This is a genomic window from Allobacillus salarius (genome assembly GCF_007559425.1).
Lineage (GTDB): Bacteria > Bacillota > Bacilli > Bacillales > Alkalibacillaceae > Allobacillus > Allobacillus salarius.
Genome location: NZ_VMHE01000010.1, coordinates 1 through 57,671, shown reverse-complemented (window position 1 = coordinate 57,671; position 57,671 = coordinate 1). Strand labels below are relative to the sequence as shown.

The 57,671-nt window shown below is 37.9% G+C and carries 58 protein-coding genes and 1 riboswitch (1 of these 59 running past the window's edge); of the genes, 21 read left to right on the top strand and 37 right to left on the bottom strand.

Going from position 1 to position 57,671, the window contains the following annotated elements; translation table 11 throughout:
- Positions 1-557, bottom strand: the 5' portion of a protein-coding gene (locus tag FPQ13_RS07310) for a polysaccharide deacetylase family protein (RefSeq protein WP_144088685.1). 337 nt of this gene lie to the left of the window's left edge; the window shows 557 of its 894 coding nt (coding positions 1-557); its start codon is at positions 555-557; its stop codon lies beyond the left edge, outside the window.
- Between the two features lie 223 nt (positions 558-780).
- Here FPQ13_RS07310 and FPQ13_RS07305 point away from each other — a divergent pair, with 223 nt between their 5' ends.
- A complete protein-coding gene (locus FPQ13_RS07305; protein ID WP_144088684.1) occupies positions 781-2,334 on the top strand; it encodes a glycine betaine uptake BCCT transporter in 1,554 nt (517 codons plus the stop codon).
- A gap of 605 nt (positions 2,335-2,939) precedes the next feature.
- On the opposite strand, the gene lpdA is transcribed toward FPQ13_RS07305, so the two are convergent.
- From lpdA to FPQ13_RS07280, 5 genes are all read right to left on the bottom strand, one after another.
- Complete coding sequence (gene lpdA, locus FPQ13_RS07300) at positions 2,940-4,349, bottom strand: dihydrolipoyl dehydrogenase (RefSeq protein ID WP_144088683.1); 1,410 nt, start codon at positions 4,347-4,349, stop codon at positions 2,940-2,942.
- A 2-nt stretch (positions 4,350-4,351) separates the two neighbouring features.
- Positions 4,352-5,647, bottom strand: a complete 1,296-nt coding sequence (locus tag FPQ13_RS07295; protein WP_144088682.1) for a dihydrolipoamide acetyltransferase family protein — start codon at positions 5,645-5,647, stop codon at positions 4,352-4,354.
- Between the two features lie 31 nt (positions 5,648-5,678).
- Positions 5,679-6,656, bottom strand: a complete 978-nt coding sequence (locus tag FPQ13_RS07290; protein ID WP_144088681.1) for an alpha-ketoacid dehydrogenase subunit beta — start codon at positions 6,654-6,656, stop codon at positions 5,679-5,681.
- Between the two features lie 3 nt (positions 6,657-6,659).
- Positions 6,660-7,703 carry a pyruvate dehydrogenase (acetyl-transferring) E1 component subunit alpha gene (gene pdhA / locus FPQ13_RS07285; RefSeq protein WP_144088714.1) on the bottom strand — a complete coding sequence of 348 codons (1,044 nt, stop codon included), beginning with the start codon at positions 7,701-7,703 and terminating at the stop codon, positions 6,660-6,662.
- Between the two features lie 491 nt (positions 7,704-8,194).
- Positions 8,195-8,854: a YkyA family protein gene (locus FPQ13_RS07280; RefSeq protein ID WP_144088680.1), complete on the bottom strand. Its 660-nt coding sequence runs from the start codon at positions 8,852-8,854 to the stop codon at positions 8,195-8,197.
- Positions 8,855-9,052: 198 nt separating this feature from the next.
- Here FPQ13_RS07280 and def point away from each other — a divergent pair, with 198 nt between their 5' ends.
- The 3 genes from def (at position 9,053) to rnjA (ending at position 11,892) form a co-directional block, all read left to right on the top strand.
- A complete protein-coding gene (gene def / locus FPQ13_RS07275) occupies positions 9,053-9,610 on the top strand; it encodes a peptide deformylase (RefSeq protein WP_144088679.1) in 558 nt (185 codons plus the stop codon).
- A gap of 401 nt (positions 9,611-10,011) precedes the next feature.
- On the top strand, positions 10,012-10,221 hold the full coding sequence (locus FPQ13_RS07270; RefSeq protein ID WP_144088678.1) for a DNA-dependent RNA polymerase subunit epsilon: 210 nt from the start codon (positions 10,012-10,014) through the stop codon (positions 10,219-10,221).
- A gap of 3 nt (positions 10,222-10,224) precedes the next feature.
- Entirely contained in the window at positions 10,225-11,892 is a 1,668-nt protein-coding gene (gene rnjA / locus FPQ13_RS07265; RefSeq protein WP_144088677.1) for a ribonuclease J1, read from the top strand.
- Positions 11,893-12,472: 580 nt separating this feature from the next.
- Here the strand turns inward: rnjA and FPQ13_RS07260 are convergent.
- The 3 genes from FPQ13_RS07260 to FPQ13_RS07250 all read right to left on the bottom strand — a co-directional run bounded on the left by FPQ13_RS07260 (position 12,473) and on the right by FPQ13_RS07250 (position 16,970).
- Positions 12,473-13,138, bottom strand: coding sequence for a potassium channel family protein (locus FPQ13_RS07260; protein WP_144088676.1), 666 nt, complete (start codon positions 13,136-13,138; stop codon positions 12,473-12,475).
- 239 nt (positions 13,139-13,377) lie between these two features.
- Entirely contained in the window at positions 13,378-15,201 is a 1,824-nt protein-coding gene (locus FPQ13_RS07255; RefSeq protein WP_144088675.1) for an ABC transporter ATP-binding protein, read from the bottom strand.
- 14 nt (positions 15,202-15,215) lie between these two features.
- On the bottom strand, positions 15,216-16,970 hold the full coding sequence (locus FPQ13_RS07250) for an ABC transporter ATP-binding protein (protein WP_144088674.1): 1,755 nt from the start codon (positions 16,968-16,970) through the stop codon (positions 15,216-15,218).
- A gap of 237 nt (positions 16,971-17,207) precedes the next feature.
- On the opposite strand from FPQ13_RS07250, the gene FPQ13_RS07245 reads away from it, so the two are divergent.
- Entirely contained in the window at positions 17,208-18,029 is an 822-nt protein-coding gene (locus tag FPQ13_RS07245; protein ID WP_144088673.1) for a mechanosensitive ion channel family protein, read from the top strand.
- Between the two features lie 76 nt (positions 18,030-18,105).
- Here FPQ13_RS07245 and FPQ13_RS07240 read toward each other — a convergent pair whose 3' ends face one another.
- The 5 genes from FPQ13_RS07240 to fadH all read right to left on the bottom strand — a co-directional run bounded on the left by FPQ13_RS07240 (position 18,106) and on the right by fadH (position 21,948).
- Entirely contained in the window at positions 18,106-18,477 is a 372-nt protein-coding gene (locus FPQ13_RS07240) for a VOC family protein (RefSeq protein WP_144088672.1), read from the bottom strand.
- 18 nt (positions 18,478-18,495) lie between these two features.
- A complete protein-coding gene (locus tag FPQ13_RS07235) occupies positions 18,496-19,608 on the bottom strand; it encodes an N-acetyldiaminopimelate deacetylase (protein ID WP_144088671.1) in 1,113 nt (370 codons plus the stop codon).
- An 88-nt stretch (positions 19,609-19,696) separates the two neighbouring features.
- A complete protein-coding gene (dapD, locus tag FPQ13_RS07230; RefSeq protein ID WP_186279591.1) occupies positions 19,697-20,416 on the bottom strand; it encodes a 2,3,4,5-tetrahydropyridine-2,6-dicarboxylate N-acetyltransferase in 720 nt (239 codons plus the stop codon).
- A gap of 29 nt (positions 20,417-20,445) precedes the next feature.
- The gene (gene cbpB / locus FPQ13_RS07225) at positions 20,446-20,892 is read right to left on the bottom strand and encodes a cyclic-di-AMP-binding protein CbpB (RefSeq protein WP_144088670.1); all 447 of its coding nucleotides are present in this window, start codon (positions 20,890-20,892) and stop codon (positions 20,446-20,448) included.
- Between the two features lie 291 nt (positions 20,893-21,183).
- Positions 21,184-21,948, bottom strand: coding sequence for a 2,4-dienoyl-CoA reductase (gene fadH, locus FPQ13_RS07220; protein ID WP_144088669.1), 765 nt, complete (start codon positions 21,946-21,948; stop codon positions 21,184-21,186).
- 144 nt (positions 21,949-22,092) lie between these two features.
- On the opposite strand from fadH, the gene FPQ13_RS07215 reads away from it, so the two are divergent.
- Together FPQ13_RS07215 and FPQ13_RS07210 are read left to right on the top strand one after the other, a co-directional pair.
- Complete coding sequence (locus FPQ13_RS07215; RefSeq protein WP_144088668.1) at positions 22,093-22,950, top strand: metallophosphoesterase; 858 nt, start codon at positions 22,093-22,095, stop codon at positions 22,948-22,950.
- 114 nt (positions 22,951-23,064) lie between these two features.
- Positions 23,065-23,667 carry an SCO family protein gene (locus FPQ13_RS07210; protein ID WP_144088667.1) on the top strand — a complete coding sequence of 201 codons (603 nt, stop codon included), beginning with the start codon at positions 23,065-23,067 and terminating at the stop codon, positions 23,665-23,667.
- Positions 23,668-23,707: 40 nt separating this feature from the next.
- Here the strand turns inward: FPQ13_RS07210 and FPQ13_RS07205 are convergent, their stop codons facing one another.
- Complete coding sequence (locus tag FPQ13_RS07205; protein ID WP_144088666.1) at positions 23,708-24,046, bottom strand: hypothetical protein; 339 nt, start codon at positions 24,044-24,046, stop codon at positions 23,708-23,710.
- Between the two features lie 74 nt (positions 24,047-24,120).
- Between FPQ13_RS07205 and FPQ13_RS07200 the strand changes: the two genes are divergently transcribed.
- The gene (locus FPQ13_RS07200) at positions 24,121-25,269 is read left to right on the top strand and encodes an aminotransferase A (RefSeq protein WP_144088665.1); all 1,149 of its coding nucleotides are present in this window, start codon (positions 24,121-24,123) and stop codon (positions 25,267-25,269) included.
- Here the strand turns inward: FPQ13_RS07200 and FPQ13_RS07195 are convergent.
- Positions 25,263-25,442, bottom strand: coding sequence for an aspartyl-phosphate phosphatase Spo0E family protein (locus FPQ13_RS07195; RefSeq protein WP_144088664.1), 180 nt, complete (start codon positions 25,440-25,442; stop codon positions 25,263-25,265). The two genes, FPQ13_RS07200 and FPQ13_RS07195, sit on opposite strands and share 7 nt — an antisense overlap.
- A gap of 559 nt (positions 25,443-26,001) precedes the next feature.
- Here FPQ13_RS07195 and lepB point away from each other — a divergent pair.
- Positions 26,002-26,511, top strand: a complete 510-nt coding sequence (gene lepB / locus FPQ13_RS07190; RefSeq protein WP_144088663.1) for a signal peptidase I — start codon at positions 26,002-26,004, stop codon at positions 26,509-26,511.
- A 121-nt stretch (positions 26,512-26,632) separates the two neighbouring features.
- Here lepB and FPQ13_RS07185 read toward each other — a convergent pair whose 3' ends face one another.
- From FPQ13_RS07185 to FPQ13_RS07175, 3 genes are all read right to left on the bottom strand, one after another.
- The gene (locus FPQ13_RS07185; RefSeq protein ID WP_144088662.1) at positions 26,633-26,779 is read right to left on the bottom strand and encodes a YvrJ family protein; all 147 of its coding nucleotides are present in this window, start codon (positions 26,777-26,779) and stop codon (positions 26,633-26,635) included.
- 126 nt (positions 26,780-26,905) lie between these two features.
- Positions 26,906-27,121 carry a DUF2922 domain-containing protein gene (locus FPQ13_RS07180; RefSeq protein ID WP_144088661.1) on the bottom strand — a complete coding sequence of 72 codons (216 nt, stop codon included), beginning with the start codon at positions 27,119-27,121 and terminating at the stop codon, positions 26,906-26,908.
- A 32-nt stretch (positions 27,122-27,153) separates the two neighbouring features.
- Positions 27,154-27,372: a DUF1659 domain-containing protein gene (locus tag FPQ13_RS07175; protein ID WP_144088660.1), complete on the bottom strand. Its 219-nt coding sequence runs from the start codon at positions 27,370-27,372 to the stop codon at positions 27,154-27,156.
- Positions 27,373-27,767: 395 nt separating this feature from the next.
- On the opposite strand from FPQ13_RS07175, the gene FPQ13_RS07170 reads away from it, so the two are divergent.
- From FPQ13_RS07170 to FPQ13_RS07160, 3 genes are all read left to right on the top strand, one after another.
- A complete protein-coding gene (locus FPQ13_RS07170; protein WP_144088659.1) occupies positions 27,768-28,919 on the top strand; it encodes an FxLYD domain-containing protein in 1,152 nt (383 codons plus the stop codon).
- Between the two features lie 14 nt (positions 28,920-28,933).
- Positions 28,934-30,145, top strand: a complete 1,212-nt coding sequence (locus tag FPQ13_RS07165) for a S1C family serine protease (protein ID WP_144088658.1) — start codon at positions 28,934-28,936, stop codon at positions 30,143-30,145.
- Between the two features lie 91 nt (positions 30,146-30,236).
- Positions 30,237-30,386 (top strand): YjcZ family sporulation protein, encoded by a 150-nt coding sequence (locus FPQ13_RS07160; RefSeq protein WP_144088657.1) that lies wholly within the window; start codon positions 30,237-30,239, stop codon positions 30,384-30,386.
- Between the two features lie 102 nt (positions 30,387-30,488).
- Here FPQ13_RS07160 and FPQ13_RS07155 read toward each other — a convergent pair whose 3' ends face one another.
- The 3 genes from FPQ13_RS07155 to FPQ13_RS07145 all read right to left on the bottom strand — a co-directional run bounded on the left by FPQ13_RS07155 (position 30,489) and on the right by FPQ13_RS07145 (position 33,047).
- A complete protein-coding gene (locus FPQ13_RS07155) occupies positions 30,489-31,853 on the bottom strand; it encodes a TrkH family potassium uptake protein (protein ID WP_144088656.1) in 1,365 nt (454 codons plus the stop codon).
- 173 nt (positions 31,854-32,026) lie between these two features.
- Positions 32,027-32,452 carry a YwpF family protein gene (locus tag FPQ13_RS07150; protein WP_144088655.1) on the bottom strand — a complete coding sequence of 142 codons (426 nt, stop codon included), beginning with the start codon at positions 32,450-32,452 and terminating at the stop codon, positions 32,027-32,029.
- A gap of 64 nt (positions 32,453-32,516) precedes the next feature.
- On the bottom strand, positions 32,517-33,047 hold the full coding sequence (locus FPQ13_RS07145; RefSeq protein ID WP_144088654.1) for an HD domain-containing protein: 531 nt from the start codon (positions 33,045-33,047) through the stop codon (positions 32,517-32,519).
- A 194-nt stretch (positions 33,048-33,241) separates the two neighbouring features.
- Here FPQ13_RS07145 and FPQ13_RS07140 point away from each other — a divergent pair, with 194 nt between their 5' ends.
- Positions 33,242-34,714 carry a methyl-accepting chemotaxis protein gene (locus FPQ13_RS07140; protein ID WP_144088653.1) on the top strand — a complete coding sequence of 491 codons (1,473 nt, stop codon included), beginning with the start codon at positions 33,242-33,244 and terminating at the stop codon, positions 34,712-34,714.
- Positions 34,715-34,808: 94 nt separating this feature from the next.
- Here the strand turns inward: FPQ13_RS07140 and FPQ13_RS07135 are convergent, their stop codons facing one another.
- A complete protein-coding gene (locus FPQ13_RS07135; RefSeq protein ID WP_144088652.1) occupies positions 34,809-37,208 on the bottom strand; it encodes a penicillin acylase family protein in 2,400 nt (799 codons plus the stop codon).
- A gap of 163 nt (positions 37,209-37,371) precedes the next feature.
- On the opposite strand from FPQ13_RS07135, the gene FPQ13_RS07130 reads away from it, so the two are divergent.
- Positions 37,372-38,025 (top strand): hypothetical protein, encoded by a 654-nt coding sequence (locus FPQ13_RS07130; protein ID WP_144088651.1) that lies wholly within the window; start codon positions 37,372-37,374, stop codon positions 38,023-38,025.
- Between the two features lie 125 nt (positions 38,026-38,150).
- Here FPQ13_RS07130 and FPQ13_RS07125 read toward each other — a convergent pair whose 3' ends face one another.
- Positions 38,151-38,627: a glutathione peroxidase gene (locus FPQ13_RS07125; RefSeq protein ID WP_281281195.1), complete on the bottom strand. Its 477-nt coding sequence runs from the start codon at positions 38,625-38,627 to the stop codon at positions 38,151-38,153.
- Positions 38,628-38,787: 160 nt separating this feature from the next.
- Positions 38,788-39,357, bottom strand: coding sequence for an energy-coupled thiamine transporter ThiT (gene thiT, locus FPQ13_RS07120; protein WP_236782532.1), 570 nt, complete (start codon positions 39,355-39,357; stop codon positions 38,788-38,790).
- Between the two features lie 84 nt (positions 39,358-39,441).
- Positions 39,442-39,547, bottom strand: a riboswitch (TPP riboswitch).
- A gap of 189 nt (positions 39,548-39,736) precedes the next feature.
- Here thiT and FPQ13_RS13450 point away from each other — a divergent pair.
- From FPQ13_RS13450 to FPQ13_RS07110, 3 genes are read left to right on the top strand one after another with little or no spacing between them, the layout of a single operon-like run.
- Positions 39,737-39,880 (top strand): hypothetical protein, encoded by a 144-nt coding sequence (locus FPQ13_RS13450; RefSeq protein ID WP_186279590.1) that lies wholly within the window; start codon positions 39,737-39,739, stop codon positions 39,878-39,880.
- A 12-nt stretch (positions 39,881-39,892) separates the two neighbouring features.
- Positions 39,893-40,192, top strand: a complete 300-nt coding sequence (locus tag FPQ13_RS07115) for a TIGR04104 family putative zinc finger protein (RefSeq protein WP_144088648.1) — start codon at positions 39,893-39,895, stop codon at positions 40,190-40,192.
- A gap of 18 nt (positions 40,193-40,210) precedes the next feature.
- On the top strand, positions 40,211-40,612 hold the full coding sequence (locus FPQ13_RS07110) for a thiol-disulfide oxidoreductase DCC family protein (RefSeq protein WP_144088647.1): 402 nt from the start codon (positions 40,211-40,213) through the stop codon (positions 40,610-40,612).
- A gap of 93 nt (positions 40,613-40,705) precedes the next feature.
- Here FPQ13_RS07110 and FPQ13_RS07105 read toward each other — a convergent pair whose 3' ends face one another.
- The 5 genes from FPQ13_RS07105 to FPQ13_RS07085 form a co-directional block, all read right to left on the bottom strand.
- Complete coding sequence (locus FPQ13_RS07105; protein WP_144088646.1) at positions 40,706-41,911, bottom strand: cystathionine gamma-synthase family protein; 1,206 nt, start codon at positions 41,909-41,911, stop codon at positions 40,706-40,708.
- Between the two features lie 42 nt (positions 41,912-41,953).
- Positions 41,954-43,162: a M24 family metallopeptidase gene (locus FPQ13_RS07100; protein ID WP_144088712.1), complete on the bottom strand. Its 1,209-nt coding sequence runs from the start codon at positions 43,160-43,162 to the stop codon at positions 41,954-41,956.
- A gap of 226 nt (positions 43,163-43,388) precedes the next feature.
- Positions 43,389-45,107 (bottom strand): PucR family transcriptional regulator, encoded by a 1,719-nt coding sequence (locus FPQ13_RS07095; RefSeq protein WP_144088645.1) that lies wholly within the window; start codon positions 45,105-45,107, stop codon positions 43,389-43,391.
- Positions 45,108-45,213: 106 nt separating this feature from the next.
- Positions 45,214-45,918 (bottom strand): CAP domain-containing protein, encoded by a 705-nt coding sequence (locus FPQ13_RS07090; RefSeq protein WP_246065417.1) that lies wholly within the window; start codon positions 45,916-45,918, stop codon positions 45,214-45,216.
- A 397-nt stretch (positions 45,919-46,315) separates the two neighbouring features.
- Positions 46,316-47,692, bottom strand: coding sequence for a dipeptidase (locus FPQ13_RS07085; RefSeq protein ID WP_144088643.1), 1,377 nt, complete (start codon positions 47,690-47,692; stop codon positions 46,316-46,318).
- Between the two features lie 206 nt (positions 47,693-47,898).
- Between FPQ13_RS07085 and FPQ13_RS07080 the strand changes: the two genes are divergently transcribed.
- On the top strand, positions 47,899-48,825 hold the full coding sequence (locus FPQ13_RS07080) for a glycerophosphodiester phosphodiesterase family protein (protein WP_144088642.1): 927 nt from the start codon (positions 47,899-47,901) through the stop codon (positions 48,823-48,825).
- An 89-nt stretch (positions 48,826-48,914) separates the two neighbouring features.
- Here FPQ13_RS07080 and FPQ13_RS07075 read toward each other — a convergent pair whose 3' ends face one another.
- The gene (locus FPQ13_RS07075; RefSeq protein WP_144088641.1) at positions 48,915-49,442 is read right to left on the bottom strand and encodes a YceI family protein; all 528 of its coding nucleotides are present in this window, start codon (positions 49,440-49,442) and stop codon (positions 48,915-48,917) included.
- A gap of 134 nt (positions 49,443-49,576) precedes the next feature.
- On the opposite strand from FPQ13_RS07075, the gene FPQ13_RS07070 reads away from it, so the two are divergent.
- Complete coding sequence (locus tag FPQ13_RS07070; RefSeq protein ID WP_144088640.1) at positions 49,577-49,882, top strand: winged helix-turn-helix transcriptional regulator; 306 nt, start codon at positions 49,577-49,579, stop codon at positions 49,880-49,882.
- Positions 49,883-50,291: 409 nt separating this feature from the next.
- On the opposite strand, the gene FPQ13_RS07065 is transcribed toward FPQ13_RS07070, so the two are convergent.
- The 5 genes from FPQ13_RS07065 to FPQ13_RS07045 all read right to left on the bottom strand — a co-directional run bounded on the left by FPQ13_RS07065 (position 50,292) and on the right by FPQ13_RS07045 (position 54,998).
- Positions 50,292-51,728: an alanine/glycine:cation symporter family protein gene (locus FPQ13_RS07065; RefSeq protein ID WP_144088639.1), complete on the bottom strand. Its 1,437-nt coding sequence runs from the start codon at positions 51,726-51,728 to the stop codon at positions 50,292-50,294.
- A 126-nt stretch (positions 51,729-51,854) separates the two neighbouring features.
- Positions 51,855-52,130: a GIY-YIG nuclease family protein gene (locus FPQ13_RS07060; RefSeq protein ID WP_144088638.1), complete on the bottom strand. Its 276-nt coding sequence runs from the start codon at positions 52,128-52,130 to the stop codon at positions 51,855-51,857.
- Positions 52,131-52,180: 50 nt separating this feature from the next.
- Entirely contained in the window at positions 52,181-52,681 is a 501-nt protein-coding gene (locus FPQ13_RS07055; RefSeq protein ID WP_144088637.1) for a DUF4871 domain-containing protein, read from the bottom strand.
- A 198-nt stretch (positions 52,682-52,879) separates the two neighbouring features.
- Positions 52,880-54,409 carry an AbgT family transporter gene (locus FPQ13_RS07050; protein WP_144088636.1) on the bottom strand — a complete coding sequence of 510 codons (1,530 nt, stop codon included), beginning with the start codon at positions 54,407-54,409 and terminating at the stop codon, positions 52,880-52,882.
- 97 nt (positions 54,410-54,506) lie between these two features.
- Positions 54,507-54,998 carry a metallophosphoesterase family protein gene (locus tag FPQ13_RS07045; RefSeq protein WP_144088635.1) on the bottom strand — a complete coding sequence of 164 codons (492 nt, stop codon included), beginning with the start codon at positions 54,996-54,998 and terminating at the stop codon, positions 54,507-54,509.
- Positions 54,999-55,136: 138 nt separating this feature from the next.
- Between FPQ13_RS07045 and FPQ13_RS07040 the strand changes: the two genes are divergently transcribed.
- Together FPQ13_RS07040 and FPQ13_RS07035 are read left to right on the top strand one after the other, a co-directional pair.
- Positions 55,137-55,814, top strand: coding sequence for a DUF421 domain-containing protein (locus FPQ13_RS07040; protein WP_144088634.1), 678 nt, complete (start codon positions 55,137-55,139; stop codon positions 55,812-55,814).
- Between the two features lie 67 nt (positions 55,815-55,881).
- Positions 55,882-56,673 (top strand): putative hydro-lyase, encoded by a 792-nt coding sequence (locus FPQ13_RS07035; RefSeq protein WP_144088633.1) that lies wholly within the window; start codon positions 55,882-55,884, stop codon positions 56,671-56,673.
- A gap of 125 nt (positions 56,674-56,798) precedes the next feature.
- Here FPQ13_RS07035 and FPQ13_RS07030 read toward each other — a convergent pair whose 3' ends face one another.
- Positions 56,799-57,482, bottom strand: coding sequence for a Crp/Fnr family transcriptional regulator (locus FPQ13_RS07030; RefSeq protein ID WP_144088632.1), 684 nt, complete (start codon positions 57,480-57,482; stop codon positions 56,799-56,801).
- Between the last annotated feature and the right edge of the window lie 189 nt (positions 57,483-57,671).

Sequence of the window (57,671 nt, the reverse complement as noted above, 5' to 3'; positions counted from 1 at the left end):
ACAATTTGTTCTCTTTGCTCTTCTTCTGTTAATTCTTTTAAATTCTTATGGTCGTACGTATGATTTCCGATTGCAAAACCCATGTCATGAATTTGTTTTAACGCTTTTTTCTCTTCTTCTGATTCAATAAAATGTCCATTGACAAAGAAGATTGCTGGTACGTTCATCTCCGTTAATATCTCTGCCATTTCAACTGCATTCTGATCCGGTGCATCATCAATTGTCATCAAAACAACTTGCTCTTCCGCATCATCGATTGGATCAAAACCAAATAAATCGTTCATTTTATATTTAGGTGTTTGCTTTTGTTTTTGTTCTTCTATATCGCTTGCCTCTTCTTTTGTTTCGTCTTCTTCCTTCGTTTCGTCAGAGTCTTCCACTTCCATGTCCTTTGTTTCTTCTTCACTGTCCACTTCCTCTACATCTTTTTCAGCATCTTCTGATGACTCTTGTGCTGGTTCAGATGGTTGATCATTTAGTTCTGTCTCATCATTTGTTTGACAGCCTGCAACGAATAATAAAGTGAGTAGTATTGCAATGATGTATTTCGTTTTCAATGGTTGTCCCCCTATATATATGTATTAATCTTATTATAACTTGATAAGTGTTGTCAGGAAACAGTTATTTTGTTGTGAAATGGTTATTTTATAAGTAAGAGGGTAAAAGTAAAAGAACATTAAATACGTGAGATTTTCTTGAATGTCCTTAAAAATTTTGTTTCAATGGAGTATGTGTTCTTAAAATAATGTCGTTATACTGGTTCAATAGGAGGGTTAAAAATTGAAGAAAAAAGTAACTAGAGTTTTTTACATTTCATTATTAATAGCACTTTTATTTATCGTTTGGGGGATTATTCCTTCAAGCATCCTGCCGACTTGGAACTTAAATAATATCACGACTAACATCCAAGGTTTTATTGTTGATAAGTTCGGTTGGTTTTACTTACTTTCAGCAACTTCATTCTTAATTTTTGCGATATTCCTAGTTGTTTCGAAGTACGGGAATATCAAGTTAGGAAAAGATGAAGACGAACCGGAATATAACTATTTAACTTGGTTCGGAATGTTATTTAGTGCTGGTATGGGTATTGGTCTTGTATTTTGGGGAGCTGCAGAGCCTATTTCACATTTCAACATGCCTCCTTATGCAACAGCGGATGAAACGGAAGCAGCTAAAACTGCATTACAGTTCTCATTTTTCCACTGGGGACTACACCCGTGGGGGATTTATGCAATTTTAGCAATGGCGTTAGCATATTTCCAATTCAGAAAAGATGAGCCAGGCTTAATCAGTACTACGTTAAAACCATTATTCGGGGATAAAATGAACGGTGCATATGGTACAGTCGTCAACGTGATCGCTGTATTTGCAACAGTATTCGGTGTTGCGACATCTCTTGGTTTAGGTGCACAACAAATAGCCAGTGGATTAGGCTTCATTGTACCTGCAATCAGTAACACAATTGTCGTTCAATTGATTATCATTGCTGTTGTCACTGTTTTATTCATGATATCAGCAGCGACTGGACTGAATAAAGGTATTCGGATTCTAAGTACAACAAATATTATTATTGCTTTCTTATTGATGTTTTTCTTGTTGTTCGCTGGACCAACCAATTTCATCATGAATTTCTTTACAACTTCATTAGGTGGGTACGTTCAAAACCTTCCGTCCATGAGCTTTAGAACAACACCGTTTAATTCAGAAAATGCAGTATGGCTACAAAATTGGACGATGTTCTATTGGGCATGGTGGATCGCTTGGGCACCATTCGTTGGAATGTTCATCGCCCGTGTCTCTAGAGGACGTACGGTCAGAGAATTTGTTATTGGTGTATTATTAGTTCCAACAATTTTTGGTGCATTGTGGTTCGCTGTTTTCGGCGGATCTGCTATTTCTTTGGAATATCACCAAGGAATGGATATTATGTCAGTGGTTAATGATCAAGGGGCTGAAATCGCGTTATTCACTGTTCTTGAAAACTATCCATTGTCGTTCATTACATCGTTACTAGCGATTTTATTGATTAGTACATTTTTCATTACTTCTGCAGATTCAGCAACATTCGTTCTAGGTATGCAAACGACAGGCGGTAGTTTGAACCCACATGTTCGAGTGAAACTTGCTTGGGGATTGATACAGTCAGCAACGGCTGCCGTGTTACTATGGCAAGGAGGATTAGGTGCATTGCAAACCGCTTCAATCTTAGCAGCCTTTCCGTTCGTGTTTATCTTGCTGATGGTGATTTTCTCATTAGTCAAAGTGTTTAGAGAAGAAGCAAGGAATGCTCCGCTTAAGAGACGGAGAAGAAATGAACCGACTGAGCGAATATAACGAGTGATTTAGAACAGAACATTCATTTAATAAAAGATTTTCTAAAAACACTAAAATCAATCAATTTTGTACTTATTGGATGAAGCGACGAGCTTCATCTTTTTTTATGGAAGTTTCTCACCCGTTAATCATTAACGAACGGATTGGGTTGTCAGTCATTAATAATTACTCCATCTCTTTTTTTGGGTATAATACAAAGTGTGCTTCTTTTTTAATTGCGTGATAGAAATCTCATGCTTCTTTTTAAATAGAAGCAAATATAAAGCGGAAAGCCCATTACATGACTCTCCGCTTTATATTAACAGCTCGCTGCAGGAAATGCAGAGGGTTTTACAAGGTAAAGTTCATCCTCATAATTTGCCGGCTACAGTATGATCTAATTTGTTTTTGAAACCACCTCGAACTAAGTTTTGTATTTTGTTCGAGGTGGTTTTTTGTTTATAAGTACAAAAAATGCTCTTCAAATCCAATACCATTTCGTAGAGTATTTACTCGTATTTATAGAAGGGCATGCAAGAATATCCAACAGAATACTATGAAAAAACACACCAACCAGCAAACCATAGGGCTTAACTGGGTTGGTGTGTTTTCATTTATTTCACAGTTTATTTCATTGTATGGATTGGCATACCGATTGCAAGATCGCCTGCTTCCATAACCGTCTCACCAAGTGTTGGGTGAGCATGAATCGTCAATGCTAAGTCTTCAGCTGTCATTCCAGCTTCAACAGCAAGTCCTAATTCTGCAATTAAGTCACTAGCACTTGGACCAGCAACTTGAGCACCAATAACTAATCCATCTGATTTACGTGTAATTAATTTCACGAAACCATCTGTGTCATTTAAGCTTAACGCACGGCCATTAGCGGCGAATGGGAATTTCGAAACTTTAACATCGTAGCCTGCTTCTTTTGCGTCGCTCTCATTGTATCCGACACTTGCAAGTTCTGGATCTGAGAAAACGACAAGTGGCATAGATAGATAATCAATTTCTGATTTTTCACCACTGATTGCTTCAGCAGCAATTTTACCTTCATAGGAAGCTTTATGAGCTAGTGGAGGTCCGTCAACGATGTCACCAATAGCAAAGATGCTGTCGACATTCGTACGTCCTTGTTTATCCACTTTAATTAAGCCTTTATCATCCATTTCTACGCCAACTTCTTCAAGTCCAATTTCATCAGTGTTTGGACGACGACCAACCGTTACCAATAGGTAATCAGCTTCGATCGTTTTTTCTTCACCTTTTACTTCATACGTTACTTTCACACCATTGTCGGTTTCTTCTACACCTTGAGCCATAGCTTCAGTAACGATATCTACGCCTTTTCCTTTTAGACGTTTCTTCACTAATTGGGTCATTTGCTTTTCAAAACCGCCCAAGATATCTTTTGTACCTTCAAGGATTGTCACTTCTGTACCAAAGCTTGCGTATGCGCCACCAAGTTCAGTACCGATGTATCCTCCACCGATTACAACCATTTTCCCTGGAACTTCTTTTAAGTTCAACGCACCTGTAGAGTCTAATACACGCTCTGAGTAAGGGAATGGTTTTAATTCGACCGGTCTAGAACCTGTTGCAAGAATACAGTTTTTAAACTTGTACGTTTGAGACTGCTTGTCGTCCATGATTTTAGCTGTATTTTGATCAACGAAATAAGCTTCACCTTTAACGATGTCTACTTTATTCGCTTTTAATAAGCTTTCAACACCGCCGGTTAGTTTGTTTACAACTTGACCTTTCCATTCTTGGACCTTGTCCCAATTAACAGATACTTTTTCAGCAACAATTCCCATGTCATCAGAGCCAGATGCTTGCTCATAACGATGACCTGCTGAAATTAATGCTTTTGAAGGGATACAGCCTACGTTCAAACAAACGCCGCCTAGGTTACCCTTATCTACAATGGTTACTTTTTGTCCCATTTGTGCAGCTCGGATTGCTGCAACGTAACCGCCGGGTCCAGCACCGACGATTAGCGTATCTACTTCTTCTGGAAAATCTCCTACTACCATAATCAACCCTCCATCATAATTAGTTGTGGATCGTTCAATAAACGTTTAACATGATTCATCGCATATTGCGCTGTTGCTCCGTCAACCATACGGTGATCAAAGCTTAGAGATAATGCTAATACAGGTGCTACAACAACTTCTCCGTCGCGAACAACTGGTTTCTCACTAATGCGACCAATACCTAAAATACCCATTTCAGGATGGTTAATGACAGGAGTGAACCATTGTCCACCTGCTGATCCGATATTCGTAATCGAACAAGAAGCACCTTTCATCTCCCCTGGGGAAAGTTTACCATCACGCGCTTTCGTTGCCAACTCATTTATTTCAGAAGAGATTTCAAACATGGACTTGCGATCTGCGTCTTTAACGACCGGTACAAGTAGTCCGCGGTCTGTGTCTGCAGCAATTCCAATGTTGTAATAATGTTTATAAATAAGTTCTTCTGTTTCGTCATTAAATGAAGCATTCAGTATAGGATACTTCTTCAATGTAGAAACAAGAGCTTTTACGACATATGGCAAGTACGTCAATTTAACATCTTGCTCTTCTGCAATTGCTTTAAATCTCTTACGGTGTTCGACCAATGCCGTAACGTCAACGTCATCCATTAGCGTCACGTGTGGCGCTGTGCGTTTAGAGTTCACCATTGCATTCGCAATTGTACGACGAATACCACTGATCTTCTCTCGTGTTTCAGGGTACTGTCCTTCTGTCGTTTGCGGTGCAGAATCTTGCTCTGTCGTTTCTTCTGTCTGTTGAGCTTCTTCAGCAGGTTGATCTCCGCTTAAGAACTTATCAATATCGTCTTTCAAGATTCGTCCATTTTTACCCGAACCGCTTACTTGTTGGATATTCACGTCATTGTCTCGCGCATATTTACGGACAGACGGCATTGCAATAACGCGTTTATTTTCATCAGCAGACTTATCACTCGTTTCTGCTTGTTTAGTTTCCGCTGCCTTCTCTTCTTTTGGCTCTTCTTTCTTTTCTTCTGTTTGCTCTTCTTGTTTCGGTTCTTCTTTCGATGATTCTTCTTCAGATTCATCGTCTTCATAACCTTCTGCATCGAAAGTAATAATTACCGTACCAACGGTCGTTACTTCGCCTTCATCTACAAAGATTTTTTTGACTGTCCCATCAACCGGAGATGGGATCTCAACGACTGCCTTATCGTTTTGAACCTCGGCTAAGACATCATCTTCGCTTACTTGGTCGCCTTCTTTGACAAACCACTTGGCAATTTCACCTTCATGGATTCCTTCACCAATATCAGGAAGTTTAAATTCAAAGGCCAAGATAATCCCTCCTATTCATTGTCATTTTCGATTAAAAGTTCATTGATTCTTTTACTTTTTCTTTAATGTCTTGATGATTTGGTAACCATACTTCTTCTGCTTGAGAGAATGGATAGACCGTATCTGGTGCAGTTACTCGGAAAACAGGTGATTCTAGATGCAAGATCGCACGTTCCTGAATTTCAGCAACAATGCCAGCTGCAACTCCTGCTTGACGCTGAGCTTCTTGCACGACAATCGCACGGTTTGTTTTCTTAACTGACTCTAAAATTGTATCAATATCGATCGGGCTTACTGTACGAAGGTCGATTACCTCACAGCTAATTCCCTCTTCTTCTAATTCTTCTGCTGCTTTAAGGGAAGCGTGAACCATTGCACCGTATGCAACCAACGTCATATCGGTACCTTCTTTTACAATGTTTGCTTTATCCAAGTCAATTGTATATTCCTCTTCAGGAACTTCTTCACGGAAAGAACGATACAACTTCATATGCTCCAAGAAAATAACAGGATCGTTATTTCGGATTGAAGAAATAAGTAGCCCTTTTGCATCGTATGGTCCTGAAGGAATAACAACACGAAGACCAGGTGCCTGTGTCATAAATCCTTCCAAGCTGTCTGCGTGAAGTTCTGGTGTGTGTACACCACCACCAAATGGTGAGCGAATTGTTATTGGCGCATGCCATCTTCCTCCAGAACGATAACGCATACGAGCAGCTTGACCTACAACTGCATCCATCGCTTCGAAAACAAAGCCGAAGAACTGAATTTCCGGTACTGGTCGGTAATCTTGTGTCGATAGACCGACAGCCATGCCGATAATTCCTGATTCAGCCAATGGCGTATCAAAAACTCTCTCTTCTCCGAACTCGTCTTGTAAGCCTTCAGTAGCACGAAACACACCACCATTTTGGCCAACATCCTCACCAAAAACGAGCACATTGTCGTCGTTCTTCAACTCTGTGCGTAAGGCATCAGTTATTGCTTGAATCATAGTCATTTCAGCCATTGTTTACTTCGACTCCTTTTCTTTGAATTCTTCCATTTGCTCTTTCAAATTAGCTGGAAGTTCTTCATGCATAATGGAAATTAACTCCGTAACAGACTGTTTTTCTTGTTTATCTGCTTTCTTAATCGCTGCTTTAATTTCTTCTTTTGCTGTTTCCATTACTTCATTTTCTTTCTCTTCAGACCATAGTCCTTTTTCTTCCAAGAATTTACGGAAACGGACAATTGGATCTTTCTTTTCCCATTCACTATCCATATCTTCTGTACGGTAGCGTGTTGGGTCATCCCCCGCCATAGTGTGTGGACCATAACGATACGTCAATGTTTCAATCAATGTTGGTCCATCCCCATTTACAGCACGTTCACGAGCTTCTTGTACTACTTTATAAACAGCTAAAACATCCATACCATCAACTAGGAAGCCTGGTATCCCCATTGCTACAGATTTCTGAGCAATTGTCTTTGCTGCTGATTGTTTTTCAACTGGAACAGAAATGGCGAATCGGTTGTTTTGAACAATAAAAATCGCTGGTGCCTGGTAAGCTCCGGCAAAGTTTACCCCTTCATAGAAGTCACCTTGCGACGCACCACCGTCACCAGTGTACGTAATTGCAACGTTTTTCTTGCCACGATTTTTCATTCCTAACGCTACACCAGCTGCTTGTGTAATTTGTGCACCGATAATGATTTGTGGACTTAATGCTTGAACATCTTCAGGCATTTGGTTTCCGTGGTAATGACCGCGAGAAAATAGAAAAGCTTGATATAACGGAAGCCCTTGCCAAATCAACTGTGGTACATCACGATATCCCGGAAGGATAAAATCGTCTTGCTCCAACGCAAACTGACTACCTAATTGAGAAGCTTCTTGACCCGCTGTTGGTGCATAGAAACCTAATCTTCCTTGTCTGTTCAACGCGATAGAACGTTGATCTAACACTCTCGTATATACCATACGACGCATTAATTCTACCAGATCATCATCAGATAAATCCGGCATTGCATCCTCATTCACAATTTTCCCATCTTCATTTAAGATTTGAATCATCTCAAATTTTTCTTCGATGCCTTCTACTGGACTTTTAAAAACCACACCAGTCACCTCTTCCTTTCCTTATATTCTTTCCATAGTTTGGCTAACGTTCCTCATACTAAACTTCATCTTTTATATTTACCCTTTCGTGCTACATTTTAATCAAATAAACTGTTTCATACAAAAGATGTTTTTTAGTGATACAAGGTTCCATAGAATAGTCTATAACATAAAGGTCTCACTCGTCAATTGTATTTGTTTATCAAGCAACCGGACATTTTTCTGAATCTTTTCAAGAGGTAAAATACATTTATCTGTTATAGTCAACACTGACTCCTGTAATATAACAGTAGTGTTAACTTCATGAAAAACCGGAAGATAATCACTAACTATATTGCGATTGACTTCTTGGCTGACCCTAATGGAAAGAGCACAAAAAATAAAAGCCCGAACGATTTTAAAATCGTTCGAGCCTGTTACTTGAAAGGCGATCCTTCAAGAGCCATTTATTCTTCGTATTGAACGTCCAATTCGATTGTTTCGTAAAATTGCTTTTTAAGTTCGTTGAATTGGTTAGTCAATTCATTAAACTCTTCTTGATGAGTCGTTATTTCTTCATACTTTTGATTAATTTCATTCACTTGCTCATCTAACGTTTCTTTATCTAACTCTTCGTCCATCAGTAAATCATATAGCTTTTGGTCACTTTCAATGGATGATAAATACGTTTCATGTAATTCTGCGAATGACTTATATCGATTTTCCATAACATCAATCATCTCATTGGCTTGACCTTTTGCCTCTTCATTTTCCAATTCCTCAACTAAAGGAATCATTTTATCAAACTCTTCTTTTCCTGCTTTAATACTTTCCATTTCTTTTTCCATGATCTGCTTTCGTTCCTGGGAAAGCTCTTTAGCCTTTTCCGCTTTTTCTTTCACTTGGTCAATTTCTTCCATGTTAATCTCTATCATTTGCTCGTATAGTTTACTTTCTTCTTTTTCAACTTCGACAAGTTCATTTTGTGCTTCTTGAAAATCCTTTTCTTTTTGAACAGCTTCTTCTAAATAGTTATAGATTTCTTCTTTCGTTTGATCGCTGCTGTTGCATCCTACAAGTGTGATGCTAAGAATCAAGATGCATATGGATAATAATAATTTCTTCATGTATGTCTCTTCCTTCCTGTCTACCTATCAAATTCCTTTACGTTATTATAACATAAAGCATTCCTATATTTGGAATACATTTTATTATGAATCCAATAAATATATGATAAAATATGTAAAGCTAGATTTAAACGATTAATTCAATATTTAATCTTATCATTCATACATATAAAGCAACAAGCAAGGAGATGAAATTGTATGCTAACGATGAAAGATATTGTCCGCGAAGGGCATGAGTCATTACGTATAAAAGCTAATAAAGTAGAACTTCCAGCTACAGAGGAAGAGAAAGTTCTTTTAACAAAAATGCTTCAATTTATTAAGAATAGTCAAGATGAAGAAATGATTGAGAAATATGAGCTAAGAAGTGGTGTCGGTTTGGCTGCTCCTCAGCTCGGTATATCCAAGCAAATGATTGCCGTTCATTTTACAGATCATAACGATCGACTTTATAGCTACGGTTTATTCAACCCTAGAATTATCAGTCATTCAGTAGAGCAAACTTATTTACCTGGTGGCGAAGGCTGTTTGAGTGTTGATCGAGATGTACCGGGTATTGTGCCACGTTATGCAAGAATAACAGTGAAAGCAACCACGCTTGAAGGCGAAGACGTAAAGCTACGTCTTAAAGGGTATGCCGCTGTTGTTTTTCAGCATGAGATCGATCACTTAAACGGTGTGATGTTTTATGATCATATCGATCAAAACGATCCAATGACACCACCGGAAAATGCAGTATCTGTCGATGAGCTTTAGCAGTTCATCGAATCTACATGATACTTTTTCGGAAACAATCGATTATATTGTTTCAATTGTGATACAGAAAAGTATATAATGGAAATAATAAGTGGATAATAACGACAGGAAATTGTATTGTAGTATTCTTTTTTCTCAGCGAATCGTTTGTTGGATTTACGTCATACATTAAGGAGCGTATGTCGCCATGTTAAAGCGTTTACGAGAAAAACTGAGAAAGCGTTTAAAAAAGTTGCTTCGTGAAAAAAAGACACTTGGAGCGTAAACATTCTAAATTAACTATATGCAGTAAAACCTTTTGAATAATTAATTTATCCATAATGCTTTCAACTTAGCATTTAAATATTGCTTTTTTACGGATAGGTAAACTATGTAGAACACAATTAACTAGGAGGAAAAAAATGATTTTTAAAGTATTATATCAGGAGCATGAAGAAGAAGCTCCTGTACGTGAAGAAACAAAAACGATGTACATCGAAGCAGACAGTGTAAAGAGTGTCCGTGAAAAACTCGCTGATCGAAGCATCAATATTGAACATATCCTTGAATTAAATGAGGCTCATTTAGCTTATGAGAAAAAGTCTGAAGACTTCAAAGTGGAGAGTATCTAGCACATGAAATTTGTAAAAAATGATCAAGTAGCTATCTTCGCTTTGGGAGGATTAGGTGAAATCGGAAAAAATACGTATGGCATTCAATTTCAAGATGAAATTATTCTGATTGATGCCGGTATTAAGTTCCCTGAAGACGAACTTCTGGGAATCGACTATGTTATTCCTGATTACACTTATCTCATCCAAAACCAAGATAAAATTAAAGGATTGTTCATCACTCACGGACACGAAGACCACATCGGGGGCATTCCGTATTTATTACGTGAAATCAATATTCCGATTTATGCTGGTAAACTAGCAATTGGTTTAATTAAAAACAAACTAGAAGAACACAAACTTTTACGGAGTGCGAAGCTACATTCTGTTGAAGAAGAAGATATTATCAAGTTCAGAAAAACGGCCGTCAGCTTTTTCAGAACGACTCACAGTATTCCGGATTCATTCGGAATTGTTGTTAAAACACCACCAGGAAATATTGTACAAACAGGTGATTTCAAGTTTGATTTCACTCCTGTTGGAGAACCAGCCAACTTAACGAAAATGGCTGAAATCGGTGCAGAAGGCGTTCTTTGCCTAATGTCTGACAGTACAAACAGTGAAGTTCCTGGTTTTACACTTTCAGAAAGTGTTGTCGGTGAAAGTATTCGAGATATCTTCAACAAGGTAGACGGAAGAATCATCTTCGCAACTTTTGCATCTAATATTTATCGCTTGCAACAAGTTGTTCAATCTGCGGTTGAAAACGATCGAAAAATCGCCGTTTTCGGACGTAGTATGGAAAATGCCATTCGCCTTGGGCAGGAATTGAATTATATTACGGCACCTGATGACACGTTTATCGAGCCGAATAAAATTAATCAAATGCCTAATGATGAACTTGTCATTCTTTGTACAGGTTCTCAAGGAGAACAAATGGCTGCACTTTCCAGAATTGCTAATGGCACACACCGCCATATTCAAATTCACCCAGATGATACAGTTGTCTTATCTTCATCACCAATTCCAGGTAATGCAATTAGTATCAACCGTAACATTAACAAACTCTACCGTGCGGGAGCTAATGTGATTCATGGTTCATTAAATGATATCCATACATCTGGCCACGGTGGACAAGAAGAGCAAAAATTAATGTTACGTCTTATGAAACCTAAGTATTTCATGCCAATTCACGGGGAACACCGTATGCTTGTTGAGCACACGAAACTTGCTGAACAAACAGGTGTACCACGAGAAAAGTCTTTCGTGATGGATATCGGCGACGTCTTGGCTATTGGCAAAAAAGATGTGAGCGTAGCAGGTAAAATTCCTGCCGGGTCTGTTTATGTTGATGGTAGCGGTATTGGTGATATCGGAAATATTGTACTAAGAGACCGCCGCATTCTATCTGAAGAAGGTTTAGTCATTGTTGTCGTCAGTATCAACATGAAAGATCACAAAATCGCTTCAGGTCCAGACATCATCTCAAGAGGGTTTGTCTATATGCGTGAATCTGAAGACCTTATTAAAGAAGCACAAGGTTTAGTTGCAAAACACCTTGAAAAAGTTATGGAAAGAAAAACGACACAATGGTCAGAAATCAAGAATGAAATTACTGACACGATTCAGCCATTCTTATTCGACCGCACGAAACGTCGTCCAATGATCTTACCAATCATTATGGAAGTTTAATGAATTACCTATCCGAAAGCAATTGAATAAATGAAATAAAATAAATCACCGATCACTTCAATGTGATCGGTGATTTATTATCATTTTAGGCTCTAAAATATTTGTTGGTTCGATGATGGCCGTTCGTGTCAGGCGATCCGCTTACGGCGGGTGCTTGCCGCGGGCACGGCTCGAGCCTCCTCGGCGGAAAAGCGTGGCCTGCGGGGTCTCAAGACTCGCGCTTTTCCCGCAGGCGTCACGCCGACACTCTTCACCTGAACCAACCAAGTGTGAGGTGAGACCCCACATTGCGTAGCACGAGTAGGCTCAACAGCTGCCCGCGGTATAGAAGACACTGCGATTTATCGCAGATGTCGCCTTATGCCCTGTGGGTAAAAGCGGAGTATATTTCCGAAGCGGGTATTTCCGTTACACTAAATTAGAATGTTCGCATCTGAGTCAACTTTAAAGATTTTGGCCTAGCTCCAACATTTGACTTAGAACGCGTTTTAGGAAACTCAGCTTGATTCAAAATTAACGGCGTTCAACTACTTATGTACTCGTTAAACGAGTGAATTTTCCGCTAAAGTTTTTCTTTTATCTATTCTTCTATTACTAACTTCTTCTCGAACCTAGATATATCTTTATCTGAACCAATAACGATTAGAATGTCACCTAGCTTTAATATTTCATCGGCCATCGGTGAAACGTTTACGTCTTTGCCTCTTTTGATCGCCACAATGTTACATCCAAACCGTGCACGAACATCCAATTCTTGAATGGTTTTATCATTCATTTTACTGCCAACTTTTACTTCTACGACACTATATTCGTCAGATAGCTCAATATAATCAAGAATATTACTGGATACGATACTATGAGCAATTCTCTTACCCATATCACGCTCTGGGTGGACGACATGGTCAGCACCGATTTTGTTCAGTATCTTTTCATGGTAGTCATTTTGAGCTTTTACAGTGATACGCTTAATTCCTAATTCTTCTAAAATAAGCGTCGTTAAAATACTGGCATGTACGTTATCGCCAATAGCAACAATTACGTGATCGATATTTTTAAAACCGAGGTCAATCAACGTTTGTTCATCCATTGAATCCCCGATTACAGCGTGAGTAGCTATATCTTTAAACTCGTTCACTCGATCTTCGTCACGATCCAGTGCTAATACTTCAAATCCTTCTCGTGCCAATTCTAAACAAACACTTCCGCCGAAACGGCCAAGACCGATTACCCCATATAACTTTTTCATCGGGACTCCTCCTTCGTTCCATCAAGGATATCATATCATAATTTTACCATGGGAAAATAGTAAGGACTGGGACAAAAACAAATAAAAATCCGGGCGATTTCTTATGTAAACTAAATCGTCCGGATTTTTCTAATGTTAAATCGTACTCCACACCAAAATACTACGTTTGCATCTAGAGTACATAAATTCTTGTGAAAATCACAGTTCTTATACTGCGGGCACAGATCCTGCTTTTACTTTTATAACTGGTCAAGCATTTGAAACTGAGATTTGACTAAATGATAATATTCACCATGTGAATTCATTAGTTCTTCATGACTTCCACGCTCGAGTATTTTTCCGTTCTCCAACACAATAATCTGATCGGCTTCTCGAATTGTCGAAAGTCTGTGAGCGATAATAATAGATGTTCTACCCTTCAATAAACGTTTCAACGCGTGTTGAATTTTCATTTCTGTTTCTGTATCAATACTGGCAGTTGCTTCATCAAGAATGATTATCTTTGGATCGGCAAGTAATGCTCTCGCAAAAGATAACAACTGTCTTTCACCTGCTGACAAGATATTCCCACGCTCTTCTACTTCAGTTTGATAGCCATCTGATAGCCGTTGAATAAATTCATCTGCTCCTACTACTTTAGCCGCTTCTATAACTTCTTCATCAGAAGCTGTCGGTCGACCAAATCGAATGTTTTCCATAATTGTACCGGAAAAAATGAACGTATCTTGTAAGACGACACTGATTCGTTGTCTAATATCATCTAATTTCACATCACGCAAATCATTGCCATCAATCTTAACAGATCCTTTTGTTGGATCATAAAATCGATTAATCAGGTTAGCGATCGTCGATTTACCTGATCCCGTATGACCAACTAACGCAACTGCTTCTCCTGGTTTCATTTCCAGGGAGATTTCATGTAACGCAATTCGATCTTCGTCATAGGAAAATTGAACACGGTCAAATTCAATATGACCTTTAATATCTTCCAAATGTTTGGCGTTTTCTTTCTCTGCAACGTTTGGTTGTTCATCTAAAAATTCAAAGATTCTTTCAGATGCAGACATTGCCATTAACAATTGATTATACATCTGTCCTAATCGAGAAATTGGTTCCCAGAACATTCCGATGAAAAAACCAAAAATAACGAATGTACCGACATCAATTGTCCCATTGATGATTAAATAGGAACCATAAGCGACTAAGATCACTGTTCCAAATGCGTTACTCATTTCCACGAACGGGCGGAACATTGCACTTTTACGTGTCGCTGTACGCCATGTACCAAAGTTATCCGTATTCACACCATCGAAGTATTCGGTATTGGCTCGTTCCTGACCGAATGACTGGGTAATACGAATACCTTGTATACTCTCATTCAAATGGGAATTCAACCGAGATTGCTGAATCCGTACATCTTGCCATGATTTACGAATATTCTTCCGCAATTTCGTTGAAATGTAGAACATAATTGGAATAATCACCATGACTGCTAAAGCTAACTGTGGACTCAACACAAGTAAAATAACAATAATGCTAATTAACATTGTAACGTCCATTAACAAGTTGATGATTCCATTCGTAAATAGCTCTTGTAAGGAGTTAATATCATTCATAATCCGCACAATTATGCTACCTGCTGAACGATTATCAAAAAAACGATTCGAGAGTCGTTGAACATGAGAGAATAAATGTTTTCTTAAATCATAAATGACATTTTGCCCTAAAATATTGACGTACTTAATTCTTACCGTATTGCCAATATAGCTCAAGAGATAGAGTATTGAAATCCCTATTACCAATTCAATCAATAGGTTAACGTCTTGATTGGCCACGGCTATATTAATTGCGACGCGACCGATTAAGACTGGCACAATTAATCGGACCGCAGTTGAGACAAGCATTGCAATAACAGCAATCGGTAAAACCGTTTTTGCATATGGTTTTAAAAATTGAAGCAAACGCAGCATCTGCTTCCAATTGAATGGCTTATCAACTGCTACATCAAGCGTATAATGAAATCTTTTTAAATGGGGACTTTTTTCTTTTGTTGTTGTCGCCATACGAGCACCCTCCTTTAAGCATGTTTTTGATTTGCCATAACCGTTTCTTTATCTTGATACTGGATATCATAAATGCGTTGATAAGCTCCATTATTCTGTAGTAAAAATTCATGTGTTCCTCGCTCAGCGATTTCTCCATTCTCAAGGACTAAAATTTCATCCGCATGCTTTAATGATGAAATCCGATGAGCAATGATGAACGTCGTACGTCCCTCCATTACTTCCTTCAACGCTTTTTGAATCTTAAATTCTGTCTGCATATCTACAGCTGACGTCGCATCGTCGAGAACAAGGATGCTCGGATTGATTAAAATTGCCCGGGCAATAGAGATCCGTTGCTTTTGACCACCTGAAAGGCCCATTCCTCTTTCGCCTAACAATGTGTCATAGCCTTTAGGCATTTCCATGATGAAATCATGTGCTTGTGCACGCTTAGCAGCATCAATAATTTCATCCATTGTCGCCTCAGGATTTCCGTAAGCAATATTATCTTTGATCGATGTAGAAAATAAAAATGGCTCTTGTAAAACAAAGCCTATATTTTTACGTAGTTGAGCCAATGGGTAATCACTGACAGGTTTCCCATCAACTAACACTTGACCCTCTTCTGGTTCATAGAAACGGGTGATCAACTGTGTAATACTCGTTTTCCCTGCACCCGTACCACCTATTAAGCCAATAACTTTTCCAGGAGGTGCATCGAAGCTAATATTTTTTAGAGCTTGGTCGTCTTCTTCAGCATATGTCAACGTAACATCTGCAAAAGTAACATGACCTTCTATGTGATCTACATCCTCTGTTGGATGATCATTGATTTCCAAATCTGATTCTAAAATTTCCAACAATCTTTCACCGGAAGCTTTTGCTTGTGAGAATTGGTTGACGACGAACCCTAAATTCATCAATGGTCCTAAAATATACCAAACCAAACTGAAAAATGCGATCAACCGACCGACGGACAAGTCACCTTGAATAACTAAGTAACCACCAAAAGCGAGTAATGCAACAACACACACATTTCCGATAAACTCCATTAACGGAAAATAGCGTGCCCAAATTTTCGCCGTGTCCAAATAATGTTGTCGATAATTCTCGCCTTTGTCTGTAAACCGATCGATTTCAAAATCTTCACGTGATAGTGATTTGACTGTGCTCATTCCCGAAATGTTTTCTTGAACACGCGTATTCATTCGTCCAAACGATTTACGAATTCCGCGGAAAGCCGGGTGAACGCGCCGGTCGAATTTATACACGATAATTCCGAGAAATGGCATAGCTGCCATCGTAACTAAAGCGAGTGGTACAGAATAGAAGAACATCACGCCTAAGCTGACCGTGATTAATAAGAAAATCCTTAACAATTCAGAAAATCCAAATGATAAGAAGAAACGGAATCCCTCAACATCTGCCGTCAAACGAGACATGAGATCCCCTGTTTTTGCATTGTCATAGTACTTAAAAGAAAGTCGTTGTAATTTTTTATACATCTCATCACGTACGGCATAAACGGATGAAATCCCAAACAAATCACCTAAATATTGATTGAAATAAGTTGCAATTGATTTCACAATCATTAATCCAACAAAAATTAAAGCGATGTATGGAACTAGATAAAAACGTTCTTGTGCTACGACATCGTCAATCGTGATTTGTAGCACAATTGGATAAATGACGGTAATGCCCGCTACAAAAACAAGTGAAATAATAGAAAAAATAAAATACCACCGATAAGGCCAATAAAATTGCTTTAACTTCTTGAAAACTTCCATGCTGATCCCTCACTTCTATAAATACCTTTGCCTTATTAATATATCGGGTTCCGAAATAAATTTCCACCCTTTTGTCTAAAAAATTATTATTTTCACTCAAATTAGATTTTAATTACTTTGTTTGAAGAATTGAATCTTAGGGTATATATTGATGATATTGAGTGTTTTTTGTTTAATACATATAATTAAAGAACAATTTACACTTAAGAAAATTAGTTGGTTAAAGGGGTTATTTGAATGAATTTTGATTTTGATTGGAGCTCACTCTTAAGCTCTGCTTTAACAATTTCAGGAAGAATATTGTTATTAATTATTTTATTTTTGATTATTAAACCAATTGGCAAGAAATTGATCACTGGCTTAATGAATCAAGTGGCCTCCAAACAAAAGTTAAGTGAAGGTAGAAAGAAAACATTGAGCAACTTACTTCTCAACGTGTATAGCTATGTATTGATTTTCTTGTTTGTCGCTATGTTGTTACCAATCTTTAATATACCAATTGCACCGCTTTTAGCTGGTGCAGGGATTATTGGATTAGCTATTGGATTTGGCGCACAAGGATTAGTCAGTGACATCGTAACAGGATTTTTCATTTTGATTGAAAAGCAGATTGATGTGGATGATTACGTTACAGCTGGTGGAGAAAATGGAATCGTTGAAGAGTTAGGTCTTCGGACAACTCAAATTAGAAGTTTCGATGGAACGCTAAACTACATTCCAAATCGCTATATACAAAATGTTAATAATCATACTCGCGGAAATATGCGTGCACTAGTGGATTTTGGTATTGCTTATGAAGAAAATATCGACCATGTGACACAAGTCATTCAAAAAGTTTGTGATGAAATGAGCGAGAATCCTTTAATTAAAGAAGGACCTGATGTCGTTGGTGTACAATCCCTTGACGACTCACAAGTCACTTTACGAGTCATCGCACAAACGGAGAAAAACGAACAATTCGGCATAGAGCGAGAGCTAAGAAAACGAATTAAAGAAGCCTTGGATGAGAATAACATTGAAATCCCTTACCCTCATCAAGTCAATGTTCCTAAATCATAAACTTACTTTTATAAGTACTAAAAAACCCTTTGCAAGTCCTTTTCAACGGACTTGCAAAGGGTTTTTGTTTGTATTATTACTCTTCCCATTCCAAAACTTCTAATCGATTGCCGAACGGATCGTTTAGATAGATTCTCTTAGCATTTGGCAATTGATTATCTACTGTGTAATTGACTTTATGATCTTCTAATAAAGCGATGAATTCATCAAGCTCGTCAACCTCAAAAGCGGGATGCGCTTTTTTAGCTGGCGTATAAGGTTCTTCGATGCCGATATGAAGCTCAAAGTCACCAAATCGGAACCACACGCCCCCGTTTACTTCTAATGATTCTGGCTTCTTCACTTCTTCCATCCCGAGAAGGCCAGCGTAAAATTCTCTTGCTTCATATTCAGAGCCTGTTGGTGCAGTCAACTGAACATGATCAATTTTTTTAAACATATGATCCATGTTTTGAAATCTCTCCCGTTATAATTTTTCCAATGTAGCGGTAACCGCTTCAATACCGACTTGTATTGCTTCTTCCCTCGGTTGAAGTTTACTATGATGAAGTCCATATGGTGATTCGACTCCCAACCAAAACATAAACCCTGGAATATTTTTAAGAAAATATCCGAAGTCTTCCCCAGCCATTGAGATTGGTGCTTCTTGGTAGTGTACAGAAGTATTTTCAACTGCAGCCTTGAAACGTTTTACAGAGGCGGAGTCATTATCAACCATATAGTAGCTAGCCCCAAAATCTACAGCAGTACGACAATGATAACGTTCTTCAATCCCTGCCAACAACGACTGGATGTGTTCTCTTAAAAGTGGTATCACTTTCGGGTCCAATGTTCTCATGGTCCCTTCTATTCTTGCATATTCTGCAATAATATTTCCAGCGGTTCCGGCTACCATCTTACCAAGCGTGACGACCGCTTCACTAAGTGGGTCAGTAACGCGTGCTACCAACTGCTGAAGTTGCATATTAAAGGCACTTGCTGCCATCAACATATCAGAAGTTTGATGTGGATATGCAGCGTGACCACCTTTTCCATAAAAATCGATAAATAGTTCGCTAGTATTCCCAAAAAGGATTCCTGGCTTCGTGGCCACTGTACCTACCGGCAAAGAAGGATCTATATGAAGTGCAAAGATGACGTCTGGACGGTGATGTTGAAAAAAATCACTCGTCTGCATCGGCTCTGCACCTCCTGGGCCTTCTTCAGCTGGTTGGAAAATGAATAAGACGTCATCTTTTAATCGATTTTCAACCACTTCTGTTAACGCACCGAGAGCAACTGTCATATGAACATCATGTCCACATGCATGCATATATCCTTCATGGTTCGACGCAAAATCATATCCAGTCTCTTCTTTGATTGGAAGTCCGTCGATATCGGCGCGGTATCCGATTATACGATTTCCCTCTATTCCTTTTACTAAAACGAATAATCCTGTTTTCCACTTTTCGACATGAAGATGTTCTTGGGGCAAGCGATCAATCATTGATTGCAAATAAGCCTGTGTTTTATATTCTTGATAACCGATTTCTGGTATTTGATGTAAATCTCTTCGTACTTGTATCCAATCTCTCTCCACTCTTTTTCAAACCTTTCCAATGAAAAATCGATATACATATGCAAATAAGCGGGCTATCGAAAAAATCGAAGTCCCGCTTAGATGTAAGTTAGTTATCTAACTTTCTCAATTCTTTTTTGATTTCTGTTTTGGATTTTGTTTGGTCATCAATCTCTTTGATTACTTTTGCAGGTGTACCAGCCACAACAGTATTTGGTGGTACATCTTCTGTTACAATCGCACCAGCTGCGACTACGGCACCTTTACCGACAGTAACACCTTCCAATACGACTACGTTTGCACCGATGACGACGCCATCTTCTACGATCACTGGTTTTGCGGATGGTGGCTCAATGACACCAGCCAACACAGTTCCAGCTCCGATATGACAGTCTTTACCGACAGTTGCTCTGCCACCAAGCACGGCGTTCATATCGATCATCGTTCCTTCACCAATAGCGGCACCAATGTTAATTGACGCGCCCATCATGATGACAACACCGTCACCAATTTCAACTTGGTCACGAATAAGTGCGCCCGGCTCGATTCTTGCGTTAATTCCTTTCAAATCCAATAAAGGAATTGCTGAATTACGACGATCATTTTCAATTACATAATCGTCGAAGATATTTTGATTATCTTCAATGATCTTTTCGATATCCTTCCACTCACCGAATAAAACGCCGGTGTCACCTTGAATAAAGTCTTTTACGTTATCAGGATACTCAATAGCATCCAGCTTACTGCCTTTTACATATACCTTTACAGGTGTCGATTTTTTTGCATTTGAAATAAAATCAATAATTTGATTAGCGTCCATCATGTCCACTTCAAATTCCTCCAATACTATTCTGATCTCTAGATTGTTTTTTGCTGGTAGAATTGATTCCTTATTTGCTTTAATAGCTGCCTTCTGGTTAAGATGCCTTCCATTGTGTTGGAATGATTTACGACACAAACAAAATTATGATCAATTAATAAATGTAATGCTTTTTCAAGTGTATCATCCAATTGTAACGTTTTTATATTATAATCCATTACATCTTTTACTGTTTTCTCATCAAGCAAATCAACCTCGATTTGATCTAAACCGAACATTCTCTCAATAATATGTGATTTGCTGATTAATCCTTTAAACGTGCCGTCATAATCTAAAACTGGCACTGCGTTATATCCAGTCTTAGTAAGTACGAGCAACGCATGCTTCAATGGATTGTTCAATTGGACGTGAGCCACTTTGTCAGAATCGATCATGTATTCATTCACTAATTTTTGTGTGAGATCAAATTCTGTCACATTAAGCATTTAGTCTCCCCCTAACCTTAATGGAAGTGGTAATCTCTTTCTCCAGTCATCATAATTTTATCACAAACCACATCGAATGAGTAATGAAAGCATTATTCGGCTATGTAAAGTTCGAGGCAGCCTCAATGAAACAAAAATTAATATCACATATAGAGGAATTTGGTTACCTTGATTCATCTCACAGCTGTCTGACTAAAGAGTAAAGGCGTCCAGCACAAGTGTCCAGACGCCTGACATCCTTTGATTGAATAGACGCAAACTAATCCATGAGCTTCATCATGAAATGATTATTTAGAACGGATAATCATTTAACCATTGACCGCCGTCCAATGTAATCACTTCTCCATTTAAATACGTCGCTTTGTCGGAGAACATGAAATACGCCAACTCAGCAATCTCCTCTGGCTCACCTAGTCGCTGCAATGGAACAGATTGAAGCGTTCGTTTTGCTGCTTCTTCAGATAACCATAACTTTTCAGAGCCACCAGTGCGATCAATCGGTCCCGGTGCAATTGCATTAACTCGAATACCGTATTTTCTACCCCATTCAACCGCCAAAGTACGTGTCAACGAAAGTACACCAGCTTTCGCGGCAGCAGAGTGAGCAACATATGCCCCGGCATTCCATGCATAAGTGGCGACCATATTTGTAATACAGCCTTGTATCCCCTTCTCAATCCAATACTTTCCGACGATGGAAGAGCAGTTAAACGTTCCATTCAATACGATATCAATAACAGATTTCCATCCATTCGGTGTTAATTTTTCAAACGGGACAATAAAGTTCCCTGCAGCATTATTTACTAAGAAATCGATACGTCCAAATGTCTCATCCGCGACCTGCACCATTCTTTCAACATCTTCAGGGTTTCTGACATCCATAGCTACGGACAATAAATTTGAATCATCTGAAGCGATTTCTTTTTTTGCATCATTTAACTTCTCTTCATTTCTACCTGTAATTACGACTTTAGCTCCTTCTTCATGGAATTTTTTAGCCATATACTTACCCATTCCACTTGAGCCACCTGTAACAATAACAACTTTATTTTTCATTATTTTCCCTCCCTCTTGAATACATTCGAGAAAGAGTAGAAAATTCCTTCAAAAAATGAATATTCATTCATTTGTCTTCAGTTACAAACAGTTAACCTCCATGCTATAATGCAACTAATTGAACAGAAAGGTGATTAACCGCTTATGAATCGGAGAACATTTCTAAAACGGTTTTTATTAGGAACAATTGGCTTGGCCGGAGCAGGTTATGGTGGTTATTACTACGCTCACGAAATTGAACCTCGTTGGGTAAAAATTGTTCGAAATGATATCGAATCAGAGCGAATCCCTGCTTCCTTTGACGGTTTTACGTTTTTGCAATTAAGTGATACACATATCGGATTCAATTATGGATTGAAGGAACTGGATGATTTAATTCAAACAATTGGAGAATTAGATCCAGACCTTATCCTATTTACCGGTGACCTAATAGATGATCCATCCACAATTACGAATCAGCAATACGCACAAATAATTGATAAATTAAGTAACATCAAATCACGCCACGGAAATTACTGGATATACGGGAACCATGACCACGGTGGATATGGAACTGAAAAGATTGCTCAAGTGATGTCTTCTGCAGGTTTTCAACTATTAAAAAACGAAACGACGAAAATTCAAAAAGACGGTGATCACATCAATCTATCTGGATTGGACGATGTTTTACTCGGAAATCCTGAGATTACCCAATTAATTGATGAATCAGAGCAAGACCACTTCAATATCCTTCTTTCACATGAACCGGATTTTGCAGACACGACGAAAAATTATCCATTTGACGTTCAACTATCAGGGCACAGTCACGGTGGTCAGATTCAGTTGCCGATCATCGGCTATATTATTACACCTATTTTGGGAGAGAAATATGTAGAAGGAAGCTTTACGCTCGGTCAAAGACCTTTACAGTTATTTGTTTCAAAAGGGTTAGGGACAACTCGCCTTCCCTTTCGTTTTCTATGCCGCCCAGAGATTAACCTATATACATTGAGAAAAAAGTGATTTATATCCCAGTTTTCTATGATTTGTTGAAATTTCTTCAAGTTTGAACCCTTTAAAATTCTTATAAGGTGTTAGAATGAGAGTAAATAAAGCAAAGTACTGGGGTGGCACGCAATGAATTTCAATAAAATTTTAATTGGGTTACTCGCTATTATGTCGATTACGATACTTTCAGCGTGTGGAGAAGATGAGTCAGGAAAATATGCTCCGGACCCTCAACTTGAAACAGAAGTAGAGAATTTCGAATATACAAATCAAGATGGAGAGACTGTCAGCCTTGAGGACCTTAAAGGAAATTACTGGGTGGGCACCTTTATCTTCACTAACTGTGAAACGGTTTGTCCTCCGATGACTGCAAACATGTCGAAAGTACAATCCGAAGCGAAAGAAAAGGATATTGATTTACGATTTGTAGCATTTTCCGTCGATCCAGCAAACGACGATCCAGAAGATTTGAAAGAATATGGCAATCAATTTAATGCAGACTTTAGTAATTGGGATTTTTTAACTGGATACAACCAAAAGGAAATCGAAAGCTTTGCGGCAAATTCATTTAAAACATTGGTTGCGAAAGTAGATGGTTATGATCAGGTAAACCATGGAATATCATTTTTCCTCGTTTCACCTGAAGGAACCGTTCTAAATATGTTTTCTGGTACTGACCAAGAAGAGTTTGGTCAGATCACAGATTATGTAGAATATTATAAGAAAGATTAAAACGAGCTCATTCACAGCTCGTTTTTTTCTTCACTTATATTTAATTCTTGTTTTTCTTCATCTGTGATAAACTTTTAACAGTAATGGTAGCAATCAATAAAAGTCCGAATAACATCAAGGATATTAATACGTTCAATAAAAATTGATACCTTTCATTCGCACTTGTTAATTGCGTAGACAAAAAACTAAAATCACTAAATACCCAAAATAGCAATATGAGCGTTGTGAACATAAAGCTCAATGTTTTCGTCCCGTAACGCTTTAAACAAAAACGAATAAATCGGTTGACTCCTAGATAACTAAATGTCGTAATAATCAATAACAACAATACAACGAGATAATTTTCTGTGATGATTAAATACATCTCTTTGAAAATCATTTTTTTCACCCCATCAACATTATGGGCAATAAAATGACAATTCAATCAATATAGACAAAAGGAATGATAAATCAATGGAGCATTTACTAAATGATACTGTAAGAGGAATTGAAATTTCAGGAATTCGTAAATTTTTTAATTTAGTTGGCGATCAAAAAGATATTTTATCGTTAACGATTGGGCAACCTGATTTTCAAACACCAGACCATATTAAAGAAGCAACCAAACAAGCGTTAGACAATAATCATACACAGTATACACCAAATGCAGGTTTGTTAGAGCTAAGAGAAGCCATTAGTCATTTCGTCTACTCAAACTATCAATTATCTTATCGACCTGAAGATGAAGTAATCGTTACGGTTGGTGCATCCCAAGCGATTGATATCGCCTTACGGACAATACTTTCTCCTGGTGACGAGGTCATTTTACCAGGACCAGTATATCCGGGCTATGAACCGTTAGTTCGCATGGCTGGAGCTACGCCAAAACATATAGATACGCGCACAAATGAATTCAAATTGACCGCAGATCTTTTAGAGGACCATTTGACGAGCAAAACAAAATGCGTTATTCTCTCCTATCCATCGAATCCAACTGGTGTCACGTTAACTAAAGAAGAACTTCGGGATATTGCTAATTTAATTGGTGGAAAAGAAATTTTTATTATAGCTGATGAAATTTATAGTGAACTAACCTATGAACAAAAACACACTTCTATTGGGGTTTTTGACTCTGTACGTAATCAAACGCTTATCGTCCAAGGTCTATCCAAGTCACATTCGATGACGGGATTTCGTTTAGGATATCTTCTTGCACCGAAAGAGATTCAGCAGCACGCTCTGAAAGTTCACCAGTATAATGTTTCATGCGCTACTTCGATCAGTCAGTATGCTGCATTAAAAGCACTGACAATTGGAAAATCAGACCCAATTGCAATGAAAAATGCTTACAAAGATAGACGCGACTATGTTCTTAAGCGGCTTCAGGACATGAAGCTCGATGCAGTTGCTCCAGATGGAGCTTTTTATGTGTTTGTCAAGATTCCTACAAATGAAAACAGTTTTGATTTCGCTATGAGGCTAGTTAATGAGGCAAAGCTTGCTTTTGTTCCTGGAAGTGCGTTCTCGAAATTTGGAGAAGGTTACCTGAGACTTTCATATGCTTATGATATGGATATATTAAAAGAGGGGTTAAATCGGCTTGAACAATTTTTAGCTCAATAACTATTGTTTTTAAATTTTTGTTGAAGCTCGATGTATTCATTTATTAGTTGATCAAGCTCTTGGGAGGCTTGGATAGATTCATCACTAAGTCTTCCTTTTTCTGTTGCTTGTTCGATCATTTCTTCTCGAAGTTTTTCGATTTCTTTTTCGAGCTGGCTAAGTTTATTTCTCATTTGTTACAGACCACCACCCTGGGGAATTCTTTTTCTATAGATTATTTATAAAATTAGTGTTGCAATGCTCACTGCCTTGGTTTCATAAAACATAAACAGTAATACTATATTATAATAACGAGTGAAAAAGCAACCGTTTTGAACGTGCATTCACATAATAACTTTCTTGACATCATTTTCACTATTATATACAGAAACGTATGTTCTAATTATACATTCTGTGAGCTTATTTAGGAAGTGAAAAGCTTTTTGTAATACAATGGAAAGAATGCAGTCAAACACGGTTGTTTCTATCTTTTTTCATCTGATTTATAGAGCCTATTTGTTTAAATCGATAAACAATTTAATTAATAATACCCTTTCGTCTTATAAACAAAACAAGCTTTTTAAGAGGTAGATAAAATGGATGGATTAAACGTTTAAGAATTATGTAACAGGGTAAATAAAAACGATGACTTAAAGAAGTTGAAACATAATTATGGTAAACTATTTATTGTACAATCATTAAAATGAACTTCCTTATATAGAAGTATCAGAGAGCGGAAAGGAAGAACAAAAATTGAAAAAAGAGTTATTAGAATGGGGTAAAGCAATTATTATTGCTTTGATTATTGCTTTTTTCCTTCGTACTTTTGTGTTTGCGACATCCATTGTTGAAGGTGCGAGCATGGATCCAACATTGGAAGACGGTGAAAGAGTTATTTTCAATAAAATTGTTTACTTTGTAAATGAGCCAGATCGCGGTGAAATTGTCATTATCTCGCGTGAAACTAAAAATTACGTCAAACGTGTTATTGGGAAACCAAATGACACTGTTGAGTATAAAAACGATACACTTTTCATAAATGGGAAAGCTTACGAAGAAGATTATCTCTCTGAATCTTTACAACATGAAACAGAAGCATTTGGCCCTGTGGAAGTACCTGAAGGAAAATATTTTGTGATGGGAGATAATCGATCGATTAGTAAAGATAGCCGCAACGGATTAGGTTTAATTGATGCTGATGATATTATCGGCCGTTCCGAATTTATTATCTTTCCTTTCGATCATATTTCAATGACTCGATAAAATAATAATTTAATTCTGCGAAACAATAACCCCGGATCGTGGACGTATATAACAATCGTCTACAAACCGGGGTTATTTCGTTACTAACAATCGATTTTACTAGCCAATCGAACGACTTCTATTACCTTTTATACGTACTAAGATTCATCGGTAGCTGAAGTAATGATTCATTCAGTTCCTTCAATCGTTGATCAATTCGGTGTAATAAATAGAATGTCACCAAAATTGGAAAACCAATTTCCGGAATCCACGTAAGCCATTGCTCCATGTCTATCCCTCCCTTTGCAGCTTGTCTCATCCACGAATGAATTGATGGTCGTGCAGCACCCCTGATTGAGTGCTTGAAAATGAAAAGCGGCTGAATAGAGTCTTCCTCTATCCAACCGCCTTTTAATTAATCAAGAGAAATTTCTTCGACTGTACGGTCGACGACTTGAGCACTATCCATACTGACATATGAGCCGCCACTTGATGTAAATACATTTTGATCGATAATATCCTGCATAGCTTGTTTAACGGCAACTGGATCTACAGGCTCCTTAGGATCGTCTAGTGAAACGGTTGATAACCGACCTGCTTCATTACGAAATTTTAATTCAATTCGTTTCATCTTCCCAACCTCCTTTTTTGTATTGTTTTACATTAGTTTTGAATATTGTACGAGTTGTTTCGAACAATTTGGTGAAGTGGATGCGCCTGTAAATTAGCTAAAGAATTAGCTACGGTATAAAGTGCTGTTGCATCCGCTTCAGTATTCACCTGGTTGAAGTTTTTTCGTTTGATAATGACCTCACCCTCTTGGTCAATGCCTGTTTCAAACAATAGCTGGAGTTGTGTATCTAATTTTAATTCGCTCGCCATCTGTCTGCCCCCTCCTTTCAACCTTATAATCGTTAAGAACAGAAAAAAAGTGTGAAATGTATTGAAACATTTCACACTTTCTTTACGTCTAATTATAAGGGAGCAATTCCTTAAGTGATGACTATTGGCTTGCGTTATCAAATATACAGTAACCAATGAACGTAACAAGAACAGCCATCATGACAATACCTAATACAACTTCCACTTTCGTTGCACCTCCTAAGGTTGCTACTAACAAATCTCTATATATTATATCATACCAAAAAACAAAGTTTCTATGGAAATATTCATATAAAAACTTTTACCATTTAGCCATGAACTTCACCATTTTTTCACAACAATCTATGCTAAAATAGAGTTAATAGACCATTGAAAGGCGAGCGACAGGTGATTGAATGAAATATTGTACACAATGCGGCACACAAACTGAAAAAAATGAACGATTCTGTCTCGTCTGTGGTGCTGAAATACCTGACTTAGATGAACGGATTCCAGATGATGGCTTTAACCGATGGTGGTTATTACCAATTATTATGTTGTCCGTTATTTTAGCTGGCGGAATCATTATGCACTTCTATTTAGAGCACCAAAATAGTGAAACGATAAATGCTTACGAATTAGGGATTCAGCATGCAGAAGAAGGCCATTATACACAAGCTTTGGAAGCATTTGAAGAAGCCGTATCATTAAAAAAGAATTTCCAAGCTGCTAAAACTGCTAAAGAATTTATGGAAGTAGCTCTCACAGTAGAGTCTAAAATCCAAGATATTGATAAATTGATTGAAGAACAGGAATTCCAAGAAGGCCTGCAGCTTGCACAAGAAGCAGAAGATCAATTGGAATCTTACAAAGGTGAAGTGACGCAACAACTTCTGGATCGTATTATTTCAAAAAGGAATGAAGTTCGGGTTGCACAAATAGAACAACAATTTAGTGAAAGTCCATCTTTTGAAGAATTGAAAATTTTATTATGGCAAATCCACTCCATTAATGTCGAGAAATCAGAAGAGTTAATTCAAGCAATGGAAGACCGATTTATCAATGATACATTTTCCCGAGCGAGCGAAAATCTCCAAGACAACCAATTCACGACAGCCCTTAACATTGTGGAAGAAGGCTTACGGTACCTTCCTGAAAGTGAGCGGTTAAAAAACTTGAAGTCAACCATCGAAAAACAAAAAGTAGCGTTCGAAACAGAGCAACAAAAGCGGATTGAACAAGCTTTAAGTCAATATGAACTAGAACAGGATCATAACAAAAACAATGCTGTGGAAGTTGTCAAAGTAACAGCGAAGCCTGATGAATATGGTGATATCGTTGTTAAAGGAGAAATTAAAAGTGTGGCAACCGTACCCATTCAATCAGTTACTGTGAATTACTCGTTATACGATGAAAACGATGAATTATTAACTGAAAACGAAACATTTCTATATCCAGAAACACTCTATCCAAATGAGACGGGGAAATTTGAATATATTCATTATGAAATGCCTGAAAAAGTATCCATTGAGATTAACCAAATTTCATGGTTCCTTGATGACGAATAAGGGGAAGTGATCCGATGTACCGAGCAAAAAAAATAATACTACCAGTCTTCATGACGATCCTTTTACTAATCACTGGAGTGTCTCTTTATTACGTCTATTTTAACCAATGGCAAGAGCAAGCCATTGGCGTCTCTTCTGATTTGGTAGGAACCGTTAAAAAAGATGAGGAAGAAACAGACAAAACTAAGGATCTACAAACCATTATCCACGATGCAGAAAAGCACGTCGTCCAGATTGAGACGACCGGTCCTTATGGCAAAAATATCGGATCAGGTTTCGTTTACAACGATAAAGGCGATGTGGTGACAAATGCGCACGTTGTTCAAAATGCTTCAGAAGTATATGTAAAAACATCTGATGCTCAAAATTATGTTGGTGCCATTATCGGAATCGGTGAACGTGATGATATCGCTTTGATCCGCGTACCCCAATTAGCAAACAACGGCGGCTTAGAAATAGATGTTCGATTAACACCAAATACGGGTGATGATATTATTGCCATCGGCAGTCCACATGGATTTCAAAACACCGTCACAATTGGAACCATCTCCGGAAAAAACAGAAGCTTCACAGTCGATGGGTCTGATTATGAATATAACAACTTGTATCAGATTACAGCCGATATCTCTACAGGAAATAGCGGTGGTCCATTAATCCATAGAAAAACAGGTACTGTCATTGCCGTAAACTCAGCTGCCACGTCAGAAGGAGATATGGGCTTTAGTATTCCTATCACCCAAGTATATGATCGATTGTTAATGTGGTCAGACACCGCAAGTAATGAAGAGTTAAATTACGATGGAGATCCTAACGGTTTCATGAATGTAACCGATGACCAATTATTAAACGATGTGCAATACTTAATTGATTATTTTTATGAAACATTGAATTTACGTGATTACTTTACAGCCTATTCGTTATTGGGCAGTGAAGAACAAGTGGAATATTCATATCCAGAGTTCCGTGAGCTCTATGTTGTATCCGGTGAGATCAAACGATCAGATATTGAAATTGAGATTAATAAAGACAAAAGCACATCAGTGACCGTTTTATCTGACCACCAAATCTTACAAAACGAAGAAGTCCAAGAGACACATCACTATCGCACAAACTTTGTTATTGGGTATGAAAATGATCAACTGAAAATACTCGATTTGAAAAGAGAACTGTTATCAAAGACAGAACATAGCGAAGAAGATGAAAACGCATCAGATGAAAAATCTTAAAAAAATCGATTCAAATTAGGTAGATGCCCCTTCCCAGTCATTCCATCGAAACATAGATATATAGTGATGAATGACATGGAGGTGATGTAATATGGGAGGATACAACCACTGCGGAGGTCAAAACAACTTTGTAAGTCCTGGTTATGGAGGTAACAACTATGGTTGCGGATATAACAATTTCGCGTTAATCGTCGTTTTATTTATATTGCTAATCATTGTTGGTGCCGCATTTTATTGCTAATTGAACGAACAAAGATTATAAATACGGAAAACGCCAATCGTACTTTGATACGATTGGCGTTTTTTTATAAGAATTTCTTTTAGGATTGTTTATTGAAATAAATTATCCGATATTAATTTTCTCTTTTGGATAACGGTATGTTGATTCTTGACGATCACGATTTAATGAAAATAAGAAGGTTAAAATACCTATTCTCCCGATAAACATCAATGTAATTAACAGTATTTTACTGACGTTTGTCAATTCAGGCGTAATCCCCATCGATAAACCGGTTGTTCCGAATGCGGATGTCACCTCAAAAATAATACTAATCAATGGAAATGGCTCAATTACGCGTACGATTGTCACGACAACAAACGTCATGATTAATGCTAAGAATGTGACGACGACCGCTTTGAATAAATCTTCTTCTTCGATTTCTCTTCCGAATATTTTCACTCTAAACCGGCCTCTGGCAAATTGAAGGATAAAAATAATGACCAGTGCAAAGGTAGTCGTCCGTATCCCTCCACCAACACTACTTGGCGAGGCTCCAATAAACATCATTGATGACAAAAACAATTGTGTTTGCTCAGTAAATTCATTGATATCCATTGTCGTTAAGCCAGCACTTCTAGCCGTTGTTGATTGAAATAATGCATAAAAAATCGTTTCATGCCAGCTTTTATCCGCAAAGAAATGATTAAATTCCAAAAGCAATACGACAATAAATGAGAAACAAAGTAAAACAAAGTATGTTAATGAAGTTAATTTAGTAAATAATGAGAAGCGTTTCATCGTCCGCTCTTGTTTCGATACTTGTAGATACTCTTTCACTTCAATTAATACAGGAAATCCGATCGCTCCGGAAATGATTAAAAGCATAACGATGAATTGAATGAAATAATCATTTTGATACGGTATGAGCGATGCCCCAGTGATATCAAAACCACCATTGGTAGTCGCACTCACCGCCGTAAAGAAACCGTGATAAAAAGCTTCCCATATCGAATCATAATATGTCATGAAATATGTGCCGAGAATTAGGAACCCAATGAATTCGATACCCAAAATGACAAAGAACATTTCTTTAACTAAGCGCACGATACCAGAAATGGACTTTGTATTTTGATCTGTCATAATAAGGCGCCGTTCTTTAAAACCTATCTTTTTACCCAGGACAAGCCAAATTAATGTACCTAAAGCCATGACACCCAATCCGCCAGTTTGAAGCGCCAACGCAATGGTGAAAATGCCGAAGACCGAAAATGAATCAGCCGTTGATACAACTGTCAAACCGGTTACACTTACTGCACTCGTCGCAGTAAATACAATATCCATAAAACTCAAATCTACGCCTTCTTTTTGTGCAATCGGCAATGAAAGTAGAAATACGGTAACAGATACGGCAGCGAAATAATAAATCGAAATCAGTTGAACAACTGATAATCTGTCCAATAATGGTTTTTTTTGAATAGTTGGATTCATGATACGTTCTCCTTTGCAGCGGCATAAACCCTTATATTTATTTTTGATAAGCTTCAAGGGTTTCATTTGCACTGACTTCAAGCGGTCTATTTCAAGGTAATTAAGTGCTTGTGCTTGTGCTTGTTATTAAAAAATAGGAAAACCCTAACTGAACTTTCCATTCAGATTAGGGGTTAAAGTATGCTCTCTTGATTTTTTTCCTTGAATTTAGTCAATAACTGTTCACCTTGATAGCCGGCTTCGATTAAATCTTGTAATGTTTGTTCTACTAATTCACGTTCACGATTGACCATATTGCCAATGATGACTACACTGATGCTATCATCCACTTCCTCAATCGTTTCAACTTTTCCGACAAGTGTTGCTTTTGAGTTTTCTTTCTTTGTAATTCGCACTTGGAAAACCATTTCTCGGTCTTTGTCTAGCTTATTTCTAAAAAATTCTTCGTAAGTTTTAGGCATGAAGCTTTCCACAAGCCAACGATCCCGGTCAATTTCACGATCGATAATTAAGCCATCGTGAAACTCGATTTCTTTATTTTGAAGTTCGTCGCCTAGTTTTTCTAATGTTGTAAGGGAGATTAATTTGAATGTTTTCATACAATCTTCCTTTCCTTAAATTAACCTCATTATATAAGATAGCTAGAGAATAGAAAAGCCTTTATTAATTAGATTGCAATTTGTCACTTACTTCCTGGATTTTTTGATCGATGGATGTTAATCGTTCAATCGCTTCTTCATTCTCCATTTGCAAATAATGATGGCCACCTTTTGGTAGTTCGTCCATCTCATCCGCTTCGTAAATGATTTGTTGTAATGGTGTTCGGAACTCTTTTACGGAAAACGGTAGGTAAGAGTCTGTGTGCAATAGAATCGCAATGGCAATCTCTTTTGCCTTCACTCTGTTTTCACCTAAACGAATTAATAACTTATGCGCTCGTTCAGCACCTTTAATCGCGTGGATATCATGTCTTCGGTATTCATCATAATCCCACTTTCCTTCTCTGTACCATTCAAAATGTCCCATATCATGTAGTAATGCTGCTTTCGTAGCAAGTTCAGGATTTTCTTTACGTTCACTTGCGAGTCGATAGGCAATTTCCGTAACGTTTACAGCATGATGGACGCCTGACCGTCTCAAATATTTCTGAGTGATTGGGTGTTTAAAAATCTCGACTAATGTGACATAGCCCATTGTACATCCCCTCCTGATTTTAATCATTAATATACCATAATTTAATGACTCGGGCGATTAATTCCTAAAATGTATAAACTTTAAAAAATTATTTACTATAATTTAAAATATCGTGAAAAATTTCGAAAAAATCCTATTTAATTATCAAAAATAACCGATAAACATAGTAAATACTGTTTTTCGGGGGTGAAAAAATGGAAAATACGGCTCAAACGATCGTCACCAATACGTTGCACTTAAAGAACCGGTTATCCATTGTTTTTTTATTTGTTGTTATGGTACTTGGAACGAGCGTGACTTATTCGATCGGACAGACAAAATTGGTCATATTAACCATATTAATCGGAAGCCTAGTTACCTTATTACTAGTCAGTACACTTGTTTATTTCAGAAAGTTATCAAATGTTGTTCCTTACATACTTATTTCAGGGATCTCTTTAATCATCGGTACGATTTTAACCGTTGCGACAACATCTGGACAAACAGCCGCTTTAATTTACTTTTTATTAATCACAAGTTCTTTCTATCTATCTTTACCCATTTTCTTATTTGGTTTCACAATTAGTATCGGATTATTCATCACATTTATCTATATACATGGAGAAACTTTTTTATTTGATTACACAACATCATTGTTGATTTTCACATTGACAAGTATTGTCCTGTTGTTACAACTTGTCATTACATCACGAAACCAAAAAATAATGGATGAACTCCAAACGAATAATGAAGAAGCAATTCAGAAGGAGCAAAAACAAAATCAATTCATCGAGCAACAAACGAAAAAGATCCAACAAAGCATGGATGGGATTGAATGGCAATCGAATACACAAAAAGATGCATTAAATGAAATGAACCGAGCTATACAAGAGATTGCATCTGGTACGGAATCTCAAGCAGGAACAATTTCTGATATTCACCAGTCCATCGGCACAACATCGATGTTATTAAAAAATATGGTTAGTGATTTAAATCGTATAGAGTCAGAGACTGAAACAACGAGAGCGAATGCTGAAAAAGGAAAGGTTGAGTCAAATGAACTCGTCGATGAGATGAGAACCTTCCAAACGAATATCCAAGAAATGAAGTCAGCATTCAATGAATTAAGTGAAAAAGTGGATTCATCTGTATCTTTTATTCAGTCTATTCAAGACATAACTGAACAAACTAGCCTGCTTTCTTTAAATGCATCGATTGAAGCAGCTCGTGCAGGCGAGCATGGGAGAGGATTTGCTGTTGTCGCAGCAGAGATCCGTAAGCTAGCAGATCACACGGAGCAAACGGCCAAACAAATCTCGAATAACTTAACAAGTATGAAAGATTCCAATGAAACAACCGATCGACAAATCCATCTTATTGATCAGCAAATGAAAGAGCATATTGAATCAATTACGGAAAACAGTGAGTTATTCGGTTCATTTTCGGATAATGCCAACACTTTAATGAGCCAAATGAGAAGCTTCAAAGAACTAGCTGATGAGGTGAATGAGCATGCAAGACTCATAGAGGATTCTATGAATGACTTCTCATCAACTGTAGAACAATCGACTGCTTCCGTTGAAGAAATCAGTGCTACTGTTCAAAACCAAGCGAACCAGAACGAAGAGTTACATGGAGAGATTGAGCGAACAACTCAAGCGTTGCATGAATTGAATCAACGAGCTTAAAAATAATGAAACCCGAACGATTTAGATTAAGATCGTTCGGGTTTTATTATGAATATTAATCACAACAATTTGTTTCCAACAGTAATTTTTTCAGTTAAGGCTGCAAAGTAAGTTGTTTACCAGAATAATTATCAATTCTTGTCTCATGGTAATTGCCTTCTATCCAATCATCTAATTGATTCTGATAAAATTCACTGCGATAATGCTCAGACTGACCAGGACCTACAATATGATAGCCTGAATTAGGATCAGCCAGGTCGTTGACGAATCGCCAGCCAGCTCCGTGATTAACAATTCCGTTTTCTTTACTTCTTGCTGCCATCACAGTGACACTACTTCCGCCGAATGGCTGAGGTGGATCAGGATTGAAAAAACGTTCTAAGAAAGAAATGCCAGATAAATTGTGTGCAAAATAGATTTGGTGGTAATCTCCCCACTTCCATTCATTCAAGTTCTCACCATATTCATCTGTAAGATGTTGAATCGTTTCACTGAAAGAATCGGATAGCAATTGATCTAATCCTCCATTTTGCTTTATCCAATGCAGCTCTTCACCTTCATATGAACGAAGTATCAGTTGGTCCGTTGTTTGACCCATTCCTTTGAACATCGACAGGACTTCTTCAGGCAATTCCTCGCCATATAAATTCTCCTCAATTTGTCTCAACATTTTATGGAAAATCAGTGGTGCCGCTTCCTCTTTATGATCTTCAAAATCCCATTCGGCTAATAGTTTAATCGCCTGCTCTTCCTCTTGCGAATCCGCTTGATTGCCTAGAACATCCATAAATATTGGCACGAATAATTCTGCTTGTTTATTTTTCTCATCCATTTGCAGCTCCATCATGTCTTCTGCAGTCAAATCATCTTTTGATGATAAATACTCCTCAATCCTTGAATAACGATAAGGTTGGGCCCATACATGGCTAATGTGATATGGATAAGAGTCACCAATGACTTTATTATTTGCCGTTGCTATAAAGTTTTTCTCCGGATTCACGATTGTTGGCAGTTCATCAAATGGAATGAATTCATCCAATGTATACTGGCTATCCCAACCAGGCATTGGTAACAAGGCATCATCAGGGTTTTCATAAATCGGTATCTTTCCATTTGCCTTATATGCAATCGTTCCATCCTTGGAGGCAAACATAAAGTTTTGGGCTGGTGCGTGGAATCCTTCCAATGCTTCCTCAAACTCCTCCCAATTTGTAGCCCGATTGAACTCTAATAAAGCTTTTAATTCTGTTGTAGCGTCTAAAGCTGTCCAATCAACCGATAAAACAGTATCTCCTTCAACTTCACCAACGCCATTGGCAAATTCAGATATGACCGGTCCGTGAATCGTTTCAATCACTTCATAGTCAATTGATTCTTGACCATCCACGTGAATGGTTTCCGTAATGACGTCGGCTTCATACCACTCACCGTCATACTCAAATTTTGTCGGATCGTTTTCATGTCTTCGTTCTAAGTATAATTGCTGTACATCAGGACCGACATTCGTAACTCCCCATGCAACTTGGTCGTTATGTCCTAAAATGATACCAGGTACACCAGCAAATATTACACCGGATACATTATAGTTAGGTGACTCTAAATGACTCTGATACCAAATCGAAGGTGTCGACAATCCTAAGTGCGGATCATCTGATAGAATCGGCGAACCAGATTTAGTCTTTTCACCACTCACTGCCCAATTATTACTCCCATTAAACTCATCTGGGATAACTGCTTTAGAGAGACTGGCAGTTACATCGACATATTCTTCTTCCATGATGTTTGTTGGGCCATTTTCTGGATAAGCCGGGAATAATTCATAGGCAACTTCTTCATCGAAATGATTCATTAAATAATAATTAAACGCCTGCCGTTCCCAATGCCCACCTAAATCGAAGGCCATAAACTTTCCGATTGTCAGTGAATCCAATGGTGTCCATTCTTTCATTTCACTCAACCCTGCGAGTTTAAATTCAGCTGGCATGGAATTTGTCGTTTCCATCTGCTTGATATATGCGTTTACACCATCTGCATAAGCTTGTAATACATTAAGAGATTCCTCGTCATATATTTCTAACGATTTTTCTGCAGCCCTACGTAAGCCCAATGTCCGAAAATACTTGTCTTGTTCAAGCATACTTTCACCAATGACTTCGCTTAACTGGCCGGATGCCTGTCTCCTCGATAACTCCATCTGAAAAATCCGATCTTGCGCTGTTATGTAGCCCTGTGCATAAAATAAATCTAAATCATTTGCCGCTTGAATATGTGGGACGCCTGTTTCATCGTACACAACCGTCACTTCCTCTTCTAGACCATTCAAAGTTACTGTCCCTTCTGTCTGTGCAAGCGACCGATTGATGTAAGCGTTTACGTAAATCAGTAAGCTTATAATGACGACAGCTAGAATCGCCAAGACGATGAGCGTCCATTTTAGCCACTTATTCATCTTTTTCTTCGGATACACTGGATCCAATTGAATTGCTTCTTTCATCGACTTTCCCCCTTCAACTCTATATAGATATAATATTACAAAAATTCTATCTAATTAACAAATTTTTGTACTTTTCATGAATAGCATTTACTCACCCTCTCCCCCTCTATATAATAGATAAAAGAAGAGACACGTTGCTCTCATAAAAAACTGAGGTGATGATTTGAGTAATAAAAATAAGGTCTTTTTAGTATTCGGTATCTTTTTGCTAGGATTAATCATCGTAATCGTAACGGCTACTTATTTTGGATTACAAAAAGATCCTGAGCGAACAGAGGAAGTTAAAGTAAAAGCTGCCGACTATTTAGATAAACATTTTACAGATGAGATGGAAATCGTTGAAGTCATGTATGACAATGCTTCTATCTATGAGCAATTCTCTTATGCAGCGATTGTTCAGCCGGTCAACAATCCTGATTTCCAATTCTTAGTTTACCCTCATCGAAAAACGGGTGAATATACAGATAGTTACGTGGCTGAAGTATGGGAAGACGAATTAGAAGAATTCTTAATGCCTCGTTTGAAAGACAAATTTGGGCAGAATGTTATTAAAGAATTGTGGTTGACATATCCGAAGGACATAGGCGACCAACTGAATATATCCCATGACGATATCCCTTCATTAAAGGGACAAGATACAGGGGTCGTTATTCGTCTCACACTCTCAAGAGGTGAAAAGGATAACGATGAAGAAGCATTAGAAGAATTATTAAATGAAATGAAAAATGAGTTATCTATTGAACGTGGTCACTTTACGTTATCTTTTTCGGAGAAGTCACTATTCCTTAAAGATAAAAACATTAACAAGAATTTCTAAGTACATTAAAAATACGAATACAATGTATAACGTCAGACCCCAGTTGGATTCAGTATCACATCCAACTGGGGTTTGGCTTTGGTTAAAACTTCATAGTTCTTAAATCCTTTATATGATAATTCGCTTTAAAGGTATTTATTTATGTCTGTTTCGATTTTTTCTGGCTTTGTTTGGGGTGAGTATCTTTCAACGACCTTTCCTTCTCGATCAACCAAGAACTTCGTAAAATTCCATTTAATTTCACCGCCAAGCATCCCCTTCTTCTCGCCTGTTAAATATTGAAATAACGGATGTTGCTCTTTACCTTTCACATCTGTCTTTTTATGCATTGGAAACGATACACCATAATTCGTCTGGCAAAAATCCAGGATTTCATCAGAGTTATCGAATTCTTGATTCATAAATTGATCACTCGGAAAACCAAGCACGACGAAACCTTGGTCGTGATAAGTTTCGTATAACTTTTGCAACCCTTCAAATTGATTCGTAAAACCACATTTACTTGCTGTGTTAACGATTAACATTACTTGATTGGCATAGTTACCTAGGGTAGCTGTTTCCCCGTTCATTTTTTCAACGGAAATATCATACACTGTACTCACGATGTGTACCTCCATTATTTTGACTTCTACTCTTAATTATACGAGTACACTTATGACGAAACAAATAATCTGAATCTTCCACTGAACGTTCCTACCAATCTTTTAATGATTCAAAAGCTTTAACTAAAAAATCCCTTTGCTGGGAAAGGGATTTTTTATATTAGCTATTACGTACAACGAGTTGAGGTCTGGAAATGACTAGCATAATAATAATTGCTGCAGATAAAATAAAACCGGGAATCAAATAAGTCGAGTTATACACTAATGAATAAATCCATACAGGTTGGCCTTCCGGTGCAAAATGAGCAAAGAAAATTACCCCTGCTAAATAGTGAGCAACGAAACGGATAGCCATGCCTATGAATGTCCCAAAGATTATAAGCATGGACACTTTAGTTTTATCATCATTTTGCAAGCCGCTTTTAATGCCACTTGCAAATATTCCAGCCGCACCAAGTCCAACGAACGCAATAATGTAATCCAGTAATCCTTGTAGCCAGTGGACTACGACACCTCCAAATACTAGATCCAAGACTCCGAAAAGCAACCCAGAGGCAAGTCCTGCTTTTAATCCCCAACGGAACGCAATGATAAAAACTGGAATCATCGCAAATGATACCGAACCACCTTGTGGCCAAATGGTAAATTGCAACCCTGGTATGGTGTCGAGCAGAAAAGCTAACGTTGTTAATATCGCTATTTCCACTAACATCAATGTTTTATGATTCATAATAATTCCTCCCCTTCTGTATCTCTTTCAAGACAACAAAAAAAGCAATCCTAGGGAGGCTTCATTAATGGGTCACCCAGCATTGCACCATTGAAGCCACATCCCTACGCTAGTGCTAACTAACAGGTTCAAAGGGTTTAGAGCATCACACTCAGTCTCAGCCATACCAATGGCTCCCCCTGTGGTCTTGTCGATTCACTTTTTTTGTCACCTTCATTATAACCGACCATCCGTATAACTTCAAGGTAGTCTGACCAACCGCGTCATGCTCTTGGGAAAATTCAACAAAAGATGTATACTTAAGATATGTAGAATGTTGTTATTCATGATAAATGGAAACTTGAGTACGCTTTGATGACTATATAAAGGAGATGGGCGTATGTCTTTAAAATCGAAAATTTACAAGTTCCTTCGTATTTGGAATGATGTAGACGCCGTTAGAAAGGGACGTGTAGGCCGACGTGTCGGTAGGCGCGTTGCTGGTAAAGGATCTGGGAAATTACTGAGGAAACTATTTAAATAAGGAGCGAATAGAGTGTTTCAATGTAAACATTGTAGCTATGAATACACCTATAAAGAAGCTTTGGGGATGGCTTCCAGTACAGGTGTTGGAAAACGATGTCCAAACTGTGGTGAGACGAATTATTATACGGCTAGGAGCAGAAGAAAAGGAATGTTTATTACAATGTTAAGTGTTCTTTTTGTTTCTGCGCTTAACTTTTTTGAAGTCCCGATGTCTATTTCCATCGGTATCCTTTTCATTTTACTCATTGGCTATTATTTGCTATTTCCCTTTTTATTTGAACTTACTGATCAAGAAGAGCCATTATGGTAGGAATGGAGAGAGTTGATTATGGATAAATCAATTATATTATTTGATGGTGTATGTAATTTATGTAATGGTGCGGTCCAATTTTTAATTACACGAGATTCAAAAGATCAATTCCGTTTTGCTTCATTACAAAGTGATTTAGGTAGGAAAGTAATGAACCAATTAAAAACGAATGATGTTAGTAGCATGATTCTTATTGAATCAGGTAGAATTTATACAAAATCAACAGCGGCTCTCCGAATTGCAAGACATCTTCCATCTCCTTGGAAGTATTTCCATCCACTAATTATTTTACCTCATACACTTCGCGATCCAGTATATAACTATATTGCCCGTAATCGATATCAGTGGTTTGGAACTCAAGACTCATGTATGGTCCCTACGCCTGATAATCGTCGCAAATTCTTATTAAACGAAACATAGGTAACTTTTTCTGTATACCAATATAAATAAGCAGTTCAATTAGGAATGGCCTAATCTGAACTGCTTTTTAAGTGTTCATGACTACCTACCGATTTAATTTACTTCTGCTGTTAAAATCTCCTTTGGTAAGGATTCAAAAGCTTGCTCTAAATCAGCGATTAAATCATCTGGGTCTTCAATTCCCGCTGAATACCTGATTAACCCTTCAGGAATTCCCATTGCAGCACGCTCCTCTGGTGTACACTCAACATGGCTCGTTACCCTCGGAGGTCCAATAATTGTCTGTACACAACCAAGACTCGCTGCCCGCTTCGCTAATTTTAATTTCGGTAACAGTTGATTCATTGTTTCAACGCCACCACGGACGTTAAAGCTAAGCATTCCTCCAAAGTCTTTCATCTGTTTTTTCGCGATCTCATGGCCGACATGATCTTCTAATCCAGGATAAAATACATCGGTTACCCATTCGGAAGTTTTTAAATACTGAGCGACTTTCATTGCGTTTTCATTTTGTTGGCGAATTCGTAATTCTAACGTTTTCATGCCACGCAGTAACAAATAAGCAGCATGAGGATTTATCGTTGCCCCATTAATTTCACGGTAATGGTAAATCTGATCGACTAATTCTTTGCTGCCTGCGACCACTCCACCCATTGCATCGGAATGTCCACCTAAATATTTTGTTGCACTATGAAGAACGATATCCGCACCGAGTTCTAACGGGTTTTGGTTAATTGGTGAAGCGAATGTTCCATCCACTACTACCAGCGCATCAACTTCATGTCCTGCTTTCGCCATCCGTTCGATATCGATAATCTTCAGTGTTGGATTTGTCGGCGACTCTAAATAAACTAGGTCACAACCTTTTGCGATTTCCGCTTCCATTTCTTCATGATTTGCGGTTTCACAGAACGTAATGTCTACACCCATGTTCGGTAGAAATTCTGTGAAAATTTTATTCGTTCCACCATACGTATCTTTGATGGTAACGACGCGATCTCCAGGGCGTAAAAAGGTATATAACGTATTTGAAATCGCTGCCATGCCTGAAGCAAAAGCTGTTGCTGCTTCGGCATTCTCCAAATCTTTCAGTTTATCTTCAAAAGCTTGATTGGTGGGATTTGTGTTCCGTCCATAAATATGACCCTCTCGTTGTCCTGTTGCAATTTCATACCATTCATCCATATCATCGTATCCGAAAGATACACTATTGACGACGGGTACTTGTGTTGCCCCAAATGCTAATTGGTGCTTTTCCCCTGACCATGAAGCTTTCGTTCCTGGTTTAAATGTTGTCATATATAATCTCCTCCTTAATCATTATCTATATTCATTGCTTACTTAACTAATAATTCCTTTTGTATCATCAGGAAAATGGAATGGTATTTTTTGAATAAGTCCACGTTGGAAATTTGTCAGTAATTCTACTCCGTCCTCTGTCACACGGAAGGATTCGCTCGTCTCTATCCCATCTTGGTCAAACCATAATCCCGGGATAAAATGAAATGTCATATTTGGTTCTAAAACTGTGCGATCATTTTTTCGGATGCTTGCTGTATGTTCGCCCCAATCTGGCGGATAGTTTAATCCAATTGAATAACCGAGACGAGATTCTTTTTCAATCCCATATTTCCGTGTTGACTCGACCCAAGCTTCCTCAAGTTCTTCAAGGTAGATGCCTGGTTTCACTTTTTGCAGTACATTTTCAATGCCTTCCTTTACAATCTCATCCAATTTCTTTAATCGATCAGTTGGATTACCAAGAAATACCGTACGAGCTAATGGTGCATGGTAGCGCTTATAACAACCAGCAAGTTCAATAATAACGGCATTCCCTTCTTCAAAATGATCATCACACCACGTTAAATGAGGTGCTGAAGTCTTATCACCTGTCGGTAGCATCGGTACAATGGATGGATAATCGCCACCAAACTCTTCTGTACCTTTAATTAGCTCATAGTATATAGATGCTGCTGCATCACACTCTCTTGATCCTGTGTGAATCGCATGAATTCCTGCTTGCATGGCTTGCTCTGCCAACGTTCCCGCTCTTCGCATAAATTCAATCTCTTGATCAGATTTAATGATACGAACCCAATTTACGAGAGAAGTACAATCTTTAAATGTCGCATTTGGTAAATTGTCAAGCAGCGTCGTATATGATTTTGCTGAAAAATAGTACTGATCCATTTCTACGCCAATCACCCGTTTCTCTTGCTTTAACTCAGTTAAAAGCTTTGCAATGTATTCCATTGGGTGAAATTGATGCGAATTCACGAAGTAATCCGGATAAGACACAACATTTTCATCATGCATCCACGTCGTACGCTTTGCTCCATTCGCATCCATATATCGACCAACCCATATCGGTTGCGGTTCATCGATCATAACAATCAACATTTGATGCACATAAAAGGACCATGCGTCATAACCTGTTAAATAATTCATATTTGCTGGATCTGTCACCAACAAAACATCTACACCGTGCTTTTCCATTCGTTGTTTTGTTTTTTTCAATCGTTTCAAGTACTCTCCAACTTCGAAAGTCAACAAGAGGTGTTCCTCCCTTCCTGATGAAAGCGCTTTATAATTTGAATATTTAAACAATTATTCTTACTCTATTGTATTACCGTTAAGATGGTTTTGGTAACGTACAATCTGTATGAAGTTTTCAATTGGGTACTTATACACTTTGCTTACTTGCTATGTAGAACGTTGCTTATAAAGAAAACCCGTATGAAATTCAAACTATTTCATACGGGGTCATCTTATGGATTTATATGTCAGAAGAGCTTCTGGTTTCCGTTTCATTCCATTCGCCATTTTTTAACTGCCATAATCGAATACTCATTTCTAATAAAAATGAATCATCAGAATCAACGAGTGTCAGCCCAGTCAGACTTTCTATTCTTTTTAATCGATACAACAATGTTTGACGATGTAAAAACAATGCTCTCGCCGTTTGACTAACGTTTCCTTTAAATGTTTGGTATGTCATGAACGTGTGAATCAAATCTGATTTCTTTTTTTGATCATAATCCAACAGTGGACGAATGGTGTCATTGACGATTGTAATCAGAGCCTCTGTTCCTTCTATACTTAACAACAATCGATTTAACTTCGTTTCTTCAAAAAATGTTCTACCACCAAAAGTTGATTGCTCTACATGAAGATCGAGTGCTGTTCTTGCTTCTTGATAGCTCTCATAAAAAGATTGCAGCCCTTGATTGTGAATGCCAATGCCCCATGCGAAAGTAACGCCGGCCAATTGATCATGCAATCGTCGTTCAATCATATCGAGAAAGTGACTGATGGTCTTTTGATGGCCTTCTTCATCGATTTCTAAAAATATAACAACTTCTCCTTCTTCAAAAGAGGACATTGTTCGACGGTTTAATTGCTGTTCTGCATATGTTATCTCTTTTTGAATATAGTAGTTCAAACTGTGTAAAGAAGAATGTCCTGGTTGATCTTTCTCTTCATGCCATGAATTTTCTGGATAATGATTGGTGGTAAAATCACCTACAATACAAGCATATTGTAAGGATAAATCGTAACCGAGCAGGCTTCCTTTTGATAAAACTTTTGCATCGATACGTTCAATGTCTTTAGCCAACTGCATGACAAAATTATCTTTTAATCGAATCTCTGTCATTTCAATCGCATTCTCCGTTAAGAAATATAACGCACATGCTGTCAACCCATGCTCTAACGCATGCATGACAAACCAGTCCAACTCATCGGAACTATCGGGCATAAACAATAAATATCCTTGTTTTTTGTGATTCGAAAATATGGTTAGTTCATAGCACGTTTGATCGCCGACCACATATTGATTAATATGTTGGTACAATGGATGGTCACTTGATGGTACAGCTGGTGTTTCCATCAAGTGTACCGGAAGATCGTTAAACTGATTAATGGCATCTATAATCTCTTGGTCGAAATCATAATTAGCACGTATTTGTTTTTCTTCATCACTGATCGCGACAGGAATATTGATCTCTTTGTACAGTATTTCCATCAACGTTTCCAACGAGCTATTATTGAGTACTTGATCCGTTAAGCGAATTCGCAAACGCTCTGTTTTTTTTCTTCGATTTTCATTATGTTCATTAATCATTTGCAAAGATTCCTGAACTATATCGGAAAAATTGGATTTCCAACCTAGCATTAAGAGAACTAAATCATTATCATTAGCCAAATCAATGATTTTTTGGGGCAAAGGTTCCGTTTGATTGTTAGTCGCAATTGCTAACGCAGTCGCACCTGACTGGATGATATCGCTTACAAATTGATAACTTAAATCTGAATGGTGATTAAAATTTGTTGCCGTCGACAAAACAAGCTCATGTTTACGAATAAAGTTCTGAACGGGTAACTCTACGATGGAAACCCACTCTACTTTCTTTGTCTCCAATAAAGATTCGCTTGTTACGACGTGAACATCATGTAAAGAAGGAATATTCATTACTTCTGCAAGCTTGATCCCCATTTTCCTCACCCACTTATAATTCTCTTCACATATTCATTATATAAAAGGGAATCATTAACAGTCAATTCGGAAAATTATCACTATTGTATTTTGCAGCGTTTCTTATTTATTTAGCAATGAATAATTGTGTCCAATACGTTCCCATTTCTCCACCTTCTTCAAATCCAACACCTATGTGAGTAACCTCTTCATTTAGAATATTTTCCCGGTGACCTTCACTGTTCATCCAACCATTCACGACATCTTCAGGATCAAAAAATCCCGCTGCAATATTTTCAGCTGCTACTTCGTAATCAATCCCAAATTCATTTAACATATCAAAAGGTGAGCCATAGGTCGGTGATTCATGACTGAAATAGTTGAGGTCAGCCATATCAGCAGACTTTTCTTGGGCAACATCTTGTAATTCAGTGTCAATCTGCAAAGCCGGCAATCCATTTACTTCTCTTTCACGGTTTGTTAATTCAACAATCTCTTCCAATAAATCTTCTAACTGTGATGGAGTTTTAACTGAATCACCGTCTCGTTTTTCAGGTGAACCTATCCCTGGTCTAGGATCGATTTCTGATTCAAAACCACGTTGATTGTTCTCATTTGTACGTTCACGTTCCTTTGTTCCTATTGGATAATCAGGGTTCTGGATCGAGTTTGGGTCGCCATCATTCGCCCACCGATTTTGACGCGGTCTTACGTCGTCATCTTCGAAGCTTACTGGATCTGGTTCAAATTTAAAATCAATACTTTCCTCTTCTTGTCCACAACCGACACAAAAAATAATTAGTGCAAACAAAATTACGGTTAACTTTTTCACGAATATCTCCCTCCTTCAGATATCGTTAGTTTTTGTGACCGTAAAAAAAATATGCCTCTGATTTATTTGAGACGCATCATTAGCTAGGGGTGCAGAATGCTTGTATAAGACTTTTCAATTTATTTTTCTGGTCACTCGGGAGTATAGAACGTCCCTATAGGACTTTTCAGCTTTATTTTCCGGTCACTTGGGGGTATAGAGCGCTCCTATAAGACTTTTTAGCTTTATTTTCTACCCGCTTGGGGGTATAGAGTGCTCCTATAAGACTTTTTAGCTTTATTTTCTGGCCGCTCGGGGGTATAGGCATACTTAGAGCTTACTTTTAGTTACTCGCTCTTCTCAAAAATTAAAAACCCGCACAGCATCGAATTTGCCGTACGGGTATTAACGCTAAATATTAACCTTTGTAATCGTTTAACATATAATAATAATGGGCCAATGTCTCCATACCTTTATCAAAATTCTCAAGGTTAAGATGCTCATTTGGCGCATGCAAGTTCTCATCTGGTAATCCGAAGCCCATTAACACAACGGGTACGTTTAAAATTTCATCTAACTCAGCTACGATCGGGATTGAACCGCCACCTCGAATATAAGCCGTTTCAGCTTGATACACTTTCTCATAAGCTTCTGCTGCCATTTTGATAACCGGATGATCAAATGGTGTGACATATGGCTTTCCTTTATCGAATGGTTTAATGTCCACATGAACTCCATTCGGTGTATGTTTTTCTACGTGATTAGTCAATAACTCGACAATCTCATCTGGATCTTGGTCAGGGACTAGACGACAGGTAACTTTTGCGGTAGCTTTATTCGGCAAAACGGTTTTGATGCCTTCACCTTGGAAACCACCATAAATCCCGTTGACCTCAAGTGTTGGTCGAACAGAAGTCCGCTCGACATAGCTATAACCTTCTTCCCCATCTAACTCAGGAACATTTAAATCATTTTTCAATTTTTCTTCATCAAATGGAACAGACGCAAGTGCATCCCGTTCTTCCTGAGATAATTCTGGAACTCGGTCATAGAAACCTTCGACTTGGATTCGATTTTTTTCATCTCGGAAGCTGTCGACAATTTTTACGAGTGCATGAATTGGATTGACGACACCTCCACCATATTCACCAGAGTGCAAATCACTTTTCGCACCCGTTACATCGATCTGAATACCTGCAAGGCCTCTTAAACCATACGTAATTGTTGGTTTACCTCTTTCGACGAGTGCGGAATCAGAGACGACAATCAAATCTGCTTCGAGTAGATCCTTCTTTTCTTGAGCAAATTTCGGCAAGTTCGGACTGCCGACTTCTTCTTCTCCTTCAATCAGTACTTTGAAGTTCACAGGTGCTTTATCAGATGTTTTTAAGATTGCTTCCATAACTTTTAAATGCATGAATACTTGTCCTTTATCATCTGTAGCACCACGTGCATAAATTTTATCATCTCGAATAGTCGCATCAAACGGTTCTGAATCCCATAACTCGATTGGGTCGACAGGTTGAACATCATAATGCCCATACACAAGTACGGTTGGAGCGTTCTCATCGCTTATGTACTCACCATAAACAACCGGGTGGCCATCAGTAGACATAATTTCAGCGTGAGCAAAGCCGATGTTTCCTAACTCATTCTTCACCCATTCTGCTGCTTTTTTGACATCTTCATTATGAGATGACAATGCACTTATACTTTGGATAGATAAAAATTCCTTCAGTTCACTTAGATGCTTTTCACGATGTTTCTTTAAATATTCAATTACTTCATTTTGCATAACAATACCTCCTCTAATTTCTATTATAAAGAAAACTGATATAATTTACACGAGAACTACAAAGAATTCTTTATAGAGATCTATTTCTAAAGCTTTTATTTCAAAACGTTAACAATTTTACAAGTTATCATCTTGATGTTATATAACCTTCATTAAAAGGTATGGATAAAGTATAGTTTTTGGATTACCTAAAGGTGGAACTGACGATGAAACAACAGACGAAAATCAGACTTAAGAAATTTCTTCTCATACTATTGGGTGTTGCTGTCGTTTTTATTGCATTAAATTACTTACCTGTTAAGCCGATTGATCAGCACCCATTCTTTAAAAATGATCGCGAAGGACCGATGGTGATTGCTCACAGAGCAGGAGATCAGATTGCTCCTGGCAACACGATGACCGCTATTAAAATGTCTTCTGAAATGGGTGTCGATATGATTGAAGTCGATTTACACATTACAAAAGATGGTGAAATCGTACTCGCCCATGATCCGACAGTTGACAGAACGACAGATGGTACAGGATATGTTGCAGATTATACATTAGATGAATTTTTAGCACTGGATGCTGGTTATCATTTTCAAAATACAGAGGGAGAGTATGCATTCAAAGGAATCGGTGTCTATAAACCAACGCTACGTGAGGTATTTGAACGCTATCCAGACATGAATTATATGCTTGAAGTCAAACATACAAACCCTGCAGATGTACATCAAGAAATTGTTGAAAAACTTTGGGCTATCATTGAAGAATACGAAATGCATGATCAAGTGATGGTTTCGTCGTTCAATCAAAAGATTATTAATCGTTTTGACTCCTTAGCTAAAGGGCAGGTAGCTCTCGGAACTGGTCGAGAAGTGGTATTTAACTTTACGATTGCGCATAAATTCTTCTTACGTAACTTATTTCAACCCACCGGAGATGTCATTCAACTTCCACGTGCAAATAAATACTTCAACTTTTTCACAAAAGAAATGATGGAAGGCGCACGCAGACTTGGCATGGATATTCATTATTGGACGATTAATGATGAATTGACGATGAGGCAAATGGTTGATGCAGGTGTAGACGGAATCATTACAGACCGACCTGATTTATTAATTGAAATATTAGAAGAAAAAGGATTACGTTAGTTACTCGCTCATTGGATGAAAAGAATAACATACACAAACCCCAGATTGGAAAATATCTTTCCTCAATCTGGGGTTTGTTTTATTTTCGATTATTTGATGATTAACTCAATTTCGCCATTCACTTTAACATCTTTGCCAACGAGTACGCCACCTGTTTCAAGTGCTGCGTTCCAGCTCAATCCATAAGCTTCACGATTGATCGTACCGGAGAAATCGAAACCTGCAATTGTATTACCTTGCATTGGTTCTTTCCCTTGACCGTTGAAGTTGACAGTGAAAGTTTCTTCGTTTGTAACACCTTTCATTGTAACATCGCCAGTTAGTTCGTACGTATCACCACTTACTTTTTTCATGGATTTACTTACAAACTTAATTGTCGGATACTTCTCTACATCAAAGAAATCTTCTGATTTTAAATGAGCATCACGATCAGCCTGATTCGTATCAATTGATGCTGTTTGGATTACTGCTTCAATACTTAAGTTTTCTAAGTCGTTAATGTCACCATCGACTTGGATATCGAAGTCTCTGAATTCACCTTTCGCTTTTGAAACCATCATATGTTTCACTTGAAAGTTAATGGAACTATGCGGTTGATCTAATACAATATTTGACATAATAATTCCTCCTAAAAATTATTTAATTACTTTATGTAAGTAAGTATACTTTAGATATATCCTTACGTCAAGTAAGTTTGTTTTGTTTATTTTTTTACTTATATTTTGTATACTATAGGAAAGAGGTGATTTACATGGCAGATTCAGCCGTATGCGATAAAGTTGAAAAAGCATTAACATTAATGGGAAAACGTTGGGTCACATTAATCATTTATCAACTCCTTGAGAGTCCAAAACGCTTTTGCGAATTCGAATCCTCGATTGGCATAAGTGGTAGAGTATTGTCTGAGCGGTTGAAAGAACTAGAAAAAGAAGGAATCGTTCAGCGTAAAGTTTATGATGAAACTCCTGTCCGTGTTGAATATACGTTGACAGATAAAGGAAAAGCGATGGAACCAGTCATTCGATGCACACAAGAGTGGGCAGAAGAATGGTTATAAAATGGACAAATCAGTTGGGCTGCACATAGCTCGACTGATTTTTTGATGTAACATTTGAATGGAACCGATTATGTGTTTTAAATTCGATCTATCATTTTTAAGATAAAGGAGTTACCGTTAACTTTCTTTGACGAAAATGTCATCGAGATACATTCTCGACGACAAAATGTACTGCTTGGATGGTGAAAAGGTCTTCGAGATGCGTTCCCAACGACAAAATGCACTGATTAGATGATGAAAAGGTCTTCGAGACACGTTCTCGACGACAAAATGAGATGCTTGGATGGTCAAAAAGTCATCGAGACACACTCTCGACGACCGAATGGGCTGCCCAGGAAATGAAAAGGTCACCGAGATGTCTTCTCGATGACCTAATGGATTGCTTAAATGCCGAAAACGGCAATGAGACCTATTTTGGAGGTTGATTTTTTTCATCTTGCATTCCCCACCACTCTACATTCTTCAATCCTTTGATACGAGAGTAATGGAATTGTGGATCGATTCCTTCTTTCTTCTGATCAACATAATCTTGTAAGATTCTGAAAGCAACTCTTCCCAGAAATAAAATAGCGATTAAGTTAACAACTGCCATTAACGCCATAAACAAGTCAGCCATATTCCATACGATTTGTACAGAAGCCAAGGAACCAAACATGACCATTCCTAAAACAATGACACGATAAATATTTAACATAACCGGGCTGTTTTTAAGAAATGCGATATTCGTTTCACCATAATAGTAGTTCCCAACTAATGAACTGAACGCAAAGAAAAAGATGATGATCGCCAAGAAAATGGAACCGAATGCCCCGATGTGAGCATCAAGTGCTACCTGTGTCAATTGAATTCCATCTTCTGAAGCGCCATAAAAATTATCGTAAAGGATAACGATAAATGCCGTTAAACTACAAATAACAATTGTATCGAAAAATACTGCTAAAGATTGGACCAAACCTTGTTTTGCAGGGTGACTGACACCAACTGTTGCAGCTGCGTTCGGTGCACTACCCATACCTGCTTCGTTAGAGAAAAGTCCTCTACGGATTCCATACATGATTGCAGCTCCGGCACCACCGCCAAAGGCTTGCTCTAATCCAAATGCATCTTTAAAAATTAGTGAAAATACTGCAGGTACTTCTGTTATGTTCGTGATCACTACGTATAGGGCAACCAGTATATAAATAAATGCCATGAACGGAACAATTGCCCCTGCAACGGTTGCAATCCGTTTAATTCCTCCGAAAATAACTATACCAGCTAACGCAACGAGAACGAGCCCTGTCCACATTGGATCAATGTTAAAGGCTTGATCAACAGCTTGCGAAATTGTGTTCGCTTGTACTGAGTTAAAGATTAATCCGAATGTGATAATGATTAAGATGGAGAATAATACACCCATCCATCTCTGACCAAGAGCCATTTGCATATAATAAGCTGGCCCTCCACGAAATCCGTCTTTATCAGGGATTTTATATGCTTGTGCCAGTGTACTTTCAATGAATGCTGTTGCCATTCCGACTAACGCAACCATCCACATCCAAAAAACAGCCCCTGGACCACCGATGGCAACCGCAAGTGCAACACCTGCCAGGTTACCTGTCCCGACCCTGGAAGCGATCGTGATACTGAAAGCTTGGAAAGCGTTGATTCCCCGCCGTCCACTTTGTTCAACGGCCTCCTCCGTAATGACCTTAAACATATTGCCAAATAAGCGGAACTGAACAAATTTAGTTCCTAGGGTGAAATAAAGACCCGCACCAATAAGTAAGTAGATTAAAATATAATCCCAAAAAATTGTGTTACCAAAACCAATAATATCATTAAGTACGTTTTCTACTGCATTCAAGTGATATTCTCCTTTCTAAGCATATTCTGTATCCAGTTCCCCACTTCATACACGGACAAACCGATAATTTTAATGAATGTACTACTGTTTTCACTCAGTAAGTCTTTAAGAATGTTGAAGGGCTTTTCATTTTGGAAGCTGATTTGTTAATGAACCAATCAAGTCTTCTTTTTCATTTTTTTTCAGTTTCTTCACATAAGCTTCCTTTTTCATTGCTTCACTTTTTGTGGCAAGCTGTTCGACATAAACTAATTCAACAGGTCCCCTTGAGCGAGTATATTTAGAAGCTTTACCGACTTGGTGTAATTTCAACCTATTTTGCAAGTCAACGGTATAACCCGTATATAGAGATCCGTCTTTACAACGAAGCATGTAAACAAAAAACTCCCCATCATTTTTCATCTAAACTCACCCCAAAGAAAAACCACAACCTAAATGGCCATGGTTATCAATTAAGCTTCCTCACTCGCTTGAACCTTCACATAAATATGATCAAACATTTCATCGCCCAGATAAACATCTAAACGCCAAACACCTTCAGTCGGTAATGACAACACTAAAGGTAAGTGAGCTTGCTCCTTACCAATTTGCGGTGCAGTTGCTTCCCATATTTTTTCTTCGTTCTCAGTTCCGGCCAAGTCAACGATGGCTTTCTTTTTTTCCTCATCATCTTCATGGAATGCTTCTATTTTTACGGGACCATTCATTAATTCTTCCTGTTCGCCCCAGAAGTACATGACATATTGTTCATTTTCTCCTGCAACAAAAGGAATCTGATCAATAGCTAAACGCTCTTCTTTTCCGATTACCTCATACTCTCCTACTTCAAAAACAGGACTTTCACTCCAACCATCATCGTTTTCATTTTGAGACTCTTCCGCATCATCTGAGCAAGCAACCAAAATAACGGCTAATAAGACGAGTGTGATGATTGAAATCATAGACTTTCTCATCGTCGTTCCCCCTATGTAATTGAATCAACTATTTTACAAATATATCATATCTTCTAAAAATCAGCTATATAAGATTTTGTAAAATTTTTTATAGAAAAATACTTTTTATTCTAATTACGCGTTGAATGAACACTGTTTTGATCAAATGAAACCAAATAAAAGAGACCCCATGATCTATGAGGTCTCTCGTCATAAAATCTATGGATTATATATAATTGGTGCGCCTGGTCCTAAGTCAATTCCTAATAACATCCAAACAATTAACATGATTGTCCAAGAAATTAAGAAAGCTATAGAATAAGGTAGCATAACTGAAATTAATGTACCAATACCCATTTTCTTATCATATTTCTGTGCAAATGCGATAATTAACGCAAAGTATGTCATCAATGGTGTAATAATATTTGTAGTTGAATCGGCAATACGATACGCCATTTGGGTCAATTCTGGTGAATAACCCAATTGCATCATCATTGGAACGAAGATTGGTGCAATCATCGCCCATTTAGCTGTCGCACTTCCGATGAATAAGTTAATGAAACCAACAATGATTACAAATGTAATAATCAGTGGGATACCACTTAAGTTAATCGTATCTAAAAATTCAGCTCCGTATACCCCTAAAACAAGTCCCATGTTGGACTCACTAAAGTAGGCAACGAATTGACCAGCCGTGAATGCCAATACGATAAACATACCCATTGTTGCCATCGTATCCGTCAATTGGTCTGCGACATCTTTGTCACTTTTAATCGATTTCGTTGCTATACCATAAAACAATCCAGGCACGAAAAATAGTATTAAAATAACTGGCACTAAAGAGCTCATAAATGGCGAGTCAATAATACCGCCATCATCTGCACGAAGAGGACCATTCGGGAATGCAACGAGCAAAGCTAATAAGATCGCTGTTATTAGAACAGATAGACCTGCCCATTTTATACCTTTTTTCTCCGTCGCCGTCAGTTTTTCAATTTCCCCTTGATATCCACCTTCATATTTTCCTAAACGAGGTTCAACGATTTTCTCAGTTACCCATGCACCTACAATGGTCAAGAAGAATGTCGATGCAATGATGAACCACCAGTTCATGGCTATGTTCATTTGTTCTGCGTAAGCAGGATCGATAATACTTGCCGCTGAGGTCGTCAACTCACTTAATAAAGCATCGAGTGAAGACAAAGTTAAGTTGGCACTAAAACCTGCCGACACACCTGCGAAAGCCGCACTGATACCTGCTAATGGGTGGCGGCCGAGCGCAGCAAATATTACCGCTCCTAGCGGAGGTAATACGACATACCCAGCATCTACTGCGACACTGGACATAATACCTGCAAACACTAAACCTGCTGTAATCAATGAATTTGGAATCGCCATGACAAATCCACGAAGCAGCACACTGATCAATCCTGTGCGCTCAGCGAGACCAATTCCAAGCATAGTGGCTAGGACAACACCTAATGGAGCAAATCCGATGAAGTTGTCCACCATGCTTTCAAATAAGTATCGAACACCTTCCTTACTCAATAAGTTGGTGACTTCTACCATTTCTCCTTCTTTACCAGGATGCTCAACGCTAACTCCTAGGCTTGAGACAACAGCAGAAAGAATAATGACAATAAGGGCTAATATCCCAAAAAGCGTAATTGGATGTGGTAGCTTATTTCCCGTTTTTTCTATGCGATCTAGAAAACGTTGAAAAAAGCCTTTTCGTTTCTCTTGTTGCATTGGTCTACTCCTCTCGTTTTTTTGATTCAGACCTTGTGATTGATTGTAATACAGACATTTTTAGAAGTGAAGAGTAAAAACTATTTCCATTATTTCATTATGAATGAAAAAATTTAAATGATGTTTCAATCGTCTCTTCTATCGTTAAAACGACAAAAGAATTTACGGGCACTTTTCGTTTGTCCGTTGGTGAACCTGGGTTAATTAATAATGTTTTTTGATGAAAACGAAGATACGGTATGTGCGAGTGACCGAATAAAACAACGTCTACATCATCATCTTCAAATGCTTTTAAAGCTCTCTTTTCTGTCGTTCCCGTTGTACCGTCTCCATGGATTACACCGATACGAAATCCTTTTACAGTCAGAAGCAATTTTTTGGGAAAGCGCTCTACAATTTCAACGTTATCAACATTGCCCTTGACTCCTTTTACCTCAGCAAATCGACTTAATTCCTCGTAAACATCGAGTGATGACCAATCTCCTGTATGTATAATTAAATCTGCTTGGCCCAACTCAGAAACAAGTCGTTTTGACAGTCCTTCTGCTTTTTTAGGCATGTGAGTATCGCCGATGACAATGGCCTTCATAGTTGACTCCTTCCTATATCCATTTCTTTTTAAAGACAGCTTCAATTCATATGAAACCGCTACAAACTGCCTTTAACGTTTGCTTGGTCACTTACTCGGGTACTGTTATTGCGACTAATAAAAAAGGAGGACAAATCAATGATGTTTCAAACAATTGCCGTATCATTAATTATCGGCTTGGTCGGTATCGTCATTATAACTAGAGTGCTTGGCAGAAAAGAACTTTCCCAAGTGACTCCTCTCGACTTTGTGTATGCACTTATATTGGGCGGTATCATCGAAGAGTCAATTTATGATGACCAAGCTAAATTTTATCACATTATTTTTGCACTTGCATTATGGGCTTTACTAATTTGGTTGCTTGAAACGTTAATCGTCAAATATGATAAATTACGTCCAATTTTAAAAGGGCGTCCGATCACATTAGTTAAGGATGGGAAATTAAATATCCGAAACGTAGAAAAAGCAAAATTAGAAACAGAGCAAATCCGTACGCTTTTACGCATGCAGGGTATATTCTCTATAGAACAGGTGCAATATGCCATTTTAGAAACGAGTGGTTTAGTCAGTGTCATTAAAAAAGCGAGATATGATCAAGTAGATAAAGATGAAATACTTGAAGATTTTGAGCAAAACTATCCAAGTTATTTATTTATCGAAGAAGGGAATATCAGTGAAAGGGATCTGAAATCTGCTGGTAAAACGAAGGATTGGTTGCTTGAGCAACTAAAAGATAAAGAGATTGAGCTAGACAATGTTTATTTTGCTGAATGGCATCCAACTGGAGGTTTCAACATACAAACATATGATAGCTAACCGTCATTGACTTCCTATAATTTAAAAGATACGCTAACACTATCATTTACATTGGAGCGTAATAATAGTGAGAGCCTATCCTAAGCGATTAAGAGAAAAAATACGAAATCGTGAATTTACTAGACCGACTACTGGACATTGCGAGGACTTTGTTCAGGCAAATGTCGTTATTTTACCCAAGAAATACGCCTTTGACTTCTTTCTATTTGCTCACCGAAATCCAAAGTCTTGCCCGATCATCGATGTCTTAGAACCAGGTGAAGTAGAGTCTAACCTGGCGACTGGCTCAGATATTCGGACAGATGTGCCGAGATACCGAATTTATCATGATGGGAAAGTCGATCGAGAACTAAGCTCTATTGAATCTCTTTGGAAAAGTGACTTGGTGACCTTTTTAATCGGCTGTAGCTTTACATTTGAAAAAACATTGCTTGATGCTGGAATTTCATTAAGACATATTAAAGAAGGAAAGAATGTCGCCATGTATACGACATCTATTCCGACAACGTCGGCTGGTGTGTTCCATGGACCTCTCGTTGTCTCGATGCGACCAATTAAAAGGAATTTGATTGAAAAAGCTCGTCAAATTACAGCAAACTATCCAAACATGCATGGGGCGCCTATTCATATCGGTGACCCAAATCAAATTGGAATCGAAGCAATTGAACAGCCTGACTTCGGAGATACGGTCAAAATAGAAGACGATGAAGAACCTGTCTTTTGGGCTTGTGGGGTGACGCCTCAAATGGCTGCAGTAAAAAGCAAAGTCCCATTTATGATCACCCACTCACCAGGCCATATGTTTGTTACTGATATTACAAATAAAGAATTTTTAGAGAATCGCAATTCATTTAAATAAATAATTAATAAAAGAACCGAACGACTATCTGATGGATAGCCGTTCGGTTTTTGTTGTTACGCGTTATATTTGATAGTCTCTTATAGACCTTTCACTCTACTACTACCTCAACGCCATAAAACATTTTATGTATAATCAATCAGTTTCTTTTCATCCAAAATGCTAATTTCCTTACGGCTATGAGTAACAATCCCCTCTTTTTTTAATCGGTTCAATGTACGATTGACCGATTCTCGCGTCACACCAATTAAACTAGCGAGATCCGTATTGGTCATTGGCATACGTATTAAGATTGTTCCGTCTTCTTGTTGCTCACCCAATTCCTTTGAAAATCTCAACAATGTGCTGATGATGCGTGAAAAAACACTTTGAGTAGTGATTGACTGTATTCGATTCTGCATTTCTAATAATTTTTTACCCATCACTCTCATCACTTTTATTGAAATCTCTGGTTTACGAAGCATTAATATCTCGAATTCTTCAATGGGGATCGAGAGTAGCTCAACCTTATTGATCGTGACTGCCGTCGCCGGATATGGTGTTTCATCAAAAAAACCAACATGCGGAAACATTTCATCTGAATGCAGGAAGGAAATAATTTGCTCTTGGCCTTTTTCATTTACTTTATATACTTTCACTAATCCAGACAAAATAAAGTAAACAGCTTTTCGTTCTTCTCCCTCAATAAATATATTTGTGCCTTTCGGGAAAATCCGGTGGTTAGAAATCTCTGCCACTTCACCTAATTCATCATCTGTCAAACCAGAAAAAACAGGAAATTGCTTAAAAAACTCAAGAAAATATACCATTGAAATCCTTCTTTCCAATTAATCATTAATTCTATTATATAGATACATATATAGTATTCATAATCGTTTTTAAAATTTCAACAACAAAAAAGATCACAATAGATTATTTTTCTAAATCGAGTAGGAGGAGGTAGTTAACCTCCGACCTCTCACACCACCGTACGTACGGTTCCGTATACGGCGGTTCAA

Excerpts from the sequence above, each read along its gene's own strand:
- lpdA (WP_144088683.1), bottom strand. The coding sequence starts at position 4,349 with ATGGTAGTAGGAGATTTTCCAGAAGAAGTAGATACGCTAATCGTCGGT.
- FPQ13_RS07290 (WP_144088681.1), bottom strand. The coding sequence starts at position 6,656 with ATGGCTGAAATGACTATGATTCAAGCAATAACTGATGCCTTACGCACA.
- pdhA (WP_144088714.1), bottom strand. The coding sequence starts at position 7,703 with ATGATTCAAATCTTAAATGAAGATGGGAAAATTGTGAATGAGGATGCA.
- FPQ13_RS07280 (WP_144088680.1), bottom strand. The coding sequence starts at position 8,854 with ATGAAGAAATTATTATTATCCATATGCATCTTGATTCTTAGCATCACA.
- def (WP_144088679.1), top strand. The coding sequence starts at position 9,053 with ATGCTAACGATGAAAGATATTGTCCGCGAAGGGCATGAGTCATTACGT.
- FPQ13_RS07270 (WP_144088678.1), top strand. The coding sequence starts at position 10,012 with ATGATTTTTAAAGTATTATATCAGGAGCATGAAGAAGAAGCTCCTGTA.
- rnjA (WP_144088677.1), top strand. The coding sequence starts at position 10,225 with ATGAAATTTGTAAAAAATGATCAAGTAGCTATCTTCGCTTTGGGAGGA.
- FPQ13_RS07260 (WP_144088676.1), bottom strand. The coding sequence starts at position 13,138 with ATGAAAAAGTTATATGGGGTAATCGGTCTTGGCCGTTTCGGCGGAAGT.
- FPQ13_RS07255 (WP_144088675.1), bottom strand. The coding sequence starts at position 15,201 with ATGGCGACAACAACAAAAGAAAAAAGTCCCCATTTAAAAAGATTTCAT.
- FPQ13_RS07250 (WP_144088674.1), bottom strand. The coding sequence starts at position 16,970 with ATGGAAGTTTTCAAGAAGTTAAAGCAATTTTATTGGCCTTATCGGTGG.
- FPQ13_RS07245 (WP_144088673.1), top strand. The coding sequence starts at position 17,208 with ATGAATTTTGATTTTGATTGGAGCTCACTCTTAAGCTCTGCTTTAACA.
- FPQ13_RS07240 (WP_144088672.1), bottom strand. The coding sequence starts at position 18,477 with ATGGATCATATGTTTAAAAAAATTGATCATGTTCAGTTGACTGCACCA.
- cbpB (WP_144088670.1), bottom strand. The coding sequence starts at position 20,892 with ATGCTTAATGTGACAGAATTTGATCTCACACAAAAATTAGTGAATGAA.
- fadH (WP_144088669.1), bottom strand. The coding sequence starts at position 21,948 with ATGAAAAATAAAGTTGTTATTGTTACAGGTGGCTCAAGTGGAATGGGT.
- FPQ13_RS07215 (WP_144088668.1), top strand. The coding sequence starts at position 22,093 with ATGAATCGGAGAACATTTCTAAAACGGTTTTTATTAGGAACAATTGGC.
- FPQ13_RS07210 (WP_144088667.1), top strand. The coding sequence starts at position 23,065 with ATGAATTTCAATAAAATTTTAATTGGGTTACTCGCTATTATGTCGATT.
- FPQ13_RS07205 (WP_144088666.1), bottom strand. The coding sequence starts at position 24,046 with ATGATTTTCAAAGAGATGTATTTAATCATCACAGAAAATTATCTCGTT.
- FPQ13_RS07200 (WP_144088665.1), top strand. The coding sequence starts at position 24,121 with ATGGAGCATTTACTAAATGATACTGTAAGAGGAATTGAAATTTCAGGA.
- FPQ13_RS07195 (WP_144088664.1), bottom strand. The coding sequence starts at position 25,442 with ATGAGAAATAAACTTAGCCAGCTCGAAAAAGAAATCGAAAAACTTCGA.
- FPQ13_RS07185 (WP_144088662.1), bottom strand. The coding sequence starts at position 26,779 with ATGGAGCAATGGCTTACGTGGATTCCGGAAATTGGTTTTCCAATTTTG.
- FPQ13_RS07180 (WP_144088661.1), bottom strand. The coding sequence starts at position 27,121 with ATGAAACGAATTGAATTAAAATTTCGTAATGAAGCAGGTCGGTTATCA.
- FPQ13_RS07175 (WP_144088660.1), bottom strand. The coding sequence starts at position 27,372 with ATGGCGAGCGAATTAAAATTAGATACACAACTCCAGCTATTGTTTGAA.
- FPQ13_RS07170 (WP_144088659.1), top strand. The coding sequence starts at position 27,768 with ATGAAATATTGTACACAATGCGGCACACAAACTGAAAAAAATGAACGA.
- FPQ13_RS07165 (WP_144088658.1), top strand. The coding sequence starts at position 28,934 with ATGTACCGAGCAAAAAAAATAATACTACCAGTCTTCATGACGATCCTT.
- FPQ13_RS07160 (WP_144088657.1), top strand. The coding sequence starts at position 30,237 with ATGGGAGGATACAACCACTGCGGAGGTCAAAACAACTTTGTAAGTCCT.
- FPQ13_RS07155 (WP_144088656.1), bottom strand. The coding sequence starts at position 31,853 with ATGAATCCAACTATTCAAAAAAAACCATTATTGGACAGATTATCAGTT.
- FPQ13_RS07150 (WP_144088655.1), bottom strand. The coding sequence starts at position 32,452 with ATGAAAACATTCAAATTAATCTCCCTTACAACATTAGAAAAACTAGGC.
- FPQ13_RS07145 (WP_144088654.1), bottom strand. The coding sequence starts at position 33,047 with ATGGGCTATGTCACATTAGTCGAGATTTTTAAACACCCAATCACTCAG.
- FPQ13_RS07140 (WP_144088653.1), top strand. The coding sequence starts at position 33,242 with ATGGAAAATACGGCTCAAACGATCGTCACCAATACGTTGCACTTAAAG.
- FPQ13_RS07135 (WP_144088652.1), bottom strand. The coding sequence starts at position 37,208 with ATGAAAGAAGCAATTCAATTGGATCCAGTGTATCCGAAGAAAAAGATG.
- thiT (WP_236782532.1), bottom strand. The coding sequence starts at position 39,357 with ATGAATCATAAAACATTGATGTTAGTGGAAATAGCGATATTAACAACG.
- FPQ13_RS13450 (WP_186279590.1), top strand. The coding sequence starts at position 39,737 with ATGTCTTTAAAATCGAAAATTTACAAGTTCCTTCGTATTTGGAATGAT.
- FPQ13_RS07110 (WP_144088647.1), top strand. The coding sequence starts at position 40,211 with ATGGATAAATCAATTATATTATTTGATGGTGTATGTAATTTATGTAAT.
- FPQ13_RS07105 (WP_144088646.1), bottom strand. The coding sequence starts at position 41,911 with ATGACAACATTTAAACCAGGAACGAAAGCTTCATGGTCAGGGGAAAAG.
- FPQ13_RS07095 (WP_144088645.1), bottom strand. The coding sequence starts at position 45,107 with ATGGGGATCAAGCTTGCAGAAGTAATGAATATTCCTTCTTTACATGAT.
- FPQ13_RS07085 (WP_144088643.1), bottom strand. The coding sequence starts at position 47,692 with ATGCAAAATGAAGTAATTGAATATTTAAAGAAACATCGTGAAAAGCAT.
- FPQ13_RS07080 (WP_144088642.1), top strand. The coding sequence starts at position 47,899 with ATGAAACAACAGACGAAAATCAGACTTAAGAAATTTCTTCTCATACTA.
- FPQ13_RS07075 (WP_144088641.1), bottom strand. The coding sequence starts at position 49,442 with ATGTCAAATATTGTATTAGATCAACCGCATAGTTCCATTAACTTTCAA.
- FPQ13_RS07070 (WP_144088640.1), top strand. The coding sequence starts at position 49,577 with ATGGCAGATTCAGCCGTATGCGATAAAGTTGAAAAAGCATTAACATTA.
- FPQ13_RS07060 (WP_144088638.1), bottom strand. The coding sequence starts at position 52,130 with ATGAAAAATGATGGGGAGTTTTTTGTTTACATGCTTCGTTGTAAAGAC.
- FPQ13_RS07055 (WP_144088637.1), bottom strand. The coding sequence starts at position 52,681 with ATGAGAAAGTCTATGATTTCAATCATCACACTCGTCTTATTAGCCGTT.
- FPQ13_RS07050 (WP_144088636.1), bottom strand. The coding sequence starts at position 54,409 with ATGCAACAAGAGAAACGAAAAGGCTTTTTTCAACGTTTTCTAGATCGC.
- FPQ13_RS07045 (WP_144088635.1), bottom strand. The coding sequence starts at position 54,998 with ATGAAGGCCATTGTCATCGGCGATACTCACATGCCTAAAAAAGCAGAA.
- FPQ13_RS07040 (WP_144088634.1), top strand. The coding sequence starts at position 55,137 with ATGATGTTTCAAACAATTGCCGTATCATTAATTATCGGCTTGGTCGGT.
- FPQ13_RS07030 (WP_144088632.1), bottom strand. The coding sequence starts at position 57,482 with ATGGTATATTTTCTTGAGTTTTTTAAGCAATTTCCTGTTTTTTCTGGT.